This is a genomic window from Rhodococcus sp. C26F (assembly GCF_053345925.1).
The window spans coordinates 70,765-128,011 of sequence record NZ_JBKFBA010000001.1 but is presented as its reverse complement, the minus strand read 5'-3'; the positions used below and the strand labels follow the sequence as shown (position 1 = coordinate 128,011).

The window sequence follows — 57,247 nt, the reverse complement described above, 5'->3', positions numbered from 1 at the left end:
TCGTCGACGGTTCAGCGACGGAAGTTCGCGGTGCGCTTCTCCTGGAAGGCCGTCACACCCTCGGTGAAGTCGGCGCTGCCGAGCAGGACGAGCTGCCCTTCGCGCTCGCGGGCGAAGGCGTGGTCGAGTTCGGTGAGCGTCGCGTCGTTGATCGCATTCTTCGTCGAAGCGAAGGCGGTCGACGGGCCGTCGGCGAGTCGCTGCACGAGAGTCTCGACCGCACTGTCGAATTCGTCGTCCGCGTAGACGTCCGCGATGAGTCCGGATGCCAGCGCTTCACCGGCCGGAAGTCGCTCGGCCAACAGGGCCATCTTCAGCGCCCGCGCGCGACCGATCGACGCGGCGACGAGCGCGGACGCACCGCCGTCCGGCATCAGACCGACCCGGGTGAAGGCCAGCAGGAAGTATCCCGACTCCTTCGCGACGGTGAGATCGCATGCCAGAGCGAGCGATACGCCGACGCCCGCAGCCGCGCCGTTGACCGCTCCGACGACCGGCCGGGGGAGCGCCCGGATCGCGGCAACCGCGCGGTTGGCGGCGTCGATCGTGTCGGCGGAGGGCGGAGCGCTCAGGTCACGACCGGAAAGGTCGGCGCCGGAACAGAACGCGCGACCGACGCCGGTCAGCACCGCGACCCGGACGGAGGCATCGTCGGCGTACTTCTCGAAGGCATCGGCGATCGCGTCGAGCGTCTCGGTCTTCACGGCGTTCATCCGCGAGGGACGGTTCAGGGTGACGCGCAGGACGCCGTCGTCGACGGTCGTGTCGACACCGGGCAGGTCGTTGGTCATGGCTGTTCTCCTAGGGTCGGGACGTCAGGTCGAGCGCGACCTTGCCGGTCGCGGAACGGTTCTCGAGCGAACGCAGTGCTGCCGGAGCCTCGTCGAGGGGATGGAGGGTGGGTTCGGGGACGACGAGCGTCCCGTCGCGCAGCAGCGGTTCGAGTGCGGCCCACTGCCGCGCCGGGTAGCCGGGGTCGGCGCGGAGGTACTCGCCCCACCCCGCGCCGACGACCGAGATGTTCTTCAGCAGAAGGCGATTGACCTTCGCGGTGGGGATGCTGCCGCCGGTGAAACCGAGAACGACGGCACGTCCACCCGGCGCGAGACTGCGCAGGCTGTCGGTGAACCGATCACCGCCGACGGGATCGAGCACGATGTCCACTCCGCGCCCACCGGTGAGCTCGAGGACGCGGTCCTTGAAACCGTCGGCGAGGACGGTGTGGGTCGCGCGGTTGGCCTTGGCCACCGCGGCCTTCTCCTCGGTGCTCACCACCGCGATCGTTTCCAGTCCGAGTGCCGCGGCGACCTGCAACGACGCCGCCCCGAGACCGCCCGCCGCACCGTGGACGAGGACGGTCTCACCCGCCCGGTACCGGGCGCGCTCGTCGAGCGCGAAGTGCGCGGTGAAGTAGTTCATGAGCATCCCGGCGCCCGCGGTCAGCGACACGCTGTCGGGCAGCGGGAAGACCAGCTCGCGCGGCAGTGCGACGGTCTGCTGCCACGATCCGTCGATGGACAGCACGGCGACGCGTTGTCCGGCGGTGAGGCCGCTGCCCTCGGGTGCGCTGCGGACGATGCCCGCTCCTTCGGCGCCGAGCACGCACGGCAGCGGCCGGACCATCTGGTAGCCGCCGGTCGTCTGCAACAGATCGGGAAAGGACACGCCGGCGGCGTGCAGGTCGACGAGGACGAGCGAATCGCCTGCCTCGGGTTCGGGGATGTCGGTCACGCGGACGGCGTCGAGGCCGGCGTGTTCGGTCAATTGCGCTGCGCGCACGGGCGTCTCCTCGACTCGGGTCGTGATCCATCACTATCAGAGTGGCTTAGCGTGCGCTAGCTCTCAGAGGCCATTGACCGAGCGCTAAGTCCGTGGTAGAGCTTTTAGCGATCGATAAGTACGCCGCTGGGAACGTCTCCGGCCCGCACGCTGCACTTTCGAAAGGATCGTCATGACCAACGCTGTCATCGTCGACGTCGTCCGTACCGCTGTCGGTAAGGGCAAGCCGGGTGGCGCCCTGTCCGGCACCCACCCCGTCGAACTCCTCGCCCACGTCCTGCGCTCGCTCGTCGAGCGCAACGGCATCGACCCCGCGCAGGTCGACGACGTGATCGGCGGCTGCGTCGCCCAGGTCGGCGAGCAGTCCCTCAACATCTCGCGCACCGCGCTCCTCGCCGCAGGCTTCCCCGAGTCGGTGCCCGCGACCACCATCGACCGCCAGTGCGGATCGAGCCAGCAGGCCGCGCACTTCGCCGCGCAGGGCGTCATCGCCGGCGCCTACGACATGGTCATCGCGTGCGGTGTCGAGTCGATGAGCCGCATCCCGATGGGCACCGCCACCCTCGGCAAGGACACCCACGGTCCGAGCGTGCGCGCCCGCTACCCCGAGGGCCTGGTCAACCAGGGCATCTCCGCCGAGCTCATCGCCGCGAAGTGGAAGTTCGACCGCGACGCCCTCGACGCCTACTCCGCGCAGTCGCACCAGCGTGCCGCCGCGGCCTACGAGGCCGGATATTTCGACAAGGAGATCGTCCCGATCACCGTCGAGAACGCCGCGGGCGAGCAGGTACAGCACATCGTCGACGAGACGCTGCGTGCCTCCACCACCGCCGAGGGCCTCGCCGGCCTCGAGCCGTCCTTCTACACCGAGGAGTACGCGACCCGGTTCCCCGAGGCGCAGTGGGTCATCACCCCCGGCAACTCCTCGCCGCTGACCGACGGTGCGTCGGCCGCGCTCATCATGAGCGAGGAGATGGCGAACAAGCTGGGCCTGACCCCGCGCGCCCGCTTCCACTCGTTCTCCGTCGCCGGCGACGACCCGGTCTTCATGCTCACCGCCCCGATCCCGGCCACGCAGAAGGTGCTCGCCCGCGCGGGTCTGGGCATCGACGACATCGACGCCTACGAGGTCAACGAGGCGTTCGCGCCCGTGCCGCTCGCCTGGGCGCACGAACTCGGTGCCGATCCGGCCAAGCTCAACCCGTGGGGCGGCGCGATCGCACTCGGTCACGCGCTCGGGTCGTCGGGCACCCGCCTGCTGTCGACCCTGGTCAACCACCTCGAGGCCACCGGTGGTCGCTACGGCCTGCAGACGATGTGCGAGGGCGCGGGCATGGCCAACGCCACCGTCATCGAACGTCTCTGACAACAACGACGTACCGAAAAGCTCCGAACTGCAACCACTCTCGAAAGGGTAATCAATGATCGTCAACGACAGCGTCGCCGTCGTCACCGGTGGTGCCTCCGGCCTCGGTCTCGCCACCGTCAAGGCCCTGCTGAACGACGGCGCGCAGATCGTCATCATCGATCTGCCGTCGTCCAACGGTGAGACCATCGCCAAGGAGCTCGGCGACCGCGTCCGCTTCGTCGCCGCCGACGTCACCGACGAGGCCGCCGTCACCGAGGCCCTCGACGTCGCCGAGTCGCTCGGACCCGTGCGTGTCGCGGTGAACTGCGCCGGCATCGGCAACGCGATCAAGACCGTCAGCAAGAAGGGTGCCTTCCCGCTCGACGCGTTCAAGAAGGTCGTCGACGTCAACCTGTTCGGCACGTTCAATGTCATCCGTCTCGCCGCCGAGCGCATCGCCAAGACCGAGCCGGTCGACGGCGAGCGCGGCGTCATCATCAACACCGCCTCCGTCGCCGCCTTCGACGGCCAGATCGGACAGGCCGCCTACTCGGCGTCCAAGGGCGGTGTCGTCGGCATGACCCTGCCGATCGCCCGCGACCTCGCGTCGCTGCTCATCCGCGTCGTCACCATCGCACCGGGCCTGTTCAAGACCCCGCTGCTCGGCTCGCTGCCGGAGGAGGCCCAGGCCTCGCTCGGCGCACAGGTGCCGCACCCGGCCCGCCTCGGCGATCCGTCCGAGTACGGTGCCCTCGCCGCGCACATCGTCTCGAACCCGATGCTCAACGGCGAGGTCATCCGCCTCGACGGCGCGATCCGCATGGCTCCGCGCTGACCCGAGCACCGACTGTGAGAGGAGGGGGTCGATGACCCCGGCATACGAGGCCGAGGAATCCGACACGCCCCACGCGGACGTGCAGTCCGCGGACTGGCGTGAGTTCCAGCCTCTGGGGCTCGACCCCATCCTCGAACACGCCCTGGAAGCGTTCAGCGAGAACGGCTTCCACGGCACCACCGTCCGCGACCTGGCCCGCCGGGTCGGCGTGACGGTGCCCGCGATGTACTACCACTACGAGAACAAGGAAGCCGTTCTCGTCACGCTGCTCGACGCCGCCGTCCTCGACCTCATCGACCGTGTCTCGGCCGCGGTCGCGGACGGCGGCGACGACCCGGTCGCCCGCTTCGTCAACGCCGTCGAGGCGATCGTGCTGAACATGACCCACCGCACACAGCGTTCGGGCCTGGATTCCGAAGTGCGCCACATCTCCCCGGAGAACCGCCGGACCTACGCCGCGACCCGCAAGCGTCTCGAGCTGATGATGCTCGACCTGGTGCGCGAGGGCGTCGCCCAGAAGGTGTTCGACGTCGACGACGTCGAGGAGGCCGTGCGCGCCCTCCTCGGGATGTTCCAGTCCATCGTCCGCTGGTACCAACTCGGCGGTCCCCTCACTCCCGCTCAGATTGCCCAGCGGTACATCGTGATCGCACTGCGGGTCGTGGGTCACCACCCGGCCGCCTGAGAGTCTTTCCAACCACCTCCACGCAAGGAGTCCATGCCGTGCTGACCACCGCTTTCACCGAAACCTTCGGCGTCCGCCATCCCATCGTGCAGGGAGGGATGCAGTGGGTCGGCCGCGCCGAACTCGTCGCAGCGGTCGCCAACGCCGGCGCGCTCGGCATGATCACCGCTCTGACGCAGCCGACCCCCGAGGATCTCGCGAAGGAGATCGAGCGCACCCGCGAACTCACCGACCAGCCGTTCGGCGTCAACCTCACGATCCTGCCGGCGATCAACCCGCCGCCCTACGAGGAGTACCGCCAGGTCATCATCGACTCCGGTGTGAAGATCGTCGAGACGGCCGGATCGAATCCCGCGCCGCACCTGCCCGACTTCCACGCTGCCGGAATCAAGGTGCTGCACAAGTGCACCAGCGTCCGGCACGCCGTCAAGGCGCAGGACATCGGTGTCGACGGCATCAGCATCGACGGTTTCGAATGCGCCGGGCACCCCGGTGAGGACGACGTTCCCGGCCTCGTGCTCATCGCCGCCGCGGCCGAGAAGATCACCATCCCGATGATCGCCTCCGGCGGCTTCGGTGACGGTCGTGGTCTGGTCGCGGCCCTCGCGCTCGGCGCCGACGGCATCAACATGGGCACCCGCTTCATGTGCACCGAGGAATCGCCGATCCACCGCACCATCAAGGAAGCCATCGTCGCGGCGAGTGAGACCGACACCGAGCTCATCTTCCGTCCGCTGCGCAACACCGCCCGCGTCGCGAGCAACACCGTCAGCCGCGAGGTCGTCGAGATCCTCGACCGCGGAGGGCGGTTCGAGGACGTGCGCGACCTCGTCGCCGGTGCCCGCGGCCGCCTCGTCTACGAGAACGGCGATCCCGAGGCCGGCATCTGGACGGTCGGTACCGTCCAGGGAATCATCCACGACATCCCCACCGCGGGGGAATTGGTCGAGCGCATCGTCGCCGACGCCGAGAGTCTCATCGCGGAGCGTCTGAGCGGCATGATGTCGCGCGTGAACGCCTAGGAGAAGCCATGAAACGCACCCATTTCGACGACGACCACGAGGCGTACCGGGAGACCGTGCGCGAGTTCCTCGCCCGCGAGATCGAACCGAACTACGAGCGGTGGGAGGAGGAGCGCCTCGTCGACCGGTCGGCGTGGATCGCCGCGGGCAAGTCCGGCATCGTCGGCCTCGGGGTACCCGAGGAGTTCGGCGGTTCGGGCGTGACCGACTACCGCTTCCGGCACATCGTGCAGGAGGAGATCGCGCGCACCGGAACGACCTCCTTCGGCGCCGGACTCGCACTGCAGGACGACATCGCGATCCCGTACATCCTCCACCTCGGCACGGAGGAGCAGAAGGCGCGCTGGCTGTCGGCACTCGCCACCGGTGAACGCATCGGCGCGATCGCCATGACCGAACCGGGCGCCGGATCCGACCTGCAGGGTGTGAAGACCACCGCCGTACGCGACGGTGACGAGTGGGTGATCAACGGCCAGAAGACGTTCATCACCAACGGAATCCACTCCGATCTCGTCATCGTGGTGTGCCGCACCGACCCGAGTGCGGGGTCGAAGGGCTTCTCGCTCATCGTCGTCGAGCGCGACACCCCCGGTTTCAGCAGGGGCCGCAAGCTCAACAAGGTCGGTCTCGCCGCGCAGGACACCGCCGAACTCGTCTTCGAGGACGCCCGCGTCCCCGCCGGGAACCTCCTCGGCACCGAGGGTCGCGGCTTCGTGCACCTGATGGAGAACCTGCCCCTCGAACGCATCGGTATCGCCGTCAGCGCGATCACCTCGGCGCGGGCCGCCTACGAGTGGACCGTGCAGTACGTCTTCGAGCGCAAGGCATTCGGCAAGCCCATCGGCGACCTGCAGAACACCCGCTTCGCGCTCGCCGAGATGCTCACCGAGATCGAGATCACCGAGTCGCATGTCGACCGGTGCGTACTCGCCCTCAATGCCGGGGAGCTCACACCGGTGGATGCGTCGAAGGCCAAGTGGTGGGCGACCGAACTGCAGAAGCGCGTCGTCGACCGCTGCGTGCAGTTGCACGGCGGGTACGGCTACATGATGGAGTACCCGATCGGGCGCGCCTACGTCGATGCACGCATCCAGACGATCTACGGTGGCACCACCGAGATCATGAAGGAGATCATCGGCCGCGACATCGCTGCCGGGTACGCGTAATCGTTTCAGGGAAGAGGGATTCGATGTTCGACCTCACAGGCAAGCGCGCTCTCGTCACGGGTGGTTCCGCGGGGATCGGTCTCGGCATGGCCCGGGGTCTCGCCCGTGCCGGCGCCGACGTCACCCTGTGGGGCCGGAGCGAGGACAAGCTCGCGAAGGCCGCGGCCGACATCGGGAGGTTCGCCGGCCGCGTGGCGACCCGCGCGGTCGACGTCTCCGACGAGCAGGCCGTGACCGACGGTGTCGCGGCGCTCGTCGACGACTTCGGTGGGCTCGACATCGTGGTGGTCAACGCCGGCATCGGGTCGTCGCTGCAGAAGTTCCACGAGTCGACGACCGAGCGGTACCGCGCCGTCATGGCGACGAACGTCGACGGCGCGTTCTTCACGATGCGGGAGACCTCGCGTGTGCTCGTCGAGCAGGGCACCGGGGGTTCGATGATCGTCACGTCGAGCCTCGGTGCGCTGCAGGGCGCCGGACGCAACCAGCCGTACGGGGCGAGCAAGGCCGCGGTGCTCGCGCTCGCGAACGGCTGTGCCGTCGAGTTCGCGCGTCACCGGATCCGGGTCAACAGCGTGCTGCCGGGCTGGATCGCCACCGACATGACCGGTCCGCTGCAGGAGTCCGACGTCTTCAACTCGAACGTCATCGGCCGCGTGCCGCTCGGCCGGTGGGGCACCCCGGAGGATTTCGAAGGCATCGCCGTCTATCTCGCGAGCGATGCGTCGTCCTTCCAGACCGGCAGCACGACGCTCATCGACGGTGGCTACAGCATGTTCTGACCGGTCCTAGGATGGTCCGGTGAACCAGCACCCCGCGATTCGTGACCGTGTGATCAGAGTGAGCGCCGTCGTTCTCCGCAACGCCGCCGGTGAGGTGCTCACCGTGCGGAAGCGGAACACGTCGCGGTTCATGCTGCCCGGAGGAAAGCCGGATCCGGGGGAGACCCCGGCCGAGACCGCCGTGCGCGAGTGCGCCGAGGAACTGGGCGCCGAACTGGATCTGTCGTCGTTGCGTCTCGTCGGGGTCTTCGACGCCGAGGCCGCCAACGAGCCCGGTTACCGGCTCGAAGGAACCGTCTACGAACACCCGCTCGTGGAGGTCGCCGGCGCCGCCGCGGAGATCGCCGAGACGCGCTGGCTCGACCCGGCGGCCCTTCCGCTGCCCGACGATCTCGCGCCGCTGCTCGAGCACCACGTCCTTCCCGCTCTCGCGTCGGCCTCCCGATAATCCTGTTTCCGCAGAGGTATTGCGCAGTTCTCATCCATGGGGAAATGTGGTGAGGGCAGTCACATCGCACATCACGGAAGGTCTCCCATGGCGCTCACCGCTCTGCTCGAACTCGAATTCAAGGCCGACTCCCTCGACGACGCGAAGAAGGTCATGAGCCGCGTGCTCGACGAGACGCGACAGTTCGACGGATGCGACGGCATCGAGATCCTTGTGGATCAGAAGAACGAGGCCCGTTGGGTGGTCGTGGAGAAGTGGCGCTCGGCCGAGCACGACGCCGCCTACCGCAAGTTCCGCGCCGGCGAGGGTGCCATCACCGACCTCGGACCCCTCCTGGCGGGAGCGCCGAAGCTCGAGCACTTCACCACCCTCTGAGTCCCCACCGGAGCGCGGGCGGAGTCGGTCGTCACCCGGCGGAACGCGGACGGTAGGGTGACCCCCGGGGCGGACGTGTGCCGTTTGCCTCGAAGTGACATCGACTGTGGAGGTAACCGGGCATGTTGGAACTCTTCGGCGTCATCGTCGTGTGGCTCACCGTGGCCGTCGTCGCTGTCGGAACCGTCATCATGTTCGTCGTTTCGACGCTCAGCCCGCACTTCGGTCAGCGCAAGGCCAAGGGACCCCGCCTCGACAAGGCGACCGCGGCCCGCAACAAGTAGCACCCGGTACCGATCGCGAAGAGCGCCTCAGCCCCAGCCCAGCTGGTGGAGGCGCTCTTCGTCGATTCCGAAATAGTGCGCGATCTCGTGGACGACGGTGACCAGTACCTCGTGCACGACGTCGTCGTCGCTCTCGCAGATGTCGAGGATCGCGTCGCGGTAGATCGTGATCGTGTCCGGTAGCGATCCCGCGTAGTGGCTGTCGCGCTCGGTCAGCGCGACGCCCTGATACAGACCCAGCAGGTCGGGTTCTTCCTCGTGGCGGGGCTCGACGAGGACCACGACGTTGTCGATCGCCCGCGCGAGTTCGCGGGGGATCTCGTCGAGCGCTTCCGAGACGAGCTCCTCGAAGTGCTCGTCCTCCATGTGCACGGGCACGTCACGACCCCGGCAGGGGAACGGCGCCCGGCAGAGGCGTCGGCAACGACCGGCCTTCCGGCACGGGCGGTGGCGGCACGGGCGGCTGGCCGTCGATGAGGATGTCGCCCTTGGCGCTGCCCGTGATCGACGAGAAGCCGCCATCCTCGACCTGCTTGCCGATCGAGCAGTTCACCTTGCGGCTGCCGGCGAGCCAGCTGTCGTAGTCGAGGTTGTCCCAGAACAGCGTGAGGGTCTTGTTGCGCAGAGCCTCGGGGTCGCCGAGGTACTCGTTGACCAGGCGCGTGCAGGTCTCCTCGAGATAGCCGTCCTGGTCCTCGATGCTCGGCAGGCCGCCGGGGAACTGCCCACCGAGGTCGACGACTGCGACGACCTCGAAGGCGTGCGGCTTGGAACACTCCACCGGGTCGGCAGGCACACCGTTGTTGATGCCGATGCAGACGCCGACGTCCCAGGCCCGCGACTGGTCCTGATCGGCGACCCGGCCCTTGATGGGCAGCAGGTTGCCGGTGGTCGACGAGAACTGCAGACCGCACCGCAGCGTGCGTTCGCCGGCCGCCCAGCCCGCCTCGCCGGGGTTGATGAGGCCGATGCTGAACTTGCCGTGCGGGTCGAACCGGCCGTCGAGATAGTCCATCGCGGCGGGTGCGCACTGCTCGTCGCGCAGCTCGGTGAAGCGCGTGACCGACGGGAAGCGTGATCCCGGTCCCCATTCGGTGCCGGGATACAGGCTCAGGTCGATGTCGGCGACCACCTCGAACAGATGCGTCTCGGCGCAGTCGACCTTCGCGAGGTCGCTCGCGTCGAGAGCACTCCAGGTCAGGCAATCGCCGGCGGTGGCGGTACCGAACGCTTCCCCCGCGACCGCGCCGGTCGTGCTGATGCCGGCGCCGGCACTGTCGTCCCCGCCGTCGGCGCCCTGGAACCCCGCGACGACGAACGTCGCGATCGCTGCCAGGACGGCACCGGCCGCGACGAGCACGAGGGCGCGTCGAGTCAACCGCGCCGAGGGCGGGCGCCGGTCGGGCTTGGGCTTGTTGTCTTCGGCCATCACTTCCATCATGCCTGTTCGAGTGGACGCAGGTAGTTTCGGCTCATGGCCGACGACCCGATCGATCCCGAGATTCTCGAGATCGCCAAGCAGACCTTCGACGCCGCCCGCCAGGGAGACGTCGAGACCCTCACCGCGTACGTCGACGCCGGGGTACCGGTGAACCTCACCAACGAGACCGGCGACACGCTGCTCATGCTGGCGTCCTACCACGGTCATGCCGACGCCGTACAGGCCTTGGTCGAGCGGGGAGCCGACGTGAACCGGCTCAACGACCGCGGCCAGTCGCCTCTCGCGGGTGCGGTCTTCAAGGGCGTCGAGGCAGTGGTGCGGGTGCTCGCCGAGGCCGGTGCCGACCCGCGTCACGGGCACCCCACCGCGGAGGACACGGCAAAGATGTTCGGGCGCGACGACTACCTGGAACTCTGGCAGCGGTAGGCTTCGATCCCGTGATCGACCTCAAGTTCCTCCGCGAGAATCCCGACGCCGTCCGCGAGTCGCAGCGCATGCGGGGAGAGGACCCGGGCCTCGTCGACGTGCTGCTCGAGGCCGACGCCTCCCGTCGCGCCGCCGTCCTCGCCGGCGACAACGCACGCGCCGAGCAGAAGGCCCTGGGCAAGAAGGTCGGCAAGGCGTCTCCCGAGGAGCGCCCCGCGCTGCTCGACGGTGCCAAGGAACTGGCCGCGAAGGTCAAGGAACTCGAGGCCGAGCAGCACGCCGCGCAGGAGGCCTTCGATCGCGCGCACCTCGCGATCTCCAACGTCGTGCAGGACGGCGTGCCCGCCGGCGGCGAGGACGACTTCGTCACGCTGGAGACGGTCGGCGAGCTGCCCACCTTCGACTTCGAACCGAAGGACCACCTCGCGCTCGGCGAGTCGCTCGGGCTCATCGACATGGAGCGCGGCGCCAAGGTCTCCGGCGCCCGGTTCTACTTCCTCACCGGTTACGGCGCGCTGCTCCAACTGGGTCTGCTGCAGCTCGCCGCCCAGAAGGCCACCGCGAACGGGTTCACGATGATGATCCCGCCCGTGCTCGTGCGTCCCGAGGTCATGCAGGGCACCGGCTTCCTCGGCCGGCACGCCGACGAGGTGTACCGGCTCGAGGAGGACGACCTCTACCTCGTGGGCACCTCCGAGGTGCCGCTCGCGGGTTACCACTCCGGCGAGATCCTCGACCTGTCGAAGGGACCGAAGCGCTACGCGGGCTGGTCGTCGTGCTTCCGTCGCGAGGCGGGCAGCTACGGCAAGGACACCCGCGGCATCATCCGTGTGCACCAGTTCGACAAGGTCGAGATGTTCGTCTACTGCCGGCCCGAGGAGGCCGCGGCGGAGCACGAGCGTCTGCTGGCCTGGGAGCGCGACATGCTCGCCGTCATCGACGTGCCGTACCGCGTCATCGACGTCGCCGCCGGCGATCTCGGGTCGTCGGCGTCCCGCAAGTTCGACTGCGAGGCGTGGGTGCCCACGCAGGAGCGCTACCGCGAGCTCACGTCGACGTCGAACTGCACGACCTTCCAGGCGCGTCGCCTGAACGTCCGGTACCGCGACGAGAACGGCAAGCCGCAGACCGCCGCGACCCTCAACGGCACGCTCGCGACCACCCGTTGGCTCGTGGCGCTGCTCGAGAACCACCAGCAGGCCGACGGTTCGGTGAAGGTGCCCGAGGCCCTCGTCCCGTTCGTGGGACGCGAGGTGCTCGAACCCGCCGGCTGACCCGTACGGCACACAGCCTCGACGACGGCTCCCCACTGCGCCNGGGGAGCCGTTTCTGTGTGCCCATCCGAGCATAACGAACTGAAAGTTGGTTTTTAGGATTTAAACGGTCCTGAAGTACTGATTTCACGCTATTCTTGGGCGATGGAGAAGGTTTTGGTGGTCTACGGAACTCGTCCCGAGGCGATCAAGATGGCGCCGGTCGTCACCGCCCTGCAGAGATCGGAAGTACTCGAACCCGTTGTCGCAGTGACCGGCCAGCACCGCGAGATGCTGGACCAGGTCAACACCCTGTTCGGTATCGAACCGAGCCACGACCTCGACATCCTCACCCAACGGCAGGGGCTCGAGGCCATCACGGCCAAGGCCCTCGGCGGGGTGTCGGATGTGATCGCGCGGGAGGAACCCGGTGCGGTTCTCGTCCAAGGAGATACGACGACCTGCTTCGCCGCGGCCCTCGCGGCGTTCTACTGCAAGGTGCCGCTCGTGCACCTCGAGGCCGGACTCCGGACGGGGGATCGCTACAACCCCTTCCCCGAGGAGCTGAATCGGCGCCTGACCTCGCAGTTGGCGTCGCTGCACCTGGCGCCCACCCCCACCTCCCGCGCCAACCTTCTGGCGGACGGGATCGATCCCGGCGACATCGTCGTCACCGGAAATACGGTGATCGACGCGCTCTACACCGTGACCTCGCAGCAACCCTCGCTCGACAATCCGGATCTCGCTCCGCTGCTGGATCGTCCGATGGTTCTCGTCACGGCTCATCGGCGCGAGTCCTGGGGCGAACCGATGGCGTGCTCGGCGCGGGCCATCGCCCGTCTGGCCCGCGCGTTCCCGCACATGACCTTCCTGCTGCCGGCACATCTCAATCCGATCGTGCGGGAGGTCCTCCTCCCGCCCCTCGCCGACCTGGACAACGTGGTGGTGACGAACCCGCTGTCCTACAGCGACTTCGCGCTCGCGATGGCGGCGTCGACGATCGTGCTGACCGACAGCGGCGGTGTGCAGGAGGAAGCGCCGAGCCTCGGCAAGCCCGTCCTCGTGATGCGCGAGACCACCGAGCGGCCCGAGGCCGTCACGGCGGGAACCGTCCGGCTGGTGGGGACGGACGAGGAGCTCATCGTCGAATGGGTCACCCGCCTGCTCACACAGCCCGCTGCGTACGACGAGATGGCCCGCGCGGTCAATCCGTACGGCGACGGGAGCGCCGCCCAGCGTTCGGTGGCGGCGATCGAGCACTTCTTCGGCCTCGGACCCCGCCCCTCGGAGTTCGCGCCCGTCGAAGCGGTCGGCTCCTACTGACAGATCCGGATACCGCGCAGTCCGAAAGGAATGTCGCCCGAAAGGAATACGGCCGGTAGGTGTGAGAACACCTACCGGCCGTATTTCCGTGGGTGCCGTATTTTCGTGGGTTCAGCGCCACACACCGCGGGTGTCGTACACGACCTTGCCCGCCAGGAGGCTGCGCGACAGCGACCGGAACTGATCGTGGTCTACGAGCTCGACGACGATGTCCGCGGCGGCGATGGCGTCCCGGCACCGCGCGGTACGCACACTTTCGTAGCCGACGAGGGTATCGGGCACCTCGTGCACGAACGGATCGGCGAGCAGGAGTTCGACGTCGGGCAACGCCTTGGCGATGAGCTCGACGACGTGCAGGGCCGGACTCTCCCGGATGTCGTCGACGTTGGCCTTGAACGTCAGCCCCAGGCACGCGACCGTCGGATTCTTGAAACGCGAACAGGTTTCGATGACCTGCTGGGCCACGTAGTTCGGCTTGGAATCGTTGATCTCGCGTGCGGTGCGGATCAACTTCGCCGAACCCGGCGACGCACCGACGATGAACCACGGATCGACCGCGATGCAGTGCCCGCCGACACCGGGGCCGGGACTGAGGATGTTCACCCGGGGATGGCGATTCGCCAGCCGGATGACCTCCCAGACATCCAGTTCGAGTTCGTCCGAGACGTACGACAACTCGTTGGCGAAGGCGATGTTGATGTCGCGGTAGGCGTTCTCGACCAGTTTCGCCATCTCGGCGCTCGCGGCGTCGGTCAGGCAGATCTCGCCCTGACAGAAGACGCGGTAGATCGAGGCGGCGCGCTCGGCGCACAGCGGCGTGATCCCACCGACCACGCGGTCGTTCGTGATCATCTCGATCATGATGCGGCCCGGGAGCACCCGTTCGGGGCAGTGGGCGACATGGATGTCCGGCAGACCCTCGTCGGCATGGGGGAGACGGAGATCGGGTCGCAGTTCGGACAACCACCGGCTGACGCTCTCGGTGGTACCGGGCGGTGACGTCGATTCGAGCACCACGATCTCCCCACCGCGCAACTGCGGGGCGATCTGCTCGGTCGCCCGCCGCACGTACGACAGGTCGGCGGTGTGATCGGCGTTGAACGGTGTCGGCACGGCGATGATGTACGCGTCGGCGAGGGGAACCGTGTCGGTCGCGCTCAACGTCCCCATGGCCACGGCGCCGGCCAGGCTCACCGCGAGATCGGGTTCGGCGAACGGCACCTCGCCCCGCGAGACGGCCGACACGATACGGGGATCGATGTCCACGCCGATGACGTCGATGTCGCGGGTCGCGAGGACGACGGCCGTCGGCAGGCCGATGTAGCCGAGTCCGACGACGGCGACGGTGCCGCTGAATGTGTCAGCCATGATGCTTCCTCGGGGTCGGGAGTTTCTCGGGACGCGGATAGGGCGGGGTAATGCGGAAACGCTCGCGGGCGAGCAGGATCAGGAACGCGGTGTTGGTCGTGAGATAACGCCGCCACATCCGGCGCGGTTCCTGCAGGAGGCGGTAGGCCCACTCCATGCCGGCGCGCTGCCACCGCTCGGGTGCGCGCTTGGTGATCCCGGCGAGGACGTCGAACGAGCCACCCACACCGTGACGGATCGGGACGTCCAGCACGTCCTCCCAGCGCCGCAGGAAGTTCTCCTTGCGAGGAGAGGGCATGCCGAGGAACAGCATGTCCGCGCGGGACTCGCGGATGGCCCGGGCGATCGACTCCTCCTCGGATTCGTCGAAGTAGCCGTGGTGGGCACCGGTGATGCGGAGGCCGGGATACTTCGTGGTGAGGACGTCGACGAGGGCGTCGAGCACCGACTGCTCCGCGCCGAGCAGATAGACGGAGCGGTGTTCGGTGTCGGCCGTCGCGAGCAGCGAGGTGAACAGGTCGATACCGGCGACGCGTTCGGGCAGCGGATATCCGAGGAGATTGCCCGCCCACACAACCGCCTGACCGTCGGCGAGGAGTATGTCGCACTCGAGCAGAGATTCGCGCAGGGCCGCGTCCTTGCGGAGGCGAACGGTCTTCGCGGCGTTGACGACTCCGACGGTCATCGGTTCTCGACGCTCGAGGGCGTCGCGGCACCGCGCCACGGCCTCGTCCATCGTGACGGCGTCGAGCGGCATCCCGAACAGGGTCGCCGACGTGCGGGTGCCGGTGGTGGGGTTGACGGTCATCGGGTTCCTCCGAATTCGTTGCGCGGCAGCCACGCGTAGAGCATCCAGCCGAGTTCGTACGGGCGGCATTCGTAGTCCACGACTCCGGCGGGAAGGAGTCGGTCGAGTCCCGGCAGTTCCGAACCCGGACGCAGTGCGGTGGCCGCGGCAGCCAGCGATCTCGCGGCCTTGCGCGGTTCACGCCGACCGACCTTGCGCCAGACGACGTCCTGGGACTCGCAGACGAGATCGGCCAGCGTCTCGGGATGGCTCTGAAGCCAGTCGATCCCGAGTTCGATTGCGGCGGTGTGGTCGTCGCCGCCGGCTGCGGCGAGATCGAACAGCACCATCGGCGCCATCGCGTGCTGGTGGACGCTGTAGACGGGGAAGCGCTCGACCACGCCGTGCCCACGCGAGTCGTAGTGCCACCACCACTGACCGGCTTCGCCCTGCAGCGCGCAGATCCGGGTGGCGCACGCGTTCGCCGCGGCGAACGCGACGTCGTCGTCCGTCGCCGCGGCCGTCCGGGCGAGTGCCTGGAGGGGATAGACCTGATCGGCGAAGGACCCGATGTGCCGGCGCAGTCTGCTGCCCGTGCCCACGGGAATCATGTGGGGGAAGAGACCACCGGGACCCTGCGCGGCGAGGATCCGTCGCTTCAGCGTCTGCACGAGACCACCGGAATCGGATTGTGTGCGCGCGGCGAGTGCGGCAGTGAGGGCCCAGGACGCGTCGACCGTCGCCAGGGGGCTGCCGCTCTCGCACCGGCCCCGCAGTTCCTCGTAGAGCGCGGAATCGACCGCGCCGGTGATCTCGGCGCAGGCCCACACCGCGAGGGCGAGGGCGCCGGTGTCACGGTGGCCGCGGGCCCGAATCCCCGCCCGACGGGCGAGCTCGGCGGCCGTGTCCCCGTGGAGCACACTGCGCTGCACGTGTTCGGGCAGCAGGTGCAGTCCGAGGGCGGCGATCGAGGTGTAGCGCGTGCTCCGCCCCTCGAGCCGGAGTTCGGTACCGAACGATGTCCTCGCGCCGCGCGCGGTCTGGGGGAAGCCGTCCCCGTCGTACATCCGGGTGAGCCCGCGTACGGCGAGATCGGTCAACTGGATGACGCGTACGGCCGTCTCCGGTCGGGTGCCGGTCCGGGACGGTACAGGGTCGGTGCCGCTCTGCGGCGCTACAGGGTCGCTGCCGCTCTGCGGGGGTGCGTGATCTTTGTGCAGTCCTGCCGCAATCTTCATGGGGACTCCTTCGCGGGACGAATGCCGTGTCCGTGGAGTGGATGAAAGTCTGTGGATGGCGGAAATAAACTGATGCAAGGATAGCTACTGAGCCAGAAAAAGTCCTAGAGTTTGTTTAAGCCTTGTTGACGGACTTCGGATGTGTTTTAGTGGGAACCACGATCGAAATCTCGGACCCATCGACATTCCTCTGCGGGGTCTGCCGTCAGCCTGGCCTCCGTCGCCGAAGACAAGGTGTTGATCATGAAAGTGCTTCTGTCTCCCGTCGTTTGCGCTCCCGGCCGCAGCACCGAGGGGGTGTGGGAGTCGTGATCGAGCTGATGCCGCGCAACGTCCGCGAGGTCGCGCTGTTCGGCGCCCACTGCGACGACATCGCCATGGGGGTCGGCGGAACACTGCTGACCCTGTCGGCGGCGTGCCCGAACCTGCGCGTGCGTGCCTTCGTCCTCTCCGGCGGCGACACCCCGCGCGAGATCGAGGAGAACCACGCGCTGCGGGCCCTGTGCCCCGGAGCGGACGTGATGGTCCGCGTACTGGACATCCCGGACGGGCGTGCCCCGGGGTACTGGGAGGGAATCAAGATCGCACTCCAGTCCTTCCGCTACCACACCGAACCCGACGTGGTGTTCGCTCCGCAGCGCGCCGACGCGCATCAGGACCATCGGTTGCTCGCCGAGATGGTGCCGACGGTCTTCCGCGACCACCTGGTCCTCGGCTACGAGATCCTCAAGTGGGAAGCGGACACGCCGGCCACCGCCGTGTACCACCCGCTCACCAGGGATGTCGCGGCGGAGAAGGCGCGTGTGCTGCTCAAGCACTATCCGTCGCAGACCGATCACGACTGGTTCGACGAGGAGTCGTTCCTGGGCCTGTCCCGTCTCCGCGGGGTGCAGTGCCGGTACCCGCACGCCGAGGCGTTCGTCCTGGAGAAGGCGGTCGTCCGGTTCGGCGGGCAGGGCGCCTGAGCATTCACCACAACACGTCGGCCGGGTTCTCCGAGGAGGGGAGCCCGGCCAACAGGTCCTTCCAGCTGCCGGCAGCGGCGTCACGTGCACTGATCGTCGTCACCGGCAGTGGCCAGACGATGCCGAGATCCGCATCGTCGTGTGCCACCGCGAGATCCTCACGCGGATCGTGCGGCCGGTCGATGCGGTAACAGACGTCGGTGACGTCGGCCAGCGCCTGGAAACCGTGCAGGAATCCCGGCGGTACGAACAGGTGGGCGAACTCGACGTCGTCGAGCAGGAATGCCTGCGAGCAGCCGAAAGTGGGCGATCCGGGACGGATGTCGACCAGCACGTCGTGGATCGCTCCATGTGCACAGCGCACCAGTTTCGCCTCCCCGTCCCCGGAGCGGCCGTGCATGCCACGTACGACGCCCCGGACCGAGCGGGACTGCGAGTCCTGCACGAAGTCGGAGGCCCGGACGGCCGGCGAATCGGGACGGCTCCGGAGGTAGGCGTCGAATTCGGTCGCGTCGAAGGTGCGGGTGAACAGGCCTCGATCGTCACGGAACGGTTCGGGGCGGAGAACGAGAACACCGGCCAGGTCGGTGGTGTCGATACGCATCGCAGGTCTCCCTCGTGTCCACGGGATGGGAAGGTGTGTCAGACCGGCGCGTTCAGACGGACGGCCACCCGCCCGGCCGCGCTCGTCAGTCGTTGTTTCGCCGGGTACAACATCCGGACCGGGCCGGGAGCCACCGTGACGGACGCGAGCGCGACAGCGGCACGCAGGGAACGCCGGTGGGTGAAGGCGTCACGGGCCGCGATGCGGGCGGCGGGCAGATCGTTGCGGAGGAAGGCGGACCGGGCCCGACGCAGTGCCTGGTCATAGCGGAGCCGACGCACTGTCTCGTCCAGGGCCTCGTGCTCCTCGGGGGTCGTCGCCAACGCCGCGCCCGCCTGGAACGACCGGATCAGCTGCCGTTCGAAGGTCGAGACGGTGGCCTCGTCCCGCGAATCCGAGTCGCCGCGCAGGCGGTACCGGGCGAGCCGGTCGGGCAGCATCTGCACCTCGAAACGGTCGGCGAGGCGGAGCCAGACGATCACCGATTCGTCGACGTCCTCGATGCCCGACGCGTAGGCGTTCACCGCGGACCACGCCTCGCGGCGGATCGCCGCCGTGTAGTAGGGGACCTCGCCGCCGAGGACGTCGAGCAGGGAGAGGCGTCCGCGCCCCCGGCGGTTCCCGCCGGCCCCGATCGACCGCATGTACCCGGTGGGAAGCAGTCCCTCGGCATCGGTGAACAGGTGGGCGTCCACCGCGACGGCGTCGATCTCCGGCCGGGCGTCGAGCACGGCACCGACCCGCGTGCAGAAGCCCGGCATCAGGTGGTCGTCGCTGTCGAGGACGCACAGGTATCGTCCGCGTGCCGCCTTCGCTGCCGCGGCGATCCCGCCCGCGTAGCCGCGATTCTCCTGGCGCACCAGGATGATCCGCGGGTCGTTCAGATACCGCCCGACCACGCGGGCCATGTCGTCCGACATGCCGTTGTCGACGATCACGTGTTCCCAGTCGTCCAGTTTCTGCGCGAAGACGGATTCGATCGTCTCGGCGACGTAGTCCTCGGTGCGGTAGGCGGTGGTGAGGAAGCTGAAGGTCGGTTCCATGCTCGAACTCCTCGGAGAAACTGTGGGGATCAGGCGGGTGATCAGGAAACGGGGTCGGCGACGTCTGCGCGCCGCACGTGTCCGGGCGGGTCGCTGCTCGGCAGGACGGTGTGGAGGTGGGCGCCGTCCTCGTCGCGCCACCGGACGGTGATCGCGTCGTCGCGCAGGGCGACGGCGAGTCCCGACACCGCCGGTTCTCCGGCGCTGCCCGGCGTCAATGTCGTCACCAGCGCGACCGGGGTCTGCGCGTGCACGACACTGCCGACGAGCCATGCGGGGACGCGGGATTCGAGCCGGTGCGACCACCAGCCCAGATTCGTGTCGGTGTCGCCGCGGATCTCGCTGCGGATCGGTTCTCCGGAGGACGCGGCGTAGGCGAGCTGCAGGGCGGGTGCGTCCTCCCGGAGGGCGAGATGGCCGCACCCGGCGGGTCGGACGTCGAGGGAGGGGTGCAGCGGCCAGGCGGTGCGGAACTCGTGGTGGCCGGCACCGGTGAACAGGTCCACCACCACCGCGGTGGCACGGTCGGGCGGTGCGATGAGCCACCTGCGGTGTACGACGGGTTCGTCGAGTCGGAGGTAGCCGTCGTGCTCGGCGTCCACGAAGCCGGCTGCGGTGTCCACGGAATGCGTGTGCACCCGTGCGTGCTGCTGCCAGAGGAAGGCACCGCCGATGACGGATTGGTCGAGTCCGTCCACCGAGGCGGTCGGGTGGGCTCGCGTGCCCCGATGTGCGGACCGCCAGTCGGGATGGCCGTAATAGCTCGTCACGCCCGGATGTCCGACGAGTTCGTGGCCGTCGGCACTCAGGGTGACCGCGAGTGCGTCGGCGTGGCCGTGCGCCGCGATCGACAGGTACCCGAGGGGGCCGACGTCCATGGTGATCCGGCGTCGCCCGGAGCGCAGCACCACGAGGCCGCCGTCGGGCGCGTGGAAGCTGCCGAAGGGTTCGCCACGAGGCGCGTCCTCGGTGGCTTTCGTAGGGGCGTCGAGCCATCCGGCGGCCGGCGATCGAGTGCCGGCCCGTATCGCATCGGGTGTGCCGAGGACGGCCCCCACGAGACCGAGATGATCGCGGACGGTGCGCACGGGCAACGCGTCGAGGCGCAGAGCGAACCCTTCGTCGTCGTCCCCGTAGCGCGGTGCCGGGTCGTGGTCTCCGACCACCGCCGCGAGATACCGGGCGCTGCGCGTGATCGCGTTCGTGAGCAGGACGGGCGCGTATCCGTCACGTCGCCGGAGCATCTCGGCGACGAGGAGCAGCAGCTCGGCGGTGAACATCTGATAGCCCACGGCCTGTTCGGCACCGCTGCCGTCGGGCAGGATCTGCCGGTCGGCCTCCACGCACAACGCGGTGACGGCATCACGCTCCCATCGCGGAGAGGGCCGTAGATCGGGGAACAGCAGAGCCACGGTGGCGAGGCCTGCGAGTTCACCGATGAGGTGATTGTTCGCCGAGCTGTACAACGAGCGTTCGGCCCAGCATCGGCGGGCGCTCTCCGCGAGCATGCACACGACGGCGCGGAAGCGGGCGACGGTGAGACGCGGACTGTGCCGCAGCCCCTGCAGCGCGACGGCCACCGAGATCGCGCGGATGCCCGCCTCGAACGCTCCGCGCCAGGCGATGCCGCGTCCGGGGGGATTGGCGGCGATCCACGAGTCCAGCTGGTCGAACGCCTCGGCGGCGTAGCGATCGTCGCCGGTCAGGAGCCAGGCCTGCGCCAGCCACGGAAGGTGCTGCAGCCGGTTCAGTTCCCAGATCCACTTCGGGTCGCCGGCCGCAGTGCGGTGATCGATGCGGTGACCGGGCAGCGCCGGCCAGTCGATCCCGCCGATGGGGTCGTGATTCCAGTCGATCTCGGGTCCGAGTGCCGCCTCCGGATAGCCGAAGTAGGCGAAGCGGTGGTCGAGAACCCGATCCGCGGCGACGAGCGTGGCGGCGGCGATCTCGGTTCCGGCGAGGGTGTCGGCCTGTTCGTGGCCGAGGAGGACGGGACGGCCCTCGGTTGCACGGAAACGGTCGAGGGTGCCGCACCAGTCGAGGTCGGGCCCGACGAGTTGCGCGTCGGTGAACGATCGGGACGGAAGTCGTTGTCCGACCACGCGGCGGACCCGCCATTCGATCTCGGCGGGTTCCATCGCGCGGAGCCGATGTGCGTACCAGGTGAGTCGTTGCACGGGACCTCCGTTACGAGGTGGTTGCACGGGACCTCCGTTACGAGGTGGTTGCACAGGACCTCCGTCACGAGGTGATCGACAGGGGATCGGCACGGTGCGGATCCCCACCGTAGCAAAATCAAAGTCTGTAGATTGCCGCTTAATCAGACTACAGGTATGTTTAGCGCGAGCGCATCCGAACCGAAGGTGGGCCCATGGCACCTCCGAAGAAACTCGTCGCCGTCCAGCACCGCGTGCGGCGTATGCATCCACTCGCCGCCCCGATGACCCGTGAACTCCGCAGGATCGCAGCAGCGGACCCCGACGAGATCCGCGCCTTCCAGGAAGGTCGGCTCCGTGCGATGACGCGATGGGCGGCCGTCGCCTCGCCGTTCTACCGGCAGTGGTTCCGCCGCGAGAAGGTGGACCCGCGTGAGATCCGCACCCTCGACGACCTGCGGCGCCTGCCCGTCCTCCGCCGCAACGACCTGATGGACCGTCCCGAGACGTTCCGGGCCTATCCCGCGCGCGCGATGTGGGAGGCCCATTCGAGCGGGACGTCGGGCCGGGCCGTCACCGTCTACCGGACCCCGGGCTCGTCGGTCTACGAGATGCGGGTGCTCGAGCGGCAGTGGAGTTGGTTCGGCCTGCCGCGTGCCCCTCGCCGGGTGACGCTGGGCGGCAGCGACTTCGCGGCCGACCGCCCCGGAAACCCGACCGAGATCGTCCCCGGCGCACGACAGCTGCTGGTGTCGAGTTACCGACTCACCCCCGACGATCTGCCCACGATCGTGTGGGACATCCGCAGGTTCGGTCCCGACGCGATCGACGGCTGGCCGTCGAGCATCTGTCTGCTCGCGGAACTGCTGTACGAGCAGGGGGAGCGGCTCCCGGTCCGCGCCGTCCTGACGTCCTCCGAGACGATGCGCTCCGCCCAGCGCGCCCTGATCCGCGAGGTCTTCCGAGGCCCGATCGTCGATCACTACGGTCAGACGGAGCGCGTCGCGATGGCGGGCACGTGCGAGGCGGGCACGATGCACATCTTCCCCGACTACGGCATCGTCGAACTCGAACCCGTCCCCGGTGTCCCGGACAGATGGGAGATCATCGGAACACCCTTGCACAACTGGGGTTTCCCGATCTTCCGTTACCGGACCGGCGATCTGGTCGGACCGGCACCGGCAGACGGGTGCGCGTGCGGCCGGGCGTTCCCCACCCTCGGAGCGCTCGACGGTCGGGTCGAGGACGCGTTCACCACCGCGGACGGCAGGCCGCTTCCGTTGCCGTCCACCGTGATCGACGACGTCACCGGTGTCCGCGAAGCGCAGATCGCGCAACTCGCACCCGGGCGGTTCGAGATCCGGATGGTTCCGGGCGTGGGCTTCGACGCCGAGCGTGTCGAGCAACAGTACAGACGCAATGTCGAGCGGTTGTTCGGCCCGGGACAGGAACTCCGCGTGGTGACCCTGGATGCCGTGCCGCGCACCGCCTCCGGAAAACTCAAGACGGCCGTGGTGGAGGGCGGGGGAGACCGTGCCGTTCCGGCGGCCGTGGCCGAGGCCTTCGCCGGCTACCGCCTGGGTCCGGGAGAGTGAGGCGTCATCCCGTGTACAGGAGAACGGGACGCCCCCGCCGATCCGGAGGATCCCGGCACCGCTACCGATCCGGAGGATCGAAGGGCCGTACGGTGTCCCGCATCCTGCTCGTCGCGCTGGTGACGACGTCGTCGCTGTCCTGCGTGGCGCCCACCGCGCGTGACACCACCGCGGATGCGGCGTCGACAGCGATGTCCCTGCCGGGTATGCCCGCGACCGGTGAGCCGACCTTCCCGAGAACCGCCACCTACTATCTCGACCAGGATCGTCTCCCTCCGATGGAGGAGCTCGCCCGATACGATCTCGTGGTTCTCGATCACGAATGGGCGCATCGTGTTCCGGAGTCGTACTTCGACGGGCTCCGGTCGCGGAATCCGCGTGTCCGTCTGCTCGCGTACATGAACCTCGTCGACCTTCCGGGAGCGCTGGGGTCGCCGGGATACTGGGCCGATCGGTACGCCCTGTGGCAGTTCGACGGCCCGAACAGCAGCGCCTTCCCGGAGGAATGGCTCGCCACCACGGCATCGGGGGAGCCGGTCAGCGAATGGCCCCGGACGACGATGACCAACCTCACCGACGTGGCGCCGCGGGTCGACGGCAGGATCTATGCGGAGTACGCCGCGGAGTGGATCGCCGATCAGGTCTGGTCGACCGGGATCTGGGACGGTGTCCTCCTCGACGTCTGGGGGGATCGGATCTACTCGGCCGACGCGGATGCGTGGGACATCGACGGCGACGGTGTGGACGAACCGGATTCACAGATCTACGGCCCCGACGGGCCGTGGGCGCGGGGACTCACCGTGGCGGAGCGGATCATGCGGGAGCGCATGCCCGACGCGATCATCGTCGCGAACGGCGATCGCAGCCCGGTAGACGGCCTGCTCGACGGGCGGGCCTGGGAGAGCTTCGCGGATCCGATGGTCGAGCGCGATCCGGGCATGGACCTCGACCGCTATCTCGAGACGAGTGCCGGCGGGGGACACCGATCACCGGGAGTGTGGATGACGATCGACCGCCTGGGGACGGGCCGGAGTGTGGCCGACACCTATCGACGAGCGCGCTTCTTTCTCACGGCCACGCTCCTGGGAGACGGTTACTGGGCGCCGATGCTCCTGCACTACGGCAGTACCGCCTACTACGACGAGATGGACGGGGCGGGACTCGGCCCCGGTTATCTGGGCTTGCCCGTCTCCGAGGTCGGCCTGCAGGGCGACGCGGGACGGACCGTGCTCCGCCGGGACTTCGAGAACGGGATCGTCCTCGTGAACAGCGGGGACAATGCCGAACACGTGTACCTCGAGCGCCCCTACCGTCACCTGCAGGGGACGCAGGACCCGAGCGTCAACGACGGCAGCGTCACCGACGAGGTGGTGCTCGAACCGCTGGACGGCCTCATCCTCCTGCGGACGGACTGACCGGTCGATCGGCCCGTCAGTTCGACCTGCCCGTCAGTTCGGTGAGCAGGGCCTCGAACGACCGTGCGGTCCGGGAGATCCGGTACTCGCGTTCCGCGCGTTCGCGGCCGTTCGCGCCGAGGCGGCGGGCGAGTGACCGGTCGGCGGCCAGCACGCGCAGTCGTTCCGCGAGTGCCGCGGCGTCTCCGACCGGGACGAGGAAGCCGTCGGTCCCGTCGGTGACCATGTCGGGCAGGCAGCCGCATTCGGTGGCCACCACCGGAAGACCGGCGGCCATGGCCTCGATGACCGTGATGGGTGCACCTTCGTGGACGGACGACAGCGCCGACACGTCCAGTCCCGGCAGCAGTGCCCGGACGTCGCGGCGCACACCCGTGAACACGGTCCGGCCGGAGATACCGAGATCGCCGGCGAGCGAGCGTAGTTCGGATTCTCTCTCGCCGCCACCGATGACCAGCAGTTGCAGCTCGGGACGGGTGCGTGCGGCGATCCGCACCGCCTCGAACAGCACCTGGTGTGCCTTCTGATGGCTCAACCGCGCGACGATACCGACGGCGAACGCGTCGGGGGACAGCCCGAGCGCTGCGCGGGCCCGGTCGCGGTCCTCCTCGGTGGGTGGGTCACCGATGTCGATCCCGTTGGTGATGACCACCTCTCGTGTGCGCGACCACGGCCGGCGGGCGACTCCCTCCTCGCGGCGCAGATAGTCGCCCTGGCGCGGTCCCAGCAGCACGAGGGCGTCGGAGAGGAAGAGGGTGGACACCGCCCACCGGGGAAGACACCGTTTGCCGATGCTCGTCAGATCCATGTCGTGTGCGGCAACGAGATTCGTGGGTGTCCCGGCGATTCTCGCCGCCGGCCTGCCGAGCGCCAGAGCGGCGTGGTGGTGGTGTGTCACGAGCACGGCGTCGGTGCGGTCGGTACGCAGCATGCGCACGAGCCGCGTCAACCGGCGCGGGTCGTAGCGGCCGGATCGGGGGACGACCTCCACCTCGAATCCCGCGCGCCGATATTCCTCGGCGAGCGGGCCGGCTTCGCGCAGGCACACCAGACGGGGGCGCACGACCGACGGATCGAGATGCCGGAACACCTCGAGCATGAGGACCTCGACGCCCCCGACGAACGTCTGGTCCAGCACGAGCGTGAGGCGGACGGGATCCGTCCGATCGGCTCGCTCCGTCGGCCGTGCGGGTCGCACGATTCCGGACCGTGCGGCTTCCACGAGGGCGGTCTGGGCGCCCTCGACACTTCGGTGGAGTGTGAACTCCGATTCCACGCGTTCCCGCGCGGCCCGCCCCATCTTGCGGGCGAGTTCGGGATCGTCGAGCAGTTCGAGCATCCCGTCGGCGAGTGCTCGTTCGTCGCGGGCCGGGACGAGCCGGCCGGTGACCCCGTCGACCAGCATCTCGGGGACACCGCCGACAGCCGTGCACACCGCGGGACGGCCGGATGCCATGGCTTCGAGCAGAGCCATGGGGAAGCACTCGATGCTGTACGACGACAGGACGACGAGATCCAGGGCGCGGAGGATGCGGGGGATGTCGCCGCGTGCACCGGTGAAGACGACGTTCGCGCGCAGGCCGGCGGCGTCGGCGATCGCTTCGAGGTCCTCGCGGCACGGCCCGTCGCCGATGACGAGGAAGCGGGTGTCGGGCCGCACGTCGGCGACCCGCCGTGCGGCGCGGAGGAAGCAGGCGTGGTCCTTCTCCGGACGCAGTGCCGCCACGATTCCGACGGTGGGAGCATCCGCGGGCACACCGAGCTCGGGCAGCACGCTGCGATCGTCGGTGGTGTCGTACAGCGACGGATCGACCCCGTTGTGCACGACGGTGATCTTCACCGGTGGGTAGCCGAGGTCGTCGGTCATGAATGCGCGCTGGGCCTCGGCCACACCGAAATAGGAATCGGTGATCGGATCGAGGCACCGGTCGATCAGTCGCCGGAGCGGGCCGCGAGGTTCGGGATCGCCGCAGTGGTGAACCCACACCACGACGTGCGGAACCCGGGCGAGGAAGGCCGCAGCCCGTCCCAGCGTCTCGGCGTTGTATCCCCGCGTGATCACGATGTCGGGACGGAACCGGCGCATCTCCCGCACCAGATCGACCAGGGCACGCACCATCTGTCGTTTTGTCCTGCGCAGCGCCGTTGCGGGAATCGACGAGTCGACCAGGTCGGAGAACAGCGCGCCGGGTTCTCCGATGCAGACGGCGCACGAGGTGAAGCGCTGGGGGTCGAGTCGGGGGAGCAGGGTGGTGACGTGCCGTTCGGCGCCGCCCACACCGAGATCCGGCACGACGTACATCAGTCGCAGCGGACGGGACATCTGCCGACCTCTCTGTAGAGGGCGTCGAAACGCCGTGACACGACGTCGACGTCGAATTCCGTACACACCCGGCGCCAGGCGCCGGCACCGAGACGGGCCCGCTCCGCGTCGTCGGTGACGACCTTCCGGAGGGCGGCGGCGAGGGCGTCGGGATCGTCGGGTGGGACGAGGATTCCCGAATCGGCGTCGACGAGATCGGGTATCCCGCCGACCGGACTGGCCACCACACACAACCCTGCCGCCATGGCTTCGAGGATCGCCATCGGCTGACCTTCGTTCCGGGACGGGAGCACGAGGATGCGGCTGTCCCGGAGCAGTCCGGAAACCTTTTCCGGCGCCGTCCATCCCGCGATGGTGACGGTGTTGTCGATGCCGAGTTCGGCGACCTGTTGTGCGGCCGCGTCCACGGCACCGTCGCCCGCGATCGTCAGGTGCGCGCCGGAGATCGCTCCTTCGTGCGCGAGTCGCGCCCATGCCTCGAGCAGGACGAAGGTGCCCTTGCGTTCACCGACCTCACCGAGGAAGAGCACGTTCACCGGTCGCCCGTCCGGCAGTTGGGAGACGGGCGTCCGGGGCCGGACGGCATTGGGCACGACTACGATCCGGGCGCGGGGCGCTATCTCCTGCAGGCGGCACGCCCACCTCTCCCCGAGCGCGACCACCGCATCGGCCTCGGTGAGGGTCGCGCGGATGACGGCCCGTGCGGGTTTGGGGCACAGGGAGTAGAAGCGGTGGAACTCGGCGCCGTGGACGTGGAGGATCACCGGGATGCGGGCGGCGCGTGCGATCCACGCCAGCGTGGCCTTCCGGACGAAGCTCCCGTACGAGGCGGTGTGGAGGTGCACGACGTCGGGTCGCCTCCGGATCACCGTGTAGGTGAACGAGACCAGCCCGACGGCGAAGGCGACGATCCGGAGAGGGATCGAACCGTTGCGATGGGTGCCGATGTGTTCGATGTGCCAGTCGCTCCACAGATCGGTGCCCTGCATCGTGCGGACGAACGAGGCGACACCGCCTCGGGTCGATGTGCTGGTGGAGACCCACAGCACCCGTGGGGCATTCATGACGAGACCTCCTCCGGGGATCTCTCGGCGTCCCGCTTCCGCGGGACGAACCGGTCGGACCATCCGATCGCCACACCGGCGATGAGCAGTGCCATCGCGTTGGTGACATCGAAATTGCGGAGTTCGGCGGTGAACCCGGTGACGAGCAGGCACAGCACGGCGAGGACGGCCGCGATCGCGAGCGGTTGCTCGGTGAGCCGGCCCGGTGGCAACCTGCGGTAGGCGCGGACGAGTTGGACGACGAGCAGCACGAGCACCGTGATCCACAACAGACCACCGACGATGCCGAGTTCGGCGAAGATCCCCAGTTCCGTGAAGTGGGCGTCGATACCGAATCCGCCTTCCCACGGGATGCTCGGTCCCCACGCCCGGTGGAAGAAGGTGTTGACGGACACGAATCGCGCGACACCCCATCCGGTGAGCGGTTCCTCGCGGATCGCCCAGAAGGCCGTCGCCATCGCGTTGAGCCGGTCGTGGATCTCGCTCGTCGAGCCCACCCCACCGGCCTTCCGGTCGGCGCTGGTGAAGGTCGACCAGTTCATCGCGACCGCGATCACCATCGCCGTGGCCGTCAGGGCGAAGGCGCGACGGAAGCCGCGGGCACACAGCAGGCCGACGAGGACGACGATCCCGAACGCCAGCCACACCGCGCGTGTGTAGGTGAGGAAGACGCCGTAGGCGCACGCTACGGAGATCACGGCGGCGAGTCGCCGGAGCCAGACGGGTTCGGATCTCTGCGAGGCCAGGACGACCGTGACGATGAAACCGAAGATGAGGATCGTCCCGTTGCCGACGGGCTGATTGGTGACACCCACCGCGCGGCCCGGCCAGTGCTCGTTCTCGAGCATGTAGCGCGGCCACACCAGAGCGGTCGGACCTTTGAGCTGGAAGATGCTCATCATCGCCGAGAACGCCGCGATGCCGGTGACGGTCCAGAGCATGCCCCGCACCGCACGCTCCCGGTCGAAACTCAGGCGGCCCATGACGAAGACGGCGAACGGGATGACCGTGCCGATGATGATGAAGCGGGACACCGAGGTGGGCTGACTCGTCAGGGGAACCACCGCGGGGAAGCGGTGCGAGGCGAACATCGACCAGAAGTTCCACAGGACGAACAGGCCCATGAAGATCTCGAGCATGCCCAGCTGCCGGATGCGATCGGGGCGCACGGTGATCCAGAGTCCGAACGAACCCAGCGCGACCGCGAAGAGGAAGACGAACAGATCCACGGGCAGCATGGGGATCTCGGGTGTGGGGAGCCGGAAGAACATCGCGACGATCAGCACGAGCACCGCGGTGGCCGGGTGGTAGACCGCCGCGGCGACGACGGCCAGTCCCACCACCCCGGGCAGGATCAGCGCGAGCAGTTCGCCCGGGAGGACGAATGCGGCCAGGGCCGCGGCGACGAGCAGGCCCGCGGCAGTGGCGGCCGTGAGCGCCGCGCGTCCGAACCGGGCTCCCGACGATCGGATGCCCGGCCGGACGGCTCCTGCGGTGGTCATGGTGTTGCACCCGGCTTGCCGGACAGCAGTGTCGCGGCGTCCTGGTCGGGATGGTGGCCGTTGGACGAGATCGCCGTCGTGTCGGGGCCGAGGCTGTCGATCCGTTCGTAGCGCACCGTGGCGAGGGACTCGCCCCGCTTGTCGCGGCGGAAGAGACGGCGGACGAGCGAGCGCCCGGTGCGGGGGTCGACGAGGACCGCGCCGAGCAGTTCGGCGTCGGCGAGCAGTTCGACGGCCTCGCGGGTGGGACCGACCCGTCCCGAGCGCCGATCCAGAACGAGCACGGTCCGGTCGCTCACGACGCACGCGGAGTGGGCGAAGGGATCCTCGGTGAGCGGCGGGACCTCGACGATCACGAGGTCGGCATCGGCTCGGAGCCGTCGCAGGAGGTGGGTGAACCGTTCGCGGTTGAGCGGGACGTCCGGGCCGTCGAGCAGATTCCGGACGAGTGCCGTGCGTACCGTGACGGCGTCGTCGGCGGCGGTGCGTTCCTGCACCGTGACGGTGTGCAGGTCGGCGTGGAGCAGGACGACGCGCTCGCCCTCACCGGCCCAGAACTCGGCGATCGCCCGTGCCACCTGGCCGGTCGCCGGTGTGCGGGTCGGCGAGGCGACGGCCAGGGTCCCCGGCCGCGGTACCTGGCGGTGTCCGGCGCGGGTCGCGAGGCGGACGAAACCGAGATGTCGCGCGCGGCCCTTGCGCCGGCTTCCCCCGCGGGGGATCTCGACGAGCGGATTCACTCCCGTCCTCGTGTGCACGTCGTGGGAGGTGCCGAGGGTGGGGGAGAACAGGGAGGCGAGCACTGCGGCGACGGAGCCGAGGACGAGGCCGCCGAGGAGTCCGACCAGCACGTTGCGGGACATGCTCGGTTCCGACATCGCGATGCCGGCGTCGGGCTGCAGGATCTGGAGCTGGTTGGTCGAGTCGCCCTGCAACTGCTGGATCAGCGTCTCGAGTTCGATGATGCGCTGGGTGGTGTAGGCGGGATCCGCACCTTCGGTGAGCAGTCTGCGCCGCTCCTCCAGCTGGCTGCGGAGTGCGTCGAGGGAGGCGTCCTTCTCGGCCCGCCGCACCGCGTCGACGTCCCACCGGAAGTTCGTGGCCAGGGCCAGGGCGGCGTCCTTGGCCCCCACATCGGTACCGGCGGTGGCCTCGACGAAGATCATCGAGCTCGCGGCGGCGGTGCGTGCCTCGAAGGTCGTGCCCGGCGGGAGGTCGGTCGAATCCCGCAGTCGCGCTTGGTAGGCGGGATCGTTGAACAGGTCGATGTAGCCCCGCACCATGACGGCGTCCTCCTCGGGGACACGCCCCGGCGAGGAGACGATCAGCACCGTCCGGCCGGTGTAGCTCGGCTCGGCGGTGTAGGTGCTCACGGCCGACGCGATCACGGCTCCGAGCGTGATGAGAAGGACGAGGGGCCAGAAGTGGCGGATGCGCTGAAATTGGATCCCGACGGTCGTCGCCGTGTCGAGCGTATCGGCGTCGGTCGTGGTGTTCGTGTGTGTCATGGGGTACCCCAGGTCCTCGGGAGACGACGCTTCAAAACAATCTCTAAGTCTCTTTTTACACGATAGAGCAGAGTTCTAGTTTGTTAAATCCCGAGTTTGGTGGATTATAGATTCGAACCGTACCCATGAGCTTGATTCTGAGTATGCTTCGCTACACCGCACCGCCGGGGACTCCCGGACCCTCTCTCATCGAGGATCGGATCATCGGATGATCGACAATCATTTCGGACTGCACTCGGACGAACCGGCAACGCGACCGGTTCGCATTCTCATCGAGAGCAGCGAGTACTGGCTTCGCAACAACGGCGACCTGGCGATGCTCGAGGTCACGATCACGCGCCTGCGTCGCAGATGGCCCGACGCGCAGATCGGCGTGCTCACCGACGTCCCGCTCCTGCTCCGCGCCTACCACCCGACGGCGAAGGGGATCACCGTCCTCTCGACCGACCCCTGGGCCGAGCCGACGGTCGCGGAGGACTTCTTCGCCGCACTCGGACCGCGCATCGTCGGCCCTGTCGCGCTCGGCATGGTCCGCTTCCGGGTGTGGTTCCCGCAGAAGGCACGCGGACTGCGCCGGCGGCTCGAGCGGCTCGTCCGCACGCGGCTCCCGTCCGAACAGTCCGTGGAGGCGCCGATCTCCGCGAGTGAGGCGGCCGCTCGCCGACCGGTGCATCCGGGCAGTGCGGCCGCCGTCGAGAAGGCATCCCTCCTGCTCGTGCTCGGCGGTGGCTACATCACCGATTCCGATGCCGCCCAGGCGCACCGTGTCTTCACCCTGATCGAGCACGCCTGCGACCACGGCGTTCCCGTCGCCATGGTCGGCCAGGGCCTCGGACCGCTCGACGACCCCCTGCTGCAGAAACGCGCGGCCGAGGTGATGCCGCGCGTCGACTTCGTCTCCCTGCGGGAGAACCTCCGCGGCCCGGCCATCCTCGAACGGGCCGGCGTGCCGGACGACCGGATCCTCGTCACCGGTGACGACGCGATCGAACTCGCCTACACCGAATGTGACACCGGCCCCGGAACCGACATCGGGGTGTGCCTGCGTCTCGCCGCCTACGCGCCCGTCTCGGAGATCGCCCGCGACACCGTCCGCAGGGTCGTGCAGGCCGTGGCCACCGAGTACTCCTCGACGCTGGTGCCGTTGATCATCGCGGAATACCGTTCCCAGGATCGTCGTTCGACGCTGCCCATCGTGCGCGGAGCGGACTCGGTGGCCGAGCCGCCACCCCGGTACACCTCGCCGGGACAGCTCGTCGAGCAGGTGTCGAGGTGCCGCGTCCTCGTGACCGGCGCCTACCATCTCGCGGTGTTCGCGCTCTCGCGGGGAATTCCCGTGGTCGCCCTGTCGTCGACCCGCTACTACGACGACAAGTTCCGCGGCCTCGAGGACATGTTCGGTGGTGGTCTCACCCTGCTGCACCTCGACGATCCCGCGCTCGGAAGCAAGCTCGCGGATGCGATGCGCACCTCCTGGCAGCAGGCGGACGAGGTCCGCGGTCGTTTGCGTGCCCGTGCCCGGGAGCAGATCCGTCTGGGACACGTGGCCTTCGAACACGTCTTCGCGCTCGCCGAACGAGCGCGGGTCGAGAACCACTGAGACCACTGGGATCACCGAACAGTGCAGGCCGGAAGGATGTCGCCGGAGTGAGCAGCACGACCCCCGAAGAGACGGACCCCGCGGGCCGGACGGTGGAGACCGGCCCGCCCGGGCGGTCCCTGATGTCCTCGATCGGACGGGTGGCCGGCGCGTCGACCGTCGCGTTGCTGTTCTGCGAACTGGTCTCGCTCGCCCAGACCGTCGCCCTCGCACGCCTGCTCACCCCGGCCGAGATCGGAATCTTCGTCGCGGGAACGGTTCTCACGACCTTCTTCGGGACGTTCGTCGAAGGCGGACTCCGGTCGGGGCTCATCCAGCGTGACACCGACGTCGCCGACGCGGCCGAGACCGTCTTCCGGGTGACCCTGCTGGCCGGGATCGTCATGAGCATCGGCGCGCTCGCGGCCGCGCCCGTGATCGGGGCGATCTTCGACAGCACCACCGCGGGCCTCGTCGCCGCCGCAACCTCCGGCGTGCTGCTGGTGTACTCGGTCGCCAACGTGCCGGAAGCCATGTTGCAACGCGAGTTCAGCGTCAAGAGGCGGTTGATCGTCGGGCCCGCCGTCGCCGTCAGCTACGCGACGGTCGCGGTGTCGACGGCGGCCCTCGGATGGGGCGTGTGGAGCATGGTGGCCGGCACCTACGTCTCGTACATCACCCTGGTGGTCTCCGTATGGGCGATCACCAGCTGGCGGCCGGGTCGCGGCCGCGCCTCGTTCGCCCTCTGGCGCGAACTCGCCCGCTACGGAGCACCTCTCGTGCTCGGAATGATCGGCTCGCGGGTGCAGGCGGCGACGGAGGCGGTGGTGGTCGGCCGAGGGCTCAGCGCCTCCGACCTCGGCTTCTTCCGGTACGGCCAGCGGATCGCCCGGATCCCGGCGATGGCGATCATCGAGATCGGGTCGGTCGCACTGTTTCCCGCCTTCTCACGGATCGCCAAGGACCCCGACAGGCTCGTCTCGGCCTATCTGCGCGCCCTGCAGTGGGCGACCATCGGAGCCGCCGCGTGTTCCGGACTGATGATCGCCGCCGGCACACCCGCCGTCGTCGTCGTGCTGGGGGAGCCGTGGCGTGGAGCCGGACCGGTGGTCGTCGCCCTGGCCGGTCTCAGCCTCGGCAAGGCGTTCATCTGCGTGAGCGAGGAGATCATCAAGGGATGCGGCCGGACGGGCCTGCTGAACTGGTACACGCTCACCGAGGTCGGTGTGGGTCTGGCGCTCCTGCTCGTGTTCGTCGGATTCTTCGGCCTCGTCGGAGCAGCACTGTCCGTGTCGATCACGGCCATCGTCGTGGGGATCGTCGTCATGGCCCTCGCCAGGAGATGCATCCCGGTGTCGCTCTCGCAGCTCGCCGGCGCGATCCTTCCCCCGCTGCCCGCCGCGGCAGTCGCGACGGTGGTGCTCTGGTTGTTCGAACACCATCTCGCGCACAGCGATACGCACCCCACCCTCGTCGCCGTCGCCTTGCTGGCACTCGACGCACTCGTCTTCGCAGCCGCCTATCTTCTGGCGCTCGGCGTGTTCGCGAGATCCGCCACGACCGACCTGGTCGGCACGGTCCGCCGACTTGTCGCAACCGCCGTCAGGACGAGGAGGGATACCCGTGTCGATTCCTAGAACCCATCCCGAGAAACACGGCTCCGCCGAACTCGCCGCGGTCGCGCGGTCCGGGGAGGTGGTCCGGCTCCGGCCCCCGCGGTTCTCGGACCATCGGGAGTGGCGCCGGATCCGGCTGCGCGACCGGGCCATCATCGAACCGTTCTGGGCGACCAGTCCGCTGTCCTGGGAGGCGCGGCACACCCAGGACGAATGGGTGCAGGAGTGCCTGCACCTGCGATCCTGCCGCCGGTCGCGCGGCTTCGTGATCGAGGTCGACGGGCGTTTCGCCGGACAGGTCAACCTGTTCGGCATCGATCACGTGAGCCGCTCCGCGGAGCTGGGTATCTGGATGGATTCGGCGGTGGGTGGTCGGGTCATCGGGCACCTGGCGATATCGATCCTGATGGACCACGCGTTCACCGCCCTGGGACTGTACCGGCTCACCGCGCCGATCTGTGTCGACAACCTCCCGGCCGCCCGCGGCGCGGACCGGCTCGGATTCGTCCGGGAGGCGACGATGAAGAAGTCCTTCGCGGCAGGGGGCCGTCGCAAGGACCACATCCTGTTCGCCATGACGGCCGATCGGGTGCCCGGCGAGGGACTGACCGCGCAGTGGTCCGATCCCTCGGTTCCCGTCGTCCTGCCGGTGTGCTCGGTCGACCGGCGCATCTCACCGAGAAGTCTCGCGACCGGCTGTCGGTACGTGCTCGGTACCGCGAAACGGCTGGCTCCCGGACGAGCAGCGCTGCAAGCGGCACCCGCCCACGTCGGTGGGCTGATCCTGCGACCGGTCCACGCCCTGTCTCCTCCTCTGTTGCGGCGACACCGCCGGGAGGAGGACACCGTCCTGGAAGGGATGTGGCAACCGAGTTCACCGCTGGCGGGCTGGTCGGGGCACGCCTTCGGATACCGCGTGGAGAAGGACGGCCGGCACCTCGGCACGGTCGGTTTCGAACCGATCGATCTCGTCCGGCACGACGCCACACTGCGTGTGGACGCGACCGGCGACGACAGTCACCGGGCGCTCCTGCAGGCAGCGGGATGGCTGCTCGACCGGGCATTCGGGGTGCTGAACATCGAGCGGGTGCAGACCGGGGTCGATTCCTGCAACGCGGTGGCAGCCGGTTTCGCGAAGGCGCTCGGGCTCACCCTCGAAGGACGGATGCGAGGCATCACCACACGCGACGACCGGCTGCGCGATCTCGACCTGTGGGCCAAGGTCGCGGACGGCAGCGCCGACAGCGAGACACACAGACTCGATCACGCAACCCCCGCGGGAGAATGACGATGACCGAATCCGTCGACCTATCAGCAAAATTCGACAGGTCCACCCACCTCCAGCGGCGCCTCCACGAACTCGTGCCCGGAGGTGCCCACACCTACGCCCGCGGCCCGGACCAGTATCCCGAACACATGACGCCGATACTCACCCACGGGGACGGCGCACACGTGTGGGACGTAGACGGCAACCGCTACGTCGAATACGGGATGGGACTGCGGTCGGTGACGCTGGGACACGGCTACCGCCCGGTCGTCGAGGCCGTCACCGAAGCCGTGCGGAGGGGGACGAATTTCAGCCGTCCCACCCTCCTCGAAGTCGAGGCGGCCGAGGACTTCCTGTCGCTCGTGCCCGGCGCCGACATGGTCAAGTTCGCCAAGAACGGATCCGACGCCACCACCGCGGCGGTCCGTCTCGCGCGCGCCGTCACCGGGCGCGATCACATCGCCGTCTGCGACCACCCCTTCTTCTCCGTCGACGACTGGTTCATCGGCACCACGCCGATGAGTGCGGGCATCCCGGAGAGTTCGCGATCACTCACGTTGCGCTTCCGCTACAACGACCTCGCATCGCTCGACGCTGCCCTCACGTCGCATCCGGTGGCGTGCGTCGTCCTCGAAGCGGCCACTGCCACAGCAGAACCCGCACCCGGATTCCTCGAAGGAGTGCGCCGGCTGTGCGATCGCCACGGTGCGCTCATGGTGCTCGACGAGATGATCACCGGTTTCCGCTGGTCGGAGCACGGGGCGCAGTCGGTCTACGGCGTGCGGCCCGACCTGTCGTGCTGGGGCAAGGCGATGGGGAACGGATTCCCCATCTCCGCGCTCGCCGGTCGCCGCGAGTACATGGAACTCGGCGGACTCGGGACCGACGCCGAACGGGTCTTCCTGCTCTCGACCACCCACGGACCGGAAGCGGCGTCGCTCGCGGCCTTCCGCGCAGTGGTACGCGCGTACGGGACCGAGCGGCCGATCGAACGGATGGAGGCCGCCGGAACGCGCCTGGCCAGCGCGGTGAACGCGCTCTCGGCGGAGATGGGACTCGACGAATACGTCCGGGTCGAGGGCAGACCGTCCTGCCTGGTGTTCTCGACGCGAGGACCCGACGGGACGCCCTCGCAGGAGTACCGGACGCTGTTCCTCGCCGAACTGCTCGACCGCGGGGTCCTGGGCCAGTCGTTCGTCGTGTCGGCGGCCCACACCGACGACGACATCGACCTCACCGTCGCCGCGGTGGAAGCGGCGCTCGTGGTGTACCGGAAGGCGATCGACGCCGGGAGCGTCCGGGGTCTCCTGCGCGGACGTCCGGTGGCACCTGCCCTCCGCCGCTTCGCTGCCCCGCGCCGACTGCCGTAGAGGTCAGCGCAGAATCAGGCAGGTGGTCGAACCCGTCGCGAGCAGGCGGCCCTCGGAGTCGCGGGCCTCGCCGCGCGCCGTCGCCGTGCGACGTCCGGTGTGCTCGCAGAAGCCCTGCACACGGATGACGCCCTTGCCGGTCTGCACCGGACGCACGTAGCGGACCTGCAGGTCGAGGGTCGTGTACCCGACCCCGGCCTCGAGGGTGCTCGACACGCAGAAGCCCATCGCGGTGTCGAAGAGGGTGGCGAGCACGCCGCCGTGGATGCTGCCCACCGCGTTGGCGTGGAACTCCTGCGGCTCGAGGGTGACCTCGGCGAAGCCCTCGCCGGCATCGGTGACGGTGAAGCCGAGCGTGCGGGAGGTGGGGTGGTGCGGGATCGTCCCGTCCATCAGCCCGCGCAGGAAGTCGAGTCCGTGCATGTCGCGGTTGGCCGCCGACGTCGGTGCCGGGTCCTCCCACGTGTAGGTACGCTGCCGCTGCTGTTGCTCGTCCGTGCTCACGATGACCGACCGTATCCCACCTCCGGAGGGGTGACATGTGGAGCCGGGCGTGCCATTCTCGTTGCATGCGCCGTCGATGTTGATCCGATCCGGTGACCTCGCTGTCCGCGCGGGTGGTCGCGTACGCGTCCGTCCGTGAGTTCGTGCCGCTCTACGGCCTGTACGCGTTGCTGTTCGAGGATCACGGTCTCGACACCCGTTCCATCTCCTCGCTGTTCGTCCTGTGGTCGGTGGTCGCCTTCGTCTCCGAGGTGCCGTCGGGTGCGTGGGCCGACACTGTCTCCCGTCGCGGTCTGCTGTTCGGCAGCGGAGCCCTGCTCACGGCAGCGTTCACGATGTGGCTGGTGTGGCCCGGTTACTGGGGATTCGCGCTCGGTTTCGTCCTGTGGGGCATCAGCGAGTCGATGAAATCCGGCACCTTCGAGGCCCTCGTGTACGACGAACTCGCCGCGCGCGGGTGCGAACACCGGTACGCGGCGATCATGGGATACGCCAACGCGGGTGAGATGACGTGTGTCTTCGTCGCGATCCTCACGGCGGCACCGCTGTTCGAACTCGGCGGCTACGCGCTCGTGGGCTGGGTGTCGGTCGCGATCACCGTCGTCGACATCGCGCTCGTGGGAACGCTTCCTGCCGCACCGAAGGTGGAGGAGGCCGACGAGATCGCCGGCAACGGCGACACCGTCCTCGTCCGCTACATGTCGTCGCTGCAGGCCGGCACGTCCGAGATCCGCACCGACCGGGCGGTGCGACGATCGGTCGTCCTCGCGGCCGCCCTGCTCGCCTGCCTCGCCTTCGACGAGTACTTCGCTCTCCTCGCACGCGAATCGGGAGCGGAGACCGGATTCGTGCCGGTGCTGGTCGCGTTGACGGCCGTCGGACAGGTGGTCGGTGCCGCGACCGCCGGACGGACGGCGACGATGAGCGGCCGCACCATGGGTGCCGTCGTGATCGTCGGATCGGCACTGATCGCCGGTGGTGCACTCGCCGGGGGGATCGCCGGATTCACGGCGATCGGTGTGGGCTACGGCGCGCTGCACAACACGGCGATCGTCGCCGAGGCGCGCCTGCAGGACACGATGTCCGGTCGTGCCCGGGCGACCGTCTCGTCCGTCGTCGGCCTGACGAGCGAGGTGCTGTCGGTGGCGGTCTTCGCCGCCTACGCGCTCGGCTCGCTGTGGTTGCCGATGGCGGTGCTGGTCGCGGTGACGGTGCTCCCGCTGGTCGGGCTGGGCGTGGTCGCGCCGAGGCTGCTGCCCGCGGCGCGACCCGCCGGGACCGAACGGGAGCGGTGACTACCGGATGCGGATCACAGCTTGGTGCTGCGCAGTTCGTGACCCTTCGAGGTCTTGCAGCGGCCCGATTCGAGATCCCACTGCCAGCCGTGCAGGTTGCAGGTCAGCGTGGTGCCGTCGACGACACCGAACTTCGACAGATCCGCCTTCAGGTGCGGGCAGCGACGCTGGATCTCGTAGCCGCCCAACTCGATCGACGCCGAGTCGTCGTGCGCCTCGGCGAACCAGCCGTCGGCGTACGCGATGCGCTCGTCGGTCAAGCACTTGAAGAAGGTGTAGAGAAACTCGTTGTATCCGCCGATGCGCCAGGCCGTGAACCGGGTGGACAGGAAGATCGTGTTGACCCAGTCGGGCTCGTCGTCGCGCAGAACCGTGCGCACGAGCTCGGGGGCGATGCGGAAACCGTAGCGGTACTTGCCTTCTCCCTCGATGGGTTCGCGCACGACGCGCTTGGGGAAGTCGAGCACCACGGTCTCGTCGCCCATCACCAGACCCACCGGGTAGCCGATGCCGTCGCAGATGAGATCGGACTGCGCCATGATCGGCTCGAACTTCGCCTTGAGCGCGGGCAGCAGCGGCTCGCCCTCGGCGGGAGCCCAGGTCGCCTTCTGCGCCGCGATCACCGGAGCGAAGCGCTGCGCCATGTCCTCGATGTAGGCGGCCTTGTTCGTGAAGATCGCCTCGACCTGCTCGTCGGGGATCGGGTGCGTGAGCGTCATGTGCTCGCTGCCCTTCAGATCCACCACCGAACCCGGGATCATGAGCAGACCGCCCTCGCGGCCGTGGATGCGCAGCTGCTCGAGGAAGACCTGCTGGTCGGGGAAGATGTTGCCCTCGTCGCCGTGGTCGTCGTTGAGGGTGCGCAGGTCGTCGTCGAGGAAGACCGGCGGGCCGGCCGACGGCACGATCCACGTCGCGTCGACCTGGTCGATGTAGCTGCGGCAACGGTCCATGCCGCGCTGGCGCTTCTGCTTGCCGAAGTTGGCCTTGGTCTTCTTCGGGATGTCGTAGACCATCGGGTACCAGATGGCGCCCGAGTACTGCAGCAGGTGGATGTCGATCTTCCCGAACGCCTCGTGCATGACGTCCATGTCGATCGGCCGCGCGTCGTTCATGTTGAACACGGTCGACTCACCGTCGGAGACGATCAGACCCGAGTCGCCGATCGGTCCGTCGGCCGGCGCGCGCAACGCGATGATCATGATGTCGAGATCACCCGGCGAGAGCGGAGCCTGCGGAGCGACCTCGATAGTGCCGTGCCGCAGCCGGTGCTTGACCGAGTCGGTGGTCTCGAAGAACTTCGAGAAGCCGAGCTTCTCGAGCTCACGACGCAGGTCCGGCACCGGATAGTCGGGCAGCAGGACGGTCGCGTCCTTGTTGACGTGCTTGCTCAGCGTGTCGGGATCGAAGTGATCCTTGTGCAGATGCGAGACGTACAGGTAGTCGACGTTGCCGAGAGCGTCCCAGTCGAGACCGGTGTTGTCCGGGAAGGGCACCCACGAGGCGAAGTACGCGGGCGTGACCCACGGATCGCACAGGATGGACCCCGCTTCGGTCTGGATGTGGAAACCGGCGTGTCCGACGCTGGTGATCTGCACTTCGTACCCTCCTGACGTGCTGACCGACGCCTACCAGGGTAGGCGCCGCCCGTCAGTCCACTGCGCCCAGGCAGTACCCGTCGCTCCCCGTCGTGAGCAGGACCACCAGGTCACGGGGCGTGCCGGCCTCCACGATCGGAATCGTCACATTCGTGTACACCTCCGAGATCGGGGTGACGGAGGCGGCCGCGGCGTCGAAGGATTCGAGGTCACCGAGGACGTCGGGATCGGTGGCCAGCGGCGGCACTCCCGGGTTCCCGGTGCCCCAGGGATCCCACGTGCCCCGCGCCTCGCACACCAGTGGGTACCGCTCCTCGGTGTCGTCCGGATCCACCGGCGACGGTGAGGACCACGGCGACGGCGAGGCCGGCGAATGCGAGTACGTCGGGCTTTCGGGCGAGGGTGCGCACAGCAGTGGCCTTTCGACGATGATCACGGTCGTTCCTCCACCGGGCCCCGCTAGGCTGACCGGCGTGGAACCCTTCTATCGGACCATCATCGGTGTCGCCCGCACGCTCTTCGCAGCGCAAGGGCTGAAATTCGCGATCACCGGGGCGGAGAACATCCCGGCGGCGGGTGGTGCGGTCATCGCGATCAACCACACCGGCTACATGGACTTCACCTACGCCGGGATCCCCGCCCGGGTCACCAAGCGGTACATCCGCTTCATGGCGAAGAAGGAAGTCTTCGACCACAAGATCTCCGGCCCCATGATGCGCGCGATGAAGCACATCCCCGTCGACCGCGGCGACGCCGGCGAGTCCTACCGACTCGCCGTGGAGGCGCTGCGTGCCGGGCAGCTCGTGGGTGTCTTCCCGGAGGAGACGATCAGCCGCAGCTTCGAGCTCAAGGCGTTCCGGTCCGGCGCGGCACGGATGGCGAACGAAGCCGGTGTCCCGGTGGTCCCCATGGTCATCTGGGGGTCGCAGCGGGTGTGGACGAAGGGCCACCCCAAGCGGCTCGGACGTACGAACACCCCGATCACCATCGAGGTGGGCGCCCCCATCCAGCCGTTCGAGCCGGCAGCGGAGATGACCGCGCAGCTCCACGCGACCATGGAGAAGATGCTCCACCGGGTCCAGGACGGTTACACCCACGAGGACGGTGCCTACTGGGTGCCCCGCCGACTGGGCGGATCCGCGCCGACCCTCGAGGAGGCGACCGCCCTGGACGAGGCCGCGGCCGCCGAGCGTCGCGCCCGGAAGGCCCGCGAACGTGCCGCCCGTGAAGGTGCTGCCGGTAGCGGCAACGACGACGCAGGCGGCGACCGCGGTACTTCGGCACAATGACGGAGTGAACGCACAGTCGAGTCGAGAGCCGTATCGGGACCACATCACGGACGCGTCGCGTCCCGGATTGGTGGCCACGGACGTGGACGGCACCCTGATCGACGACACCGAGAAGGTGTCCGATCGGACCCGCGCCGCGGTGCATGCGGTGGTCGACTCCGGTGTTCCGTTCGTCCTGGCCACCGGCCGCCCGCCGCGCTGGATCGCGCCGGTGGTCGAGGAACTGGGCTACGCGCCCATGGCGGTGTGCGCGAACGGTGCCGTGCTCTACGACAGTTCCACCGACCGTGTGCTCAGCGCCGCGGTGCTCGAGGTCGACGAACTGGCGTGGCTTGCCGAGGTGGCCTCGTCGGTGCTTCCCGGTTGCGGTCTGGCCGCGGAGCGGGTGGGGGAGCGGGCCCACGACGCGGCGACGCCGCAGTTCGTCAGCGCTCCCGGTTACGAACATGCCTGGCTGAATCCGGACAACACCGAACTCGCCGAGCACGAGGTGATCGGTGAGCCCGCCATCAAGTTGCTCGTCCGGCTCCCCGGCGCGACCAGCCGGGAGATGGCGGAGGCTCTCGTGCCGAAACTGCACGGGCTGGTCGACGTGACCTATTCGACGACCCACGGGCTCATCGAGATCTCCGCGGCGGGGGTCACGAAGGCGTCGGGTCTCCAAGAGATGGCCCGGCTACTGGGTGTCTCCCACGAGAATCTCGTGGCCTTCGGCGACATGCCCAACGACATCCCGATGCTGTCGATGGCGCGTCACGGTGTGGCGATGGAGAACGCGCATCCGGACGCGAAGTCGGTCGCAGACGAAGTCACCGCCACCAACGTCGAGGACGGGGTGGCCCGCGTTCTCGAACGGTGGTGGCGGTGACTCGTTCCTACCGGTGCGCTGCGGGTCAGCCCGCGGGCGCCGGTTCGGGTGCCGGTTCCGGCGCAGGTGCCGGTTCGGGTCCGGGTTCGGGCGCAGGAGCACCCTCGGGTGCGGGTCCTGCGACGTCGGCCGGCTGATCCTGCATCGCCTGGTCGTAGGCGTCGTCGTAGGCGCGCAGCACCTTGGTGACGACACCCGTGACCTCGTTGAAGATCAGCGAGCCGAACTCGAAGTCCGAACGCCAACCGTCCGGCACCCGGTACTCGTCGCTGGTGGGCAACCCCAGCTCACCAGCGTCGAGTCCGTTCTTCTCCCACGCCTTGTAGATCTCGCCGAGTACCGTCCACGTGCCGCCGTTCGGTGACGTGTAGATGGCACCGTTGACGAAATTCACTCGTTCGAAACCGCTCTTGACCGCGGGAAGGATCGAGGTCACCGCCTGTCCGAGCCGTCCGAGTTCGCCGCCCTCGGCGAGCCACTTCTGGACCAGCGGGTGACCGCTGAGGCGGATCAGCTCGTCGACGACACCTTCGGCGGTGTCGGCCGAGCCCGAGGCGAGCGCTCCGACGTTGATGTCCGGCACGTTCGGCGACGGATTGGACGGCGACGGGTTCGAGGGCTGCGGGTTCGACGGCTGCGGATTCGACGGCGACGGGTTCGAGGGCTGCGGGGCAGCGCCACCGCCACCGCCCTTCGCCGCAGCGGCGGCGATGTCGCGGATCTTGCCCATCTGCGAGTAGCCGGCGTCACCCGGGCAGCTGGTGTTGCCCACGTCGCGGTGCGCGAAGATGATCGGCAGATCCACCGCCGCACCCTGCGGGTAGGGGGTGAACGACGTGCCCTCGGAGTACATCGTGGTGCGGCCCTTGGGATTCAGTCCCGCGCGGGCCAGACGCCAGCCGAGGAACTTGCCGACCGACTCCACCGCGGCCTGCGGCGGGGCCTGGGTCGAGAAGTCGCCCATCATCGCGATGCCGTGGGTGTTCTCGTTGAATCCACCCGCGTGGGCGCCCTGGACGTTGCGCTCGAGACCACCGGCGCGACCCTCGAAGATCTGGCCGTACTTGTCGACGAGCGTGTTGTATCCGATGTCGCACCAGCCGAGCGTGCGTGCGTGGTACGCGTAGATCGCGCGCACGATCTCGGCCGATTCGGCCTTCGAGTAGTTGTTGCTGCCCGCGGTGTGGTGCACGGTCGCGCCACCGAGGGAGTCGTCGTAGGTCGGGGTCTGGCAGCGCATCGACTCGTCGGCGCCCCACTGCTGGCGGGTGATCACCTTCAGGCCGGAGTTACCGAGCGGGCTCGCGATGTCCTCGAGTCGCGCGTCCGCCTCGCTGCTGCCGGGCGAGATGAGCACGGCACTGACCGCTTCGGCAGCCGCCTGCAGCGGGTTCTCGCGCAGCGGCTTGGACGAGGACGCGGGCACGTAGCCGAGGTCGGGTGCATCGGCTGCGGGTGCAGCGACCGGCGCGGGTGCCTCGTCGACGGGGACCGGAGCCTCCGCCGGTGCTGCAGGAGCAGGAGCTTCGGGCGCCGGTGCTTCCGGGGCGGGTGCCTCGGGAGCGGGAACAGGGGCTTCGGGCGCCGGCGGGGCCTCCGCGCCGGCGAGATTCGGTTCGGGGCCGGGACGCGGCGTCAGCAGCACCTGCACCGCACGGGTGGCACCGACGTAGATCGGCTCCGTGCCCGTGCGTCCCTCGCTGGTGGCGTCGTCGGCGCGCGTCTCGATCGGCTCGGTCGCGGTCCAGGGACCCCAGCTGCCGTCGTCCTGCTGCGCGCGGATGAGCGCGTCGGTGGCGGCGACGTCCTCGGCGGCGAGCGCGACGAGGCTGAACGGGGTGTCGCGGGTGAGTTCCTTGACGGTCGCACCGACGCGCTGGACGAGTCCGCCGTTCGGGTCGGGAGCAGTCGTGATCTGCGGGAGCCCGTCGACGATCTCCTTCAGGCTGAGGTCCGGCAGGTTGAGACCGGTGAGCTCCTCGAGCGGGATGATCAGGTCGGGCACCGAGGCGAGCACGACTTCCGCGATATCGGGTGCCACTGCCTCGACGGTGTCGTTGGCATTCCGGATCTCGGGAGCGGTGCTGGTCAGCCCGGTGACGGCGAAGGGCGTCGCGACGGCCAGGGCGGCGACGGCACCCAGGACGATCGACGGCTTGGGGCGGCGATGCGGCACTGTTTGCTACTCCCTGTCGTTGGTGCTCCAGCGGACGGTTCCGACTTCGGATCGTCCCTTACGTGTCGCTTCCGTAGTCCGGTTCGGACACGAAAGTTCTGTAACTCGTGATTCTTGTGTTGCTTCTGTGACATTTGTTGCCTAGCTCCGTCACTCTTGTCACACTAGACGCAGCAAACCTTAAGCCTCAACCTGAGCTTGAGGATCGGTCGAAATTGTCCGATATCGCGGATCACGAGTTCGCGCCTACAGCGACAACGAGGGAGCAACGTCATGTCACGACAGTCCATCGGGCGCAGAGGCAAGATCCGGAGGCGGCGCATCATCCTCGGCAGGCCGCTGCGCAACGGATGGCGTCCCTCCGTCGCCCGTGCTGCCGCGATCGGGGTCGCTCCCGCGCTGCTCGTCGGAGCCGGCGTGGGCGCGCTCGTCCAGAGCAACCAGGCGGCACCGGGTGTCGTGCAAGCGGTTTCGGCCGACACGCCCTTCACGTTCAGCGGCTTCGGTCACGGCCACGGTCGCGGCATGGGGCAGTGGGGTGCCTACGGCTACGCCCAGGACGGATGGACCGCCGAACGGATCATCGGCCATTACTACGGCGGCACCGAACTCGGCACGGTCGACGACGCGATGATCGCGGTCCGTCTCATGGCGCGCGACGACCACACCCTCGACGTCTACTCCGACACCGGCATGATCGTCGCCGGCAAGCAGCTCGCGCCCGGTGAGGCCGCGCACCTGACACCCACCCCGGATGGCGGCGCGAACGTCGTCGTCACCGAGGGCTGCAGCGGCGACGTGCTGTGGCAGGCCGCCACCGACCTGCCGTGGGTCGACCCGATCGACCTCGCCGAGGACCGTCCCGCGAACGAGCACCTCACGATGTGCTCGGACGACAAGACCTACCGCGGCGCCCTCGGTGTGGTGCTCGACGGCACCGCCCCGCGCACCGTCAACCGCCTCCACGTCGAGGACTACCTGCGCAGCGTGGTTCCCGCCGAGGCGCTGCCCGGCTGGGCCGACACCGGTGGTGCCGAGGCGCTGCGGGCGCAGGCCATCGCCGCGCGGTCCTACGCCCTCGCCGAGAAGCGTCACGAGAAGTGGCAGACCTGCGACACCACGGACTGCCAGGTCTACGGCGGGTCGGGCGTCGAGGATCCGCGCACGGACGACGGTGTGCGCACCACCCGTGGAACCGTCCTGATGAAGGACGGCGAGGTCGTGCGCAGCGAGTTCTCCGCCTCCACCGGTGGCTACTCGGCGGGCGGCACCTTCCCGCCCGTCGAGGACGAGGGCGACAAGGTCGCCCCGAACCGCGAATGGGCCAAGACCTTCACCGCGGCCGAGATCGGCAGCAAGTTCGGCGTCGGCGACCTCCAGGCCTTCGAGGTGCTCTCCCGCAACAATCTCGGCCCCGAAGGCGGTCGCGTGACCCGGGTCCGCGTGGTCGGCTCCGACCGCACGATCGAGACGACGGGCGCCGAGGCACGGACCAAGCTGGGACTGCGTTCCGACTGGTTCACCGTCGAGGAAGGCATCGACGAGGACGCCCCGGAGGTCACTCCGGCACCCGAACCCGGCCCGGAGACCGGCACCGATCCCTTCGGCAGCGGCACCGGCACCTCGCCCATCGAGCAGGCCTATCTGGACCTCGGCGGCGTCGACAGCGTGCTCGGCTCGCCCATCGGCCCCGAGCTGATGCTGCCCGACGAGATCGGCAAGTTCCGGATCTTCACCGGCGGCGCGATCGTGTGGACACCGGACCTCGGTGCTCAGGTCATCGACGCGAGCTTCCTGAAGGACTGGTTCCCGAGCACGGGTAGCGCCGAGTAACCCGACGGCACATCTCGACCGGCCGGTCGCCCCGAACAGGGCGGGCGGCCGGTGGCGTTCCGGCACCGCCACGACGATGGTTGACATTGACGCAACGTCAAGATGCACGCTGGTCGTAGCCGGAAAGAAGGAGGTGGGCACGTGCGGGAATGGTCGATCCAGCAACTGGCACGCGCCGCCGGTGTCACCAGCCGCACACTGCGGCACTACGGCGACGTGGGGGTGCTGCATCCGAGCCGCACCGGCAGCAACGGCATGCGGTTCTACGACGAGGACGCACTCGTGCGTCTCCAGCGCATCCTGCTGCTCCGCGACCTGGGACTGGCCCTGCCCGCCATCCGCGACGTGCTCGCCGGTCACGACGACACCGCGAGCGCACTGCGCACCCACCTCGACCTGCTCGAACACGAGCGCCGGCAGTTGGACCGCCGTATCGCGGCGGTGCGCACCACCTTGGCGAAGACGGAGAGAGGGGAGGAACTCGTGGCAGACGAAGTGTTCGACGGGTTCGACCACACGCAGTACCGGGACGAAGTGATCGAACGGTGGGGCAAGGACGCCTACGACTCGGGCGACCGTTGGTGGCGGGGCATGGACGACGCCGCCAGGCACGACTGGATGAAGCAGGTCGAGCAGTTGAACCACGACTGGATCGCGGCGGCCCGGGCCGGGCTGGACCCCGCTGGGCCCGAAGCGCAGGACCTCGCGCGGCGGCACGTCGCCTGGCTGTCGTCGATTCCGGGCACCCCGGGAGGCGGCACTGCGGCGGGCAGTCCGCGGGAGTACGTGCTCGGTCTCGCCGACATGTACGTCGAGGACGAGTGTTTCGCAGCGAACTACGGAGGACGTGAAGGCGCCGAATTCGTCCGTGACGCGCTCACCCACTACGTGTGAGTGTGACGGCCCNACCGAGAGGGCACCTCCGCGACGGAGTCGCATACCCTGGTCTCCCGTGACTGCTGCATCAGCGCCCCAGCCCTCCACCGGTGAGTACGACCTGATCGTCGTCGGCTCCGGATTCTTCGGACTGACGATCGCCGAGCGCGCGGCCACGCAGCTCGGCAAGCGAGTGCTCGTGATCGAGCGTCGCCACCACCTCGGTGGCAACGCGTACTCCGAGCCCGAGCCGGAAACCGGAATCGAGATCCACAAGTACGGTGCCCACCTGTTCCACACGTCCAACAAAAGGGTGTGGGACTACGTGAACCAGTTCACCGATTTCACCGGCTACCAGCACCGCGTGTTCGCGATGCACAAGGGTCAGGCCTACCAGTTCCCGATGGGTCTCGGACTGGTGTCGCAGTTCTTCGGCCGGTACTTCAGCCCCGACGAGGCACGCGCACTCATCAAGGAGCAGGCCGCCGAGATCGACACCGCCGAGGCGAAGAACCTCGAGGAGAAGGCCATCTCCCTGATCGGCCGCCCCCTCTACGAGGCGTTCGTCCGCGACTACACGGCCAAGCAGTGGCAGACCGACCCCAGGGAACTGCCCGCCGGCAACATCGCCCGGCTGCCCGTCCGCTACACCTTCGACAACCGCTACTTCAACGACACCTACGAGGGCCTGCCGGTCGACGGTTACACGGCGTGGCTCGAGAACATGGCGAAGGACGAGCGGATCGAGGTCCGGCTCGACACCGACTGGTTCGCGGTGCGCGACGAGATCCGCGCGGCCAGCCCCGACGCTCCCGTCGTCTACACCGGCCCGCTCGACCGCTACTTCGACTACTCCGAGGGTCGTCTCGGATGGCGCACCCTCGACTTCGAGACCGAGGTGCTGCCCACGGGCGACTTCCAGGGCACCCCGGTCATGAACTACAACGACGCCGACGTGCCCTACACCCGGATCCACGAGTTCCGGCACTTCCACCCCGAGCGCGACACCTACCCGGCCGACAAGACGGTCATCATGCGGGAGTACTCGCGGTTCGCCGAGAACGACGACGAGCCGTACTACCCGATCAACACCTCGGAGGACCGCGAGAAGCTGGGCGCCTACCGCGCCCTCGCGAAGCAGGAAGCGGCCGAGAACAAGGTGCTCTTCGGTGGCCGTCTCGGCACCTACCAGTACCTCGACATGCACATGGCGATCGCCAGCGCGCTATCGATGTTCGACAACGTCCTGGCCCCGCACTTCGAATCGGGAGCGCCCATCGCCGGGGACGCCTCGTGAGCGCCGCGAAGCACGCCGCTGCCGCGAACGCCGGCAAGCACGAGGCGGCCGTGAGTGCTTCCGCTGCGGAGCAGGACGACCTGCTCGGCCGGTCGCTGCTGCAGCGCATCATCCTGCCGCGACCGGGCGAGCCGCTCGACGTGCGCACGCTCTACCTCGAGGAGTCGCCTACCAACGCGCGTCGCGCCCACGCGACGAGCCGGACGACGCTGGCGATCGGCGCGGAGTCCGAGGTGTCGCTGTGCACCTACTTCAACGCCTTCCCGGCGAGCTACTGGCGTCGCTGGAGCACGCTCGGCTCGGTGGTGCTGCGCCTCGAGCTCACCGGCCACGGCCGCGTCGACCTGTACCGCAGCAAGGCCGACTCGAGTCGCATCCACGTCACCGGCCGTGAGTTCCGCGGCGACGGGGTGATCGTCGAGATCGACACCGACCTCGGTCCGTTCGAGGACGGCGGCTGGCTGTGGTTCGACGTCACCACCGACAGCGACGTCACGCTGCACGCCGCCGGCTGGTACGCACCCGTCGAGGCGCCCGGCCCTGCCTCGGTCGCCGTGGGCATCCCGACCTTCAACCGTCCCGCCGACTGTGTGAAGGCGCTGCGTGCGCTCGCGTCCGATCCGTTGGTGATGGACGTCGTCGACGCCGTCATCATCCCCGACCAGGGCACCCGCAAAGTGAAGGACGAGGCCGACTTCGCGGAGGCCGCCGAACCCTTCGGTGATCGCCTCGTCATCCACGACCAGGGCAATCTCGGTGGCTCGGGTGGTTACAGCCGCATCATGTACGAGGCGCTGAAGACCACCTCCAGCCCCTACATCCTGTTCATGGACGACGACATCGAGATCGAACCCGACTCGATCCTGCGCGCCCTCGCCCTGTCGCGGTTCGCGCGGACCCCGATGCTCGTCGGTGGGCAGATGCTCAACCTGCAGGAACGCAGCCACCTGCACACCATGGGCGAGGTCATCCACCGCGCGAACTTCATGTGGGGTGCCGCCCCGAACGTCGAGTACGACCACGACTTCTCCACCAAGCCGTTGCGCGACCGGGAGAACTCGAAGCTGCTGCACCGCCGCATCGACGTCGACTTCAACGGCTGGTGGATGTGCATGATCCCGCGCGTCGTCGCGGAGGAGATCGGCCAGCCCCTGCCGCTGTTCATCAAGTGGGACGACGCCGAGTACGGTCTGCGGGCCCGCGAGGCCGGCTACCCGACGGTGACGATGCCGGGCGCCGCGATCTGGCACATGGCGTGGAGCGACAAGGACGACGCCATCGACTGGCAGGCGTACTTCCACCTGCGCAACCGGCTCGTCGTGGCCGCGCTGCACCAGCACGGCGACCCCAAGGCGATGGTGCTCGACACCATCAAGGCCACGATCAAGCACCTCGTCTGCCTCGAGTACTCGACGGTCGCGATCCAGAACAAGGCCATCGAGGACTTCCTCGCCGGCCCGGAGAACCTGTTCGACCTGCTGCCGCGCGCCCTCGGCGAGGTGCACGCGCTGCGGAAGAACTTCCCCGACGCGGTGGTGCTGCCGTCGTCGACCGAACTGCCGATGGCATCCGGCGCCGAGGTCGGCGCCGTGGGACTGCCCGAACGTGCGGTCGCGAAGGTCAAGCGTCTGGCCAAGGGCGCGCTGCACAACCTGCGTCCCGAGAACCGCGAGCACCACGAGCGGCCGCAGCTGAACGTGCCCACGATCGACGCGCGGTGGTTCCTGCTCTCGCAGGTCGACGGCGTGACGGTCACCACGGCGGACGGTCGGGGCGTCGTCTACCGTAAGCGCGATCGTGCGCAGGCCCAGGCCCTGCTCACGGAGGCGCTCCGGTTGCGACGCGAACTCGCGCGCCGGTTCCCCGAGATGAAGAAGCGGTACCGGGACGCGGTTCCCGCCCTGACCAGCAAGGAGGAGTGGGAGCGTGTCTTCGGTATCGGCAACTGACAGCAGTGCTGCGTCCACGGCCGCAGACGGTGTGACCGCAGACGGTGTGGACGCAGACGGTGCAGCCGCACGTCACTGGAGGAGCACCGACACCGAGGTCCGGATCCTGCAGACCGTCCAGGCCACCGCAGGTGCGGTGCCCGCCGCGACGAAGATCGCCCGCGGCATGTCGCACTTCGGTGAGCACGCTCTCGGCTGGATCGCGATCGGCGCCGCCGGCGCCCTCGTCGACCGTCCCCGTCGCAGCAAGTGGGCGAGCGTGGCGGTCGGTGCGTTCGGTGCCCACGCGGCGTCCGTCGTCATCAAGCGGGTCGTGCGCCGTCCGCGGCCGGTGGACCCGACGGTGCAGGTCAACGTGTCCACGCCGAGCCGGCTGAGCTTCCCGTCGTCGCATGTGACGTCCACGACTGCGGCGGCCGTGCTGCTCGCCCGCACCACCGGGCTACCCTTTCCCGCGGTGCTCGTGCCGCCCATGATGCTGTCCCGCCTGGTGCTGGGCGTGCACTATCCGACGGATGTACTGGCGGGTGCGGCACTCGGTGCGGCGTCCGCGGCCGTCGTGGCGCGGGCAGAGACGAAGTGGGGAGATCGATGAGCGAGGAACCGGCGCCCGTCAAGGAGGCGCCCAAGAGCCTGGGCGCCGGGATCGTCAAGGCGGTCCGTCCCCGACAATGGGTGAAGAACGTCCTGGTGCTCGCGGCCCCGATGGCGGCCGGCTCGGTCACCCAGGTCGACGTCCTGCTGCCCGTCGCGCTCGCCTTCGTCGTCTTCTGCATGGCCGCCTCGGGCATCTACCTCGTCAACGACGCGATGGACGTCGAAGCCGACCGTGCACACCCCACCAAGCGTTTCCGGCCCATCGCGGCCGGCGTGCTCCCGGTGCGACTCGCGTACATCCTCGCGACGGTGCTGCTCGTCGGCTCGATCGCGCTGTCGTTCATCGCGAACTGGCAGCTCGCCGTCGTCATGGCGGTGTACATCGGCATCCAGCTCGCGTACTGCTTCGGGCTCAAGCACCAGGCCGTGCTCGACATCTGCATCGTCTCGTCGGGCTTCTTGATCCGTGCCATCGCCGGTGGCGTGGCCGCCGAGATCCCGCTGTCGCAGTGGTTCCTGCTGATCATGGCGTTCGGGTCGCTGTTCATGGCGGCCGGCAAGCGGTACGCAGAGCTGCGCCTCGCGACCCGCACCGGCGCGAAGATCCGCAAGTCGCTCGAGTACTACACCGAGACCTACCTGCGGTTCGTGTGGACGGTCGCGGCGACGGCGGTCGTGCTCTGCTACGGCCTGTGGGCGTTCGAACAGGACAACGTGGCCGGTTCCAACTGGTACGCCATCTCGATGATCCCGTTCGTCGTCGCCATCCTGCGCTACGCGGTCGACGTCGACGGCGGTGAAGCCGGCGAACCCGAGGAGATCGCCCTGAAGGACCGGGTGCTGCAGTTGCTCGCAGTGGTGTGGATCCTGGTGGTCGGCGGTGCTGTCTACCTCTTCTGACGTCGTGCGCGGCGTCCACGACACCGAGACCGGACCGTCCAGTACGGTCCGGCCCGTTCGACGTGACCGCCTCGCCGGCGGTGTGTTCGCCGCGGGTGTGGTCGTCTCCGCGTTCCTGATGTTCTGGGGAGCGTGGGAGCGGCGCTGGATCGCCGACGACGGTCTCATCGTCCTGCGAACCGTGCGCAACCTCCTCGCCGGCAACGGGCCGGTGTTCAACGCGGGGGAGCGCGTGGAGGCCAACACCTCCACGGCGTGGACGTACATCGTCTACGCGGGTGGATGGCTCACCGGCCTCCGCCTCGAATACGTGGTGCTCACGATCGCGCTCGTGTTGTCGACGGGCGCGATCGTCCTCGCCCTCCTCGGCGCCGCACGCCTGTACCGGTGGCGACTGCGCGCCACCACGGGCACCGTGCTGCTCCTGCCCGCCGGTGTCCTCGTCTACATCGCGGTGCCCCCGGCCCGCGACTTCGCCACCTCGGGCCTCGAGTCCTGCCTGGTGATCTGCTGGCTCGGCCTGCTGTGGCTGCTCATGGCCCGGTGGGCGACCCCCACGCCGGGAGGTGACGGATCGCTCCCGGGTACGGGGCAGATCCTCGCCACGGCGTTCGTCGCAGGACTCGGCCCGCTCGTGCGACCCGAACTCGCGCTGGTCGCGGTGCTCGCGCTCGCGATGCTGTTCCTCGCGCCCGGCCTCGACCTGCGCATCCGGGTCGCGATGGTCGCGGTCGCCGGAGCGATCCCGGTCGGCTACCAGATCTGGCGTATGGGCTATTACGCACTGCCCTATCCCAACACCGCGGTCGCCAAGGACGCCGGTGGCGCCAAGTGGTCGCAGGGCCTCGAATATCTCGGCAACCTCGTCTCGCCGTACCTGCTGTGGCTGCCGCTGCTGTTCCTCGTGATCCTCGCCGCGCTCGTCCTCGCGACCAGCCGTGAGGCCGTGGGCCTCACGGCAGCGGCGGCGCGTCCCGATCCGCGCGACGTGCGGGCCACGCTGACCTGGGTGCAGAAGCTGTTGCGCACGCCGACCGCCGTCGTCGTGCTGTTCCTCGGCTCCGGTGTGCTGCTCGCGCTGTACTCACTGCGTGTGGGTGGCGACTTCATGCACGGCCGCGTCCTTCTGCCGCCGCTGTTCTGCCTGCTCCTGCCCGTCGCCGTCGTCCCGCTGCGGATCCCCGATCGGGCGGAGCTCGGCAACAACCGGTCGACGCAGGTCGCGGGTGCGCTGGCCGTGCTGTGGCTGGGCACCGTCGTGTGGACGGCCGCCGCGGCCAACACGACCGGCATGACCGAGGGCGCCGTGGTGGGCCGATCCGGCATCGTCGACGAGCGCGCCTTCTACGCCCTCAACACCGGGCATCTGCATCCCATCCTGGCCGAGGACTATCTCGACTACCCACGTATGCGGGCCATGGTCGAGGCCATCGCGAACACCCCGAACGGCGGGCTGCTGCTGCCGACCCCCTCCTTCGATGCGTGGGACGTCGTGCCGCCACCCGAGCCCATCCCACCGGGCGGTGCCGGGCACACGGTGTTCTTCCTGAACCTGGGCATGACCAGCATGAACACGGGTCTGGACGTGCGGGTCGTCGACCAGATGGGCCTGGCCTACCCGCTCGCCGCGCACACCGAGCGTCTCGAGGACGGCCGGATCGGCCATGACAAGATCCTGTTCCCAGACTGGGTGGTCGCCGATTCGGGCATGGTCGACGTCCATCCGTGGATGCCGGGCTATCTCGACGAGGACTGGGTCGCGATGGCGAAGACCGCGCTGACCTGTCCCGAGACCCGGGAGATGATCGACTCTTCGAGCGCCGAACTCACGTGGGCACTGTTCAAGAGGAACCTGCGCAACGCGTTCGACTACGCCTCGTACCGGATCGAACGGGTGCCGAAGTACGAGATCCAGCGCTGTGATCTGCCGATGCCACCGCCGCGGGGGTGACGGCCGAACACCGAGATCAACTTGGCCCCCTTCGACTGTCTCGATAGGATCACGGCGCATCACGGATGGGTAACTTTCCGGCAGCGCGTGCTTGACCTACAGGTCAAGAGGTGCCCAAGAGCTGTTGAAACCAGGGTTTGTCAGAGATCACGCGGTCCTTTACAGTTTTGACCGCAGTGTGACTTGGGGCGGCCTTCCGCGGTCGTCATCGCCGGAATCCGGGGGACGCGAACGCGGACGCCGCAGACGAGAAAGAGAGCATTGTTCATGCGTTTTGTCCCGAGGTTGAGGCAGGGCCTTCGACGGCGACTGCTCGGCACCGCCGCCGCAGCTCTGGTCCTCCCCGTGGCTGCCGGCCTCGTCGGAACCACCGCCGCCGTCGCCGCGCCGGCGCAGGGAGCGCCGGTCTCGCACCGCGCGCCTGCAGGGGGCTTCGAAGAGGTCTTCGTCGAGTCCGACATGGGCCCGATCAAGGTTCAGATCCAGTGGGCCGCGCGCGGTGGCGACGCGGCGCTCTACATGCTCGACGGCCTTCGCGCTCGGGACGACGCGAACGCCTGGACGTTCGAGACGAACGCCCTGCAGCAGTTCGCGAACGACAACGTCAGCCTGATCATGCCGGTCGGCGGACAGTCGAGCTTCTACACCGACTGGTACGCGCCGTCCAACCTGAACGGCCAGGACATCACCTACAAGTGGGAGACGTTCCTGACGGAGCAGCTGCCCGACTACCTCGCCACCCGTGGCGTCTCGCGCAACAACAACGGCATCCTCGGCCTGTCGATGGGTGGCTCCGCCGCCCTGACCCTGGCCGCCTACCACCGCGACCAGTTCAAGTTCGCGTCGTCGCTGTCCGGCTACCTGAACCTGTCGGCTCCCGGCATGCGTGAGGCCATCCGCGTGGCGATGCTCGACGCCGGCCGCTTCAACGTCGACTCGATGTGGGGCCCGCCGTGGAGCCCGGCCTGGCTGCGCAACGACCCGTTCGTCTTCGCTCCGAAGCTCGAGGGTCTGTCGCTGTACATCTCGGCCGCCAGCGGTCTGCCCGGTGAGCACGACAACCCGCAGGGCTTCGTCGGCTACTACAACACCGCCAACGGCATGGCGCTCGAAGCACTGTCCCTCGCCCAGACCCGCGCGTTCCAGATCAAGCTGGCCACGCTCGGCATCCCGGCCACCTTCGACTTCCCGGCGCGCGGCACGCACGCATGGAAGTACTGGGAGGATCAGCTGTGGAAGGCACGCCCGCAGATCCTCGAGGCGCTGAACGCGTTCTGATCTCCGGTACGCACTGCTAGCAACGACGCCGCCCGCTCACCGATCCGGTGAGTNCAATTTTCTCACCTGTCACAGCGCGGCACCCGCGATTCCGGGTGCCGCCGGTGTAGAAACAACATCCGGGACTCCGGTATCCCGAGTCGGCACATCCAGCCGGGGCGCCCTGCCACTGCCGCCGTCGCGGTCCACCCGAAGCCGCACTTCGGCAGGAAATCCGGCAACGCAGAAAGTGAGCGATGCAGATGCGAACTGAGCTCGAGCACGGTGAGCGACGGACGGGGCCGAGCAGGAGAGCGGCCCGCGTTGCGGGTGCGCGGAGCAGAAGATCCCGTGCGCTCGCACTGATCGCCGCAGCCCTCGTCGCGCCCGTCGCCGCAGGTCTGACCACTGTCTCGGTGGCCACCGCCGATCCGCTCATCGCCCAGTCCGGCCCGACGAGCACTGCCGGTGCGACCGTCCGCTCCGTCGACTGGCTCACCGATCGCCGCGTCGCTCTGTGGATCGACTCGCCGTCGATGGGGACGCCGATCCAGGTGCAGCTGCTGCTCGCGCGCGACTGGAACAGCAAGCCCGACGCGAAGTTCCCGTCGGTGTTCATGCTCGACGGCATGCGCGCGCGCGACGACGAGAACGGGTGGACGCTCGAGACCGATGCGGAGGCCTTCTTCGCCGACAAGAACGTCAACGTCGTGCTGCCGGTGGGCGGCCAGTCGAGCTTCTACTCCGACTGGATCGATCAGAACAACGGACAGAACTACAAGTGGGAGACCTTCCTGACGAAGGAACTCCCTCCGCTCCTCGAACGCGACTGGCGTACCACCGACAAGCGTGGCGTCGTCGGCCTGTCGATGGGCGGTACCGCCGCGATGTTCCTGCCCGCCCGCAACCCGGGCTTCGCGCAGTTCGCGGCGTCGCTGTCCGGCATCCTCACCACGACCACCCTCGGCATGCCCGAGGCCATCCACTACGCGATGCAGGACGCCGGCGGTTTCGACTCCGAGGCGATGTGGGGTGCGCCCGGCTCCGAGGGCTGGGAGTCGCACGATCCGTACCTGCTCGCCGACAAGCTCAAGGGTGTGAGCCTGTACGTCTCGAGCGGCAGCGGCACCACCGGCCCCTACGACGATCCGTCGGGCATCCCCGGGGTCAGCACCAACTACGCCGGCATGGGCCTCGAGATCCTCTCGCGCCTCACCTCGCAGGCGTTCGCGACGAAGCTCAAGAAGCAGGGCATCCCCGCCCAGATCGTGTACCGGCCGTCGGGCACCCACACGTGGAAGTACTGGGAGTTCGAACTGCACCAGCTGTGGCCGCAGCTCGCCAACACCCTCGGGGTCGAGGTCGACAAGCCCGAGTGCAACCCCACCGGCGCCTTCGGTGACGTCGCGAACGCGAACGCCTGGCTCGGCGACTGCCTGACCGGTGAATACGACGTCGCCGGTGGCAAGGTGCAGGACTTCCGCTTCGGCCGCGTCTTCTCGTCCGAGGGCGCGACGGTCCCGGTCGCGGGTGCGATCGGCGGCGCCTACCAGGGTGTCGGCGGTCCGGCCGGGCAGCTCGCCTATCCGACCACCGAGGAACGCGTCGCTCCCGACGGACGCGGACGGTTCAACCACTTCCGGAACGGCGCGATCTACTGGACGCCCGAGCACGGCGCCCACGCGGTCCGCGGCAAGATCTTCGAGGAATGGAAGAACCAGGGCTGGGAGGGCGGCCCCCTCGGCTACCCGATCCTCGACGAGGCAGCGACCCCCGACGGCCGCGGCGCGGTCCAGGGCTTCGAGATCGGCGCCATGTACTGGAGCGAGGACACCGGCGCCCACGGCGTGCAGGGCATGATCCTCGACAAGTACTCCCAGCTCGGCTACGAGACGGGAGTCCTGGGCTACCCGACGGCCAGCGAGCAGCCCGCAGGGCGTGACGGTCGCTTCAACGAGTTCCAGCACGGCAGCATCTACTGGAGCCCGCTCACCGGTGCCTGGCCGGTCCGCGGCAAGATCCTCGAGGCGTGGCTCGCCGAGAAGGGTGCCGAAGGACGTCTGGGCCTGCCGATCAGCGACGAGTTCCCGGCCGTGGACGGCAAGGGTGTCCAGCAGAACTTCCAGAACGGCTTCATCACCCTCGACGGCGACGAGGTGAAGCTGCAGCCGTAACCGAACGACAGCAGGGTCGGCCCGTGCGGCCGGCGATCGCGAAGCGGGTCGGCCCGTGCGGCCGGCGATCGCGAAGCGGGTCGGCCCGTGCGACCGGCGATCGCGAAGCGGGTCGG

At 68.6% G+C, this 57,247-nt stretch carries 49 protein-coding genes; 31 read left to right on the top strand and 18 right to left on the bottom strand.

Annotated elements, in window-relative coordinates; genetic code table 11:
* Window positions 1–11: 11 nt before the first annotated feature.
* A complete protein-coding gene (locus ACLBYD_RS00530; RefSeq protein ID WP_447814997.1) occupies window positions 12–791 on the bottom strand; it encodes an enoyl-CoA hydratase in 780 nt (259 codons plus the stop codon).
* Between the two features lie 10 nt (window positions 792–801).
* Entirely contained in the window at window positions 802–1,779 is a 978-nt protein-coding gene (locus tag ACLBYD_RS00525; RefSeq protein WP_447814996.1) for an NADPH:quinone oxidoreductase family protein, read from the bottom strand.
* Window positions 1,780–1,951: 172 nt separating this feature from the next.
* Between ACLBYD_RS00525 and ACLBYD_RS00520 the strand changes: the two genes are divergently transcribed.
* The 9 genes from ACLBYD_RS00520 to ACLBYD_RS00480 all read left to right on the top strand — a co-directional run bounded on the left by ACLBYD_RS00520 (window position 1,952) and on the right by ACLBYD_RS00480 (window position 8,724).
* Window positions 1,952–3,145 carry a thiolase family protein gene (locus ACLBYD_RS00520; protein WP_447814995.1) on the top strand — a complete coding sequence of 398 codons (1,194 nt, stop codon included), beginning with the start codon at window positions 1,952–1,954 and terminating at the stop codon, window positions 3,143–3,145.
* Between the two features lie 55 nt (window positions 3,146–3,200).
* On the top strand, window positions 3,201–3,962 hold the full coding sequence (locus ACLBYD_RS00515; protein WP_120281047.1) for a 3-hydroxyacyl-CoA dehydrogenase: 762 nt from the start codon (window positions 3,201–3,203) through the stop codon (window positions 3,960–3,962).
* A gap of 31 nt (window positions 3,963–3,993) precedes the next feature.
* Entirely contained in the window at window positions 3,994–4,647 is a 654-nt protein-coding gene (locus ACLBYD_RS00510) for a TetR/AcrR family transcriptional regulator (protein WP_447814994.1), read from the top strand.
* A gap of 38 nt (window positions 4,648–4,685) precedes the next feature.
* Window positions 4,686–5,669, top strand: coding sequence for an NAD(P)H-dependent flavin oxidoreductase (locus ACLBYD_RS00505; protein WP_447814993.1), 984 nt, complete (start codon window positions 4,686–4,688; stop codon window positions 5,667–5,669).
* An 8-nt stretch (window positions 5,670–5,677) separates the two neighbouring features.
* On the top strand, window positions 5,678–6,835 hold the full coding sequence (locus ACLBYD_RS00500; RefSeq protein ID WP_447814991.1) for an acyl-CoA dehydrogenase family protein: 1,158 nt from the start codon (window positions 5,678–5,680) through the stop codon (window positions 6,833–6,835).
* A gap of 23 nt (window positions 6,836–6,858) precedes the next feature.
* Window positions 6,859–7,617 carry an SDR family NAD(P)-dependent oxidoreductase gene (locus ACLBYD_RS00495; protein WP_447814990.1) on the top strand — a complete coding sequence of 253 codons (759 nt, stop codon included), beginning with the start codon at window positions 6,859–6,861 and terminating at the stop codon, window positions 7,615–7,617.
* A gap of 49 nt (window positions 7,618–7,666) precedes the next feature.
* Window positions 7,667–8,065, top strand: coding sequence for an NUDIX hydrolase (locus tag ACLBYD_RS00490; protein ID WP_170318549.1), 399 nt, complete (start codon window positions 7,667–7,669; stop codon window positions 8,063–8,065).
* Between the two features lie 87 nt (window positions 8,066–8,152).
* Entirely contained in the window at window positions 8,153–8,440 is a 288-nt protein-coding gene (locus ACLBYD_RS00485) for a putative quinol monooxygenase (RefSeq protein WP_447814989.1), read from the top strand.
* 122 nt (window positions 8,441–8,562) lie between these two features.
* Complete coding sequence (locus ACLBYD_RS00480) at window positions 8,563–8,724, top strand: hypothetical protein (protein ID WP_016933301.1); 162 nt, start codon at window positions 8,563–8,565, stop codon at window positions 8,722–8,724.
* A gap of 27 nt (window positions 8,725–8,751) precedes the next feature.
* On the opposite strand, the gene ACLBYD_RS00475 is transcribed toward ACLBYD_RS00480, so the two are convergent.
* Entirely contained in the window at window positions 8,752–9,090 is a 339-nt protein-coding gene (locus ACLBYD_RS00475) for a metallopeptidase family protein (protein ID WP_033097890.1), read from the bottom strand.
* Between the two features lie 13 nt (window positions 9,091–9,103).
* Complete coding sequence (locus ACLBYD_RS00470; RefSeq protein ID WP_447815342.1) at window positions 9,104–10,162, bottom strand: septum formation family protein; 1,059 nt, start codon at window positions 10,160–10,162, stop codon at window positions 9,104–9,106.
* A gap of 36 nt (window positions 10,163–10,198) precedes the next feature.
* Between ACLBYD_RS00470 and ACLBYD_RS00465 the strand changes: the two genes are divergently transcribed.
* The 3 genes from ACLBYD_RS00465 (at window position 10,199) to wecB (ending at window position 13,167) form a co-directional block, all read left to right on the top strand.
* The gene (locus ACLBYD_RS00465; protein ID WP_060652296.1) at window positions 10,199–10,591 is read left to right on the top strand and encodes an ankyrin repeat domain-containing protein; all 393 of its coding nucleotides are present in this window, start codon (window positions 10,199–10,201) and stop codon (window positions 10,589–10,591) included.
* 11 nt (window positions 10,592–10,602) lie between these two features.
* Window positions 10,603–11,865: a serine--tRNA ligase gene (serS, locus tag ACLBYD_RS00460; RefSeq protein ID WP_447814988.1), complete on the top strand. Its 1,263-nt coding sequence runs from the start codon at window positions 10,603–10,605 to the stop codon at window positions 11,863–11,865.
* A 144-nt stretch (window positions 11,866–12,009) separates the two neighbouring features.
* Window positions 12,010–13,167, top strand: a complete 1,158-nt coding sequence (gene wecB, locus ACLBYD_RS00455) for a non-hydrolyzing UDP-N-acetylglucosamine 2-epimerase (RefSeq protein ID WP_447814987.1) — start codon at window positions 12,010–12,012, stop codon at window positions 13,165–13,167.
* Window positions 13,168–13,278: 111 nt separating this feature from the next.
* Here the strand turns inward: wecB and wecC are convergent, their stop codons facing one another.
* Genes wecC through ACLBYD_RS00440 form a run of 3 tightly spaced genes read right to left on the bottom strand, consistent with a single transcriptional unit; the run spans window position 13,279 to window position 16,560 of the window.
* Complete coding sequence (gene wecC, locus ACLBYD_RS00450) at window positions 13,279–14,535, bottom strand: UDP-N-acetyl-D-mannosamine dehydrogenase (protein WP_060652293.1); 1,257 nt, start codon at window positions 14,533–14,535, stop codon at window positions 13,279–13,281.
* Window positions 14,528–15,343: a WecB/TagA/CpsF family glycosyltransferase gene (locus ACLBYD_RS00445; protein WP_447814986.1), complete on the bottom strand. Its 816-nt coding sequence runs from the start codon at window positions 15,341–15,343 to the stop codon at window positions 14,528–14,530. Before ACLBYD_RS00445 ends, wecC begins: the two co-directional genes overlap by 8 nt.
* Window positions 15,340–16,560 carry a hypothetical protein gene (locus ACLBYD_RS00440; protein WP_447814985.1) on the bottom strand — a complete coding sequence of 407 codons (1,221 nt, stop codon included), beginning with the start codon at window positions 16,558–16,560 and terminating at the stop codon, window positions 15,340–15,342. The genes ACLBYD_RS00445 and ACLBYD_RS00440 overlap by 4 nt, the downstream gene beginning before the upstream one ends.
* Before the next feature lie 320 nt (window positions 16,561–16,880).
* On the opposite strand from ACLBYD_RS00440, the gene ACLBYD_RS00435 reads away from it, so the two are divergent.
* Entirely contained in the window at window positions 16,881–17,525 is a 645-nt protein-coding gene (locus ACLBYD_RS00435) for a PIG-L deacetylase family protein (protein ID WP_081314592.1), read from the top strand.
* 4 nt (window positions 17,526–17,529) lie between these two features.
* Here ACLBYD_RS00435 and ACLBYD_RS00430 read toward each other — a convergent pair whose 3' ends face one another.
* Genes ACLBYD_RS00430 through ACLBYD_RS00420 form a run of 3 tightly spaced genes read right to left on the bottom strand, consistent with a single transcriptional unit; the run spans window position 17,530 to window position 21,349 of the window.
* Window positions 17,530–18,129, bottom strand: a complete 600-nt coding sequence (locus ACLBYD_RS00430; protein WP_447814984.1) for a dTDP-4-dehydrorhamnose 3,5-epimerase family protein — start codon at window positions 18,127–18,129, stop codon at window positions 17,530–17,532.
* 38 nt (window positions 18,130–18,167) lie between these two features.
* The gene (locus ACLBYD_RS00425; RefSeq protein WP_447814983.1) at window positions 18,168–19,172 is read right to left on the bottom strand and encodes a glycosyltransferase family A protein; all 1,005 of its coding nucleotides are present in this window, start codon (window positions 19,170–19,172) and stop codon (window positions 18,168–18,170) included.
* 41 nt (window positions 19,173–19,213) lie between these two features.
* On the bottom strand, window positions 19,214–21,349 hold the full coding sequence (locus ACLBYD_RS00420; RefSeq protein ID WP_447814982.1) for a heparinase II/III domain-containing protein: 2,136 nt from the start codon (window positions 21,347–21,349) through the stop codon (window positions 19,214–19,216).
* 194 nt (window positions 21,350–21,543) lie between these two features.
* Between ACLBYD_RS00420 and ACLBYD_RS00415 the strand changes: the two genes are divergently transcribed.
* Window positions 21,544–22,923, top strand: a complete 1,380-nt coding sequence (locus tag ACLBYD_RS00415) for a phenylacetate--CoA ligase family protein (RefSeq protein ID WP_447814981.1) — start codon at window positions 21,544–21,546, stop codon at window positions 22,921–22,923.
* A gap of 92 nt (window positions 22,924–23,015) precedes the next feature.
* Window positions 23,016–24,338 carry a putative glycoside hydrolase gene (locus tag ACLBYD_RS00410; protein WP_447814980.1) on the top strand — a complete coding sequence of 441 codons (1,323 nt, stop codon included), beginning with the start codon at window positions 23,016–23,018 and terminating at the stop codon, window positions 24,336–24,338.
* Window positions 24,339–24,354: 16 nt separating this feature from the next.
* Here ACLBYD_RS00410 and ACLBYD_RS00405 read toward each other — a convergent pair whose 3' ends face one another.
* From ACLBYD_RS00405 to ACLBYD_RS00390, 4 genes are read right to left on the bottom strand one after another with little or no spacing between them, the layout of a single operon-like run.
* Window positions 24,355–26,661 (bottom strand): glycosyltransferase, encoded by a 2,307-nt coding sequence (locus tag ACLBYD_RS00405; RefSeq protein ID WP_447814979.1) that lies wholly within the window; start codon window positions 26,659–26,661, stop codon window positions 24,355–24,357.
* Entirely contained in the window at window positions 26,640–27,725 is a 1,086-nt protein-coding gene (locus ACLBYD_RS00400) for a glycosyltransferase family 4 protein (RefSeq protein ID WP_447814978.1), read from the bottom strand. The genes ACLBYD_RS00405 and ACLBYD_RS00400 overlap by 22 nt, the downstream gene beginning before the upstream one ends.
* Window positions 27,722–29,227 carry an O-antigen ligase family protein gene (locus ACLBYD_RS00395; RefSeq protein WP_447814977.1) on the bottom strand — a complete coding sequence of 502 codons (1,506 nt, stop codon included), beginning with the start codon at window positions 29,225–29,227 and terminating at the stop codon, window positions 27,722–27,724. The genes ACLBYD_RS00400 and ACLBYD_RS00395 overlap by 4 nt, the downstream gene beginning before the upstream one ends.
* On the bottom strand, window positions 29,224–30,735 hold the full coding sequence (locus ACLBYD_RS00390; protein ID WP_447814976.1) for a hypothetical protein: 1,512 nt from the start codon (window positions 30,733–30,735) through the stop codon (window positions 29,224–29,226). Before ACLBYD_RS00390 ends, ACLBYD_RS00395 begins: the two co-directional genes overlap by 4 nt.
* A gap of 208 nt (window positions 30,736–30,943) precedes the next feature.
* Between ACLBYD_RS00390 and ACLBYD_RS00385 the strand changes: the two genes are divergently transcribed.
* From ACLBYD_RS00385 to ACLBYD_RS00370, 4 genes are read left to right on the top strand one after another with little or no spacing between them, the layout of a single operon-like run.
* Entirely contained in the window at window positions 30,944–32,335 is a 1,392-nt protein-coding gene (locus tag ACLBYD_RS00385) for a polysaccharide pyruvyl transferase family protein (RefSeq protein ID WP_447814975.1), read from the top strand.
* A 47-nt stretch (window positions 32,336–32,382) separates the two neighbouring features.
* Entirely contained in the window at window positions 32,383–33,951 is a 1,569-nt protein-coding gene (locus tag ACLBYD_RS00380) for an oligosaccharide flippase family protein (protein ID WP_447814974.1), read from the top strand.
* Window positions 33,938–35,218 (top strand): GNAT family N-acetyltransferase, encoded by a 1,281-nt coding sequence (locus ACLBYD_RS00375; protein WP_447814972.1) that lies wholly within the window; start codon window positions 33,938–33,940, stop codon window positions 35,216–35,218. Before ACLBYD_RS00380 ends, ACLBYD_RS00375 begins: the two co-directional genes overlap by 14 nt.
* Before the next feature lie 2 nt (window positions 35,219–35,220).
* Entirely contained in the window at window positions 35,221–36,567 is a 1,347-nt protein-coding gene (locus tag ACLBYD_RS00370; RefSeq protein WP_447814971.1) for a glutamate-1-semialdehyde 2,1-aminomutase, read from the top strand.
* 3 nt (window positions 36,568–36,570) lie between these two features.
* Here ACLBYD_RS00370 and ACLBYD_RS00365 read toward each other — a convergent pair whose 3' ends face one another.
* Window positions 36,571–37,071 carry a PaaI family thioesterase gene (locus ACLBYD_RS00365; protein WP_006553428.1) on the bottom strand — a complete coding sequence of 167 codons (501 nt, stop codon included), beginning with the start codon at window positions 37,069–37,071 and terminating at the stop codon, window positions 36,571–36,573.
* A gap of 92 nt (window positions 37,072–37,163) precedes the next feature.
* On the opposite strand from ACLBYD_RS00365, the gene ACLBYD_RS00360 reads away from it, so the two are divergent.
* Window positions 37,164–38,366: an MFS transporter gene (locus ACLBYD_RS00360; protein WP_447814969.1), complete on the top strand. Its 1,203-nt coding sequence runs from the start codon at window positions 37,164–37,166 to the stop codon at window positions 38,364–38,366.
* 14 nt (window positions 38,367–38,380) lie between these two features.
* Here ACLBYD_RS00360 and ACLBYD_RS00355 read toward each other — a convergent pair whose 3' ends face one another.
* On the bottom strand, window positions 38,381–39,964 hold the full coding sequence (locus ACLBYD_RS00355; protein WP_447814968.1) for a Rieske 2Fe-2S domain-containing protein: 1,584 nt from the start codon (window positions 39,962–39,964) through the stop codon (window positions 38,381–38,383).
* 52 nt (window positions 39,965–40,016) lie between these two features.
* Window positions 40,017–40,400, bottom strand: coding sequence for a hypothetical protein (locus ACLBYD_RS00350; RefSeq protein WP_447814967.1), 384 nt, complete (start codon window positions 40,398–40,400; stop codon window positions 40,017–40,019).
* Window positions 40,401–40,437: 37 nt separating this feature from the next.
* Here ACLBYD_RS00350 and ACLBYD_RS00345 point away from each other — a divergent pair, with 37 nt between their 5' ends.
* Entirely contained in the window at window positions 40,438–41,253 is an 816-nt protein-coding gene (locus tag ACLBYD_RS00345; RefSeq protein WP_447814965.1) for a lysophospholipid acyltransferase family protein, read from the top strand.
* A 4-nt stretch (window positions 41,254–41,257) separates the two neighbouring features.
* Window positions 41,258–42,121: an HAD family hydrolase gene (locus ACLBYD_RS00340; protein WP_447814964.1), complete on the top strand. Its 864-nt coding sequence runs from the start codon at window positions 41,258–41,260 to the stop codon at window positions 42,119–42,121.
* A gap of 25 nt (window positions 42,122–42,146) precedes the next feature.
* On the opposite strand, the gene ACLBYD_RS00335 is transcribed toward ACLBYD_RS00340, so the two are convergent.
* Complete coding sequence (locus ACLBYD_RS00335; RefSeq protein ID WP_447814962.1) at window positions 42,147–44,297, bottom strand: N-acetylmuramoyl-L-alanine amidase; 2,151 nt, start codon at window positions 44,295–44,297, stop codon at window positions 42,147–42,149.
* Between the two features lie 273 nt (window positions 44,298–44,570).
* On the opposite strand from ACLBYD_RS00335, the gene ACLBYD_RS00330 reads away from it, so the two are divergent.
* The 9 genes from ACLBYD_RS00330 to ACLBYD_RS00290 all read left to right on the top strand — a co-directional run bounded on the left by ACLBYD_RS00330 (window position 44,571) and on the right by ACLBYD_RS00290 (window position 57,131).
* A complete protein-coding gene (locus ACLBYD_RS00330; RefSeq protein ID WP_447814961.1) occupies window positions 44,571–46,130 on the top strand; it encodes a SpoIID/LytB domain-containing protein in 1,560 nt (519 codons plus the stop codon).
* Between the two features lie 141 nt (window positions 46,131–46,271).
* Window positions 46,272–47,024 carry a MerR family transcriptional regulator gene (locus ACLBYD_RS00325; protein WP_447814960.1) on the top strand — a complete coding sequence of 251 codons (753 nt, stop codon included), beginning with the start codon at window positions 46,272–46,274 and terminating at the stop codon, window positions 47,022–47,024.
* Between the two features lie 58 nt (window positions 47,025–47,082).
* The gene (gene glf, locus ACLBYD_RS00320) at window positions 47,083–48,303 is read left to right on the top strand and encodes a UDP-galactopyranose mutase (protein WP_447814959.1); all 1,221 of its coding nucleotides are present in this window, start codon (window positions 47,083–47,085) and stop codon (window positions 48,301–48,303) included.
* Window positions 48,304–48,353: 50 nt separating this feature from the next.
* Complete coding sequence (locus tag ACLBYD_RS00315; RefSeq protein ID WP_447815341.1) at window positions 48,354–50,252, top strand: glycosyltransferase; 1,899 nt, start codon at window positions 48,354–48,356, stop codon at window positions 50,250–50,252.
* A 46-nt stretch (window positions 50,253–50,298) separates the two neighbouring features.
* On the top strand, window positions 50,299–50,847 hold the full coding sequence (locus ACLBYD_RS00310) for a phosphatase PAP2 family protein (RefSeq protein ID WP_271039099.1): 549 nt from the start codon (window positions 50,299–50,301) through the stop codon (window positions 50,845–50,847).
* Entirely contained in the window at window positions 50,844–51,749 is a 906-nt protein-coding gene (locus ACLBYD_RS00305; protein WP_060652272.1) for a decaprenyl-phosphate phosphoribosyltransferase, read from the top strand. Before ACLBYD_RS00310 ends, ACLBYD_RS00305 begins: the two co-directional genes overlap by 4 nt.
* 4 nt (window positions 51,750–51,753) lie before the next feature.
* Window positions 51,754–53,700 (top strand): flagellar motor control protein ZomB, encoded by a 1,947-nt coding sequence (gene zomB / locus ACLBYD_RS00300; protein WP_447814958.1) that lies wholly within the window; start codon window positions 51,754–51,756, stop codon window positions 53,698–53,700.
* Window positions 53,701–53,967: 267 nt separating this feature from the next.
* Window positions 53,968–54,978 (top strand): alpha/beta hydrolase, encoded by a 1,011-nt coding sequence (locus tag ACLBYD_RS00295; RefSeq protein ID WP_060652270.1) that lies wholly within the window; start codon window positions 53,968–53,970, stop codon window positions 54,976–54,978.
* A gap of 236 nt (window positions 54,979–55,214) precedes the next feature.
* Window positions 55,215–57,131 carry an alpha/beta hydrolase-fold protein gene (locus ACLBYD_RS00290; protein ID WP_447814957.1) on the top strand — a complete coding sequence of 639 codons (1,917 nt, stop codon included), beginning with the start codon at window positions 55,215–55,217 and terminating at the stop codon, window positions 57,129–57,131.
* Window positions 57,132–57,247 lie beyond the last annotated feature (116 nt).

Bases quoted from the DNA above. Each gene is read 5' to 3' on its own strand.
- ACLBYD_RS00500 (WP_447814991.1), top strand. From the start codon at position 5,678: ATGAAACGCACCCATTTCGACGACGACCACGAGGCGTACCGGGAGACC.
- ACLBYD_RS00510 (WP_447814994.1), top strand. From the start codon at position 3,994: ATGACCCCGGCATACGAGGCCGAGGAATCCGACACGCCCCACGCGGAC.
- ACLBYD_RS00520 (WP_447814995.1), top strand. From the start codon at position 1,952: ATGACCAACGCTGTCATCGTCGACGTCGTCCGTACCGCTGTCGGTAAG.
- ACLBYD_RS00425 (WP_447814983.1), bottom strand. From the start codon at position 19,172: ATGGAACCGACCTTCAGCTTCCTCACCACCGCCTACCGCACCGAGGAC.
- ACLBYD_RS00330 (WP_447814961.1), top strand. From the start codon at position 44,571: ATGTCACGACAGTCCATCGGGCGCAGAGGCAAGATCCGGAGGCGGCGC.
- ACLBYD_RS00430 (WP_447814984.1), bottom strand. From the start codon at position 18,129: ATGCGTATCGACACCACCGACCTGGCCGGTGTTCTCGTTCTCCGCCCC.
- ACLBYD_RS00405 (WP_447814979.1), bottom strand. From the start codon at position 26,661: ATGTCCCGTCCGCTGCGACTGATGTACGTCGTGCCGGATCTCGGTGTG.
- ACLBYD_RS00385 (WP_447814975.1), top strand. From the start codon at position 30,944: ATGATCGACAATCATTTCGGACTGCACTCGGACGAACCGGCAACGCGA.
- ACLBYD_RS00515 (WP_120281047.1), top strand. From the start codon at position 3,201: ATGATCGTCAACGACAGCGTCGCCGTCGTCACCGGTGGTGCCTCCGGC.
- ACLBYD_RS00395 (WP_447814977.1), bottom strand. From the start codon at position 29,227: ATGACCACCGCAGGAGCCGTCCGGCCGGGCATCCGATCGTCGGGAGCC.
- ACLBYD_RS00495 (WP_447814990.1), top strand. From the start codon at position 6,859: ATGTTCGACCTCACAGGCAAGCGCGCTCTCGTCACGGGTGGTTCCGCG.
- ACLBYD_RS00480 (WP_016933301.1), top strand. From the start codon at position 8,563: ATGTTGGAACTCTTCGGCGTCATCGTCGTGTGGCTCACCGTGGCCGTC.
- ACLBYD_RS00415 (WP_447814981.1), top strand. From the start codon at position 21,544: ATGGCACCTCCGAAGAAACTCGTCGCCGTCCAGCACCGCGTGCGGCGT.
- ACLBYD_RS00370 (WP_447814971.1), top strand. From the start codon at position 35,221: ATGACCGAATCCGTCGACCTATCAGCAAAATTCGACAGGTCCACCCAC.
- ACLBYD_RS00475 (WP_033097890.1), bottom strand. From the start codon at position 9,090: ATGGAGGACGAGCACTTCGAGGAGCTCGTCTCGGAAGCGCTCGACGAG.
- ACLBYD_RS00445 (WP_447814986.1), bottom strand. From the start codon at position 15,343: ATGACCGTCAACCCCACCACCGGCACCCGCACGTCGGCGACCCTGTTC.
- ACLBYD_RS00530 (WP_447814997.1), bottom strand. From the start codon at position 791: ATGACCAACGACCTGCCCGGTGTCGACACGACCGTCGACGACGGCGTC.
- ACLBYD_RS00465 (WP_060652296.1), top strand. From the start codon at position 10,199: ATGGCCGACGACCCGATCGATCCCGAGATTCTCGAGATCGCCAAGCAG.
- ACLBYD_RS00390 (WP_447814976.1), bottom strand. From the start codon at position 30,735: ATGACACACACGAACACCACGACCGACGCCGATACGCTCGACACGGCG.
- ACLBYD_RS00485 (WP_447814989.1), top strand. From the start codon at position 8,153: ATGGCGCTCACCGCTCTGCTCGAACTCGAATTCAAGGCCGACTCCCTC.
- ACLBYD_RS00305 (WP_060652272.1), top strand. From the start codon at position 50,844: ATGAGCGAGGAACCGGCGCCCGTCAAGGAGGCGCCCAAGAGCCTGGGC.
- wecC (WP_060652293.1), bottom strand. From the start codon at position 14,535: ATGGCTGACACATTCAGCGGCACCGTCGCCGTCGTCGGACTCGGCTAC.
- ACLBYD_RS00295 (WP_060652270.1), top strand. From the start codon at position 53,968: ATGCGTTTTGTCCCGAGGTTGAGGCAGGGCCTTCGACGGCGACTGCTC.
- ACLBYD_RS00435 (WP_081314592.1), top strand. From the start codon at position 16,881: ATGCCGCGCAACGTCCGCGAGGTCGCGCTGTTCGGCGCCCACTGCGAC.
- ACLBYD_RS00400 (WP_447814978.1), bottom strand. From the start codon at position 27,725: ATGAATGCCCCACGGGTGCTGTGGGTCTCCACCAGCACATCGACCCGA.
- ACLBYD_RS00470 (WP_447815342.1), bottom strand. From the start codon at position 10,162: ATGGAAGTGATGGCCGAAGACAACAAGCCCAAGCCCGACCGGCGCCCG.
- wecB (WP_447814987.1), top strand. From the start codon at position 12,010: ATGGAGAAGGTTTTGGTGGTCTACGGAACTCGTCCCGAGGCGATCAAG.
- ACLBYD_RS00290 (WP_447814957.1), top strand. From the start codon at position 55,215: ATGCAGATGCGAACTGAGCTCGAGCACGGTGAGCGACGGACGGGGCCG.
- ACLBYD_RS00440 (WP_447814985.1), bottom strand. From the start codon at position 16,560: ATGAAGATTGCGGCAGGACTGCACAAAGATCACGCACCCCCGCAGAGC.